Raw genomic sequence first — 56852 nt, 5'->3', positions numbered from 1 at the left:
TACCCCTTCCTGAAACCAGCTCATCGTCTGCCGACGGCCCCGGAAGGGGCACGCGTGCTCAGCAAGAGACCCGCGGCACCGGCATCGAACACATTGCTTCCAAGCCATTATCCCGCATCCCAGGACCCGATGACCAACATCAGTCGGCATCGCTTGGACAACGCGCGCGAGCAAAACCACTCAATTCGGCGATGTGACTGCGATACTGCGCCACCGCACCGACACCCTGGCGCGATCCTGCCGGAAATTGCTTGACGCAGGTCACACGTCGGGTCCGCCCCCGGCGCGGAGTTCTCCGCCATGCTGTCCCCAGACAGGACGTACTGAGCGGTACGTCAGGGCGGCGACACCGGAGGGGATGTCCCATGGCCGACACCGTGCTCTACGAGGTGAGCGACGGGCTCGCGACGATCACGTTGAACCGCCCCGAGGCGATGAACGCGCTGAACGTCGCGACCAAGGTCGCCCTCCGGGACGCGGCGCGGGCCGCGGCCGACGACGCCGCGGTACGGGCCGTGCTGCTGACCGCGGCCGGGGACCGGGCGTTCTGCGTGGGCCAGGACCTCAAGGAGCACATCGGGCTGCTGACCACCGACCGGGAGACCGGGTCGGGGCAGACGATGAGCACCGTGCGGGAGCACTACAACCCGATCGTGCGGGCGCTGGCCGACGCGCCCAAGCCGGTCGTCGCGGCGGTGAACGGGGTCGCGGCCGGGGCCGGGTTCGGCTTCGCCCTCGCGGCGGACTACCGGGTGGTGGCCGAGTCCGCCTCGTTCAACACGTCGTTCGCGGGTGTCGCGCTGACCGCCGACTCCGGCATCTCCTGGACGCTGCCCCGGGTGGTCGGCCCCGGCCGCGCCGCCGACCTGCTGCTCTTTCCGCGCAGCATCACGGCGCAGGAGGCGTACGAGTGGGGCATCGCGAGCCGGGTGGTGCCCGCGGACCAGGTGCGGCCCGAGGCCGAGAAGGTCGCCCGCGCCCTCGCCGAGGGGCCGACGGTGGCGTACGCGGCGATCAAGGAAGCCGTGGCGTACGGGCTCACGCACTCCTTCGACGAGACGCTGGACAAGGAGGACGCGCTGCAGACCAGGGCGGGCCGCTCCGAGGACCACGCGATCGCGGTGCAGGCGTTCGTGAACAAGGAGCGGCCCAAGTACCTGGGCCGCTGAGCCTCCGCGGACGGACGGGCGGGCGGAACGGGGGCGTGCCGAGCATCCGTCGAGCGACTGCCGACCGGCTGTCCGCGGCGGCCTCGGGCCCGATCGCCGGGCTGCTCGGTTGCCCGGCTGCCCGGTTGCCCGATCGCCCGGCTGCCGACGCCCCTCGGGGCGCGGCCGTCGGCTCCCGTCATGGGCACGGGGTGTGCGGGGCTGCCCGTCGGGCCAGGGGCCGGGTCGGGTGCGGGACCTATGCCGTGCCGCGCCGGGTCCGGGCACCGGAACCGGCGGGCCGGTGGCGGCCGGCCAGGGCGGTGCGGCTGACGCACGCCTCCAGGTGGTCGTCGACCAGGCCGCATGCCTGCATCAGCGCGTACGCCGTGGTCGGGCCGACGAAGCGCAGGCCCCGTTTCTTCAGGTCCTTCGACAGGGCGGTCGACTCCGGGGTGACCGCGGGAACGTCGGAGACGGTCTTCGGGGCCGGGCGGGTCGCCGGGTCCGGCGCGTACGACCAGATCAGGGTGTCCAGTTCGCCCGGGGACCAGTCGGCGAGCACGCGCGCGTTGCCGACGGTCGCGTCGATCTTGGCGCGGTTGCGGATGATGCCGGGGTCGGCGAGGAGCCGTTCGCGGTCCTCTTCGGTGAAGGCCGCGACCTTCTGGATCCGGAACTCGGCGAACGCGGCCCGGAAACCCGGCCGGCGACGCAGGATGGTGATCCAGGACAGGCCCGACTGGAACGCCTCCAGGCTGAGCCGCTCGAACAGGGCGTCGTCGCCGTGGACAGGGCGGCCCCACTCCTCGTCGTGGTAGGCCACGTAGTCCTCGGTGGACAGCGCCCAGGGGCAGCGCAGCGCGCCGTCCGGCCCGGCCAGGGCGGTGCCGTCGGTCACGACTGCTCCCCCGGGTGCGCGGGTTTGTCCAGCCTGATGTGCCCGGAGGTCTGGGCACCGGCCAGGGCGGACTCCAGGTCGGCGATGCGGGCGTCCCGCTCCGCGAGTTCGGCGGCGACGCGGCCCAGGGCGTCGTCCACGTCCGCCATGCGGTAGCCGCGGACGGCGACCGGGAAGCGCAGCGACTCCACGTCCGCGTGGCCCACGGGGCGGTCCGCGGGCAGCGGGTCGTGCAGCCGCTGCGGTGCCGCCTCCGGCAGCGGGCTGCCCTCGCCGCCGCCCACCACGGCCAGCGTCACCGCGGCGACCACCACGGCGAGCGCGATGACCAGGAACAAAAACATAACCATCGCCGGCTCCCCAGGCTCGGTGTGCTCGGTGCACCCGATGTGCTCGGTGTCGAAAGTGTCAGGGTCCGATCGTGCCATGCGAGTCTGACAGTTAGGGTCACAGGCGGCTCCGCAGCGGGACGTACCGGGATGTGTGCGGGGTGGTACCGGGATGTACGAGGAGAGGTCACAGGGGATGCTCAGGTTGGGCAGGCGGGAATTCGGGCCGCACGAGCAGGTGATCATGGCGATCGTGAACCGGACCCCGGACTCCTTCTACGACCAGGGGGCCACCTTCCGCGACGAGCCGGCACTGGCGCGCGTGGAGCAGGCGGTGGCGGAGGGCGCGGCGATCATCGACGTCGGCGGGGTCAAGGCCGGGCCCGGGGAGGAGGTCACCCCCGCGGAGGAGGTGCGGCGGACCGTCGGGTTCGTGGCGGAGGTGCGGCGCCGGTTCCCGGACGTGGTCATCAGCGTGGACACCTGGCGGGCCGAGGTCGGCGAGGCCGTGTGCGCGGCGGGCGCGGACCTGCTGAACGACGCGTGGGGCGGGGTGGACCCCGGTCTCGCGGAGGTCGCCGCACGGCACGGCGTGGGCCTGGTGTGCACGCATGCCGGCGGCGCGCAGCCACGGACCCGGCCGCACCGGGTGGCGTACGACGATGTGGTGGCCGACATCCTCCAGGTGACCGTGGGGCTGGCCGAGCGTGCGGTGGCGCTCGGGGTGCCGCGGGAGTCGGTGCTGATCGATCCCGGGCACGACTTCGGGAAGAACACCCGGCACAGTCTGGAGGCGACCCGGCGGCTGGACGAGATGGTGGCCACCGGATGGCCGGTGCTGGTGTCCCTGTCCAACAAGGACTTCGTCGGGGAGACGCTGGACCGGCCGGTGAAGGAGCGGGTCGTGGGCACGTTGGCGACGACGGCGGTCTCGGCGTGGCTGGGGGCGCGGGTGTACCGGGTCCACGAGGTGGCCGAGACCCGGCAGGTGCTCGACATGGTGGCGACGATCGCGGGCTGGCGTCCGCCGGCGGTGGCCCGGAGGGGGCTGGCGTAGCCGGCCACCCCTCCGGCAGCGCGCCGCTCACTCAAGGGCGCGCCCGATGTGCTCGATGTGCAGAATCCGAGCCTCCGGGTCCATGCGGTACACCACCCGCCAGGGGCCGTGCCGGAGCCGACGGCGATCGACGCCCCAGGCTCGGGATCCTTCGGGCCTGGGGTTCTCCGCCAGTTGGTCGGTCGCCTTGAGCAGGGCGTCCACTGCGTGGGGATCGTCCTTGAGGAAGCCCGTGGCCTCGTCGAGTGCCACCGGCTCCCACTGGACCTCCCCCATCACTCCGTGCTCCTCCCGGCTGCTTCGAGGAGTATCCGCCGCGCCTCGGCGTGGGGCACGGCCGCCTGCGCGCGCCCGAGAGCACGGTCACGCTCGAGGCGGGCCAGTGCCAGAGCGTCCTCAAGGTCTTCGAGTTCCGCCGGCGAAATGAGGACAGCGGTCGGGGTACCACGGTCCGTCAGAGTGATGTGCTCGTGCTGAGCGGCCCGGCGGGCGAGTTCACCGAGCCTGCCCCTCGCCTCGGCAATGGGATACGTAGCAGACATGCATCGTGTACACCCAGATGACACTTCACCCTCCGAGCCGGTCCTAGCGCGCCGCCTCCTTCGACACCAGCTCGACCGCCTCCGCCACGTCATCCGTGACGTGGAACAGGAGCAGGTCCTTCTCCGCGGCCTTGCCCTGGGCCACCAGGGTGTTCTCCAGCCAGGAGACCAGGCCGCCCCAGTACTCGCTGCCGAACAGCACGATGGGGAAGCGGGTGACCTTCTGGGTCTGGACGAGGGTGAGGGCCTCGAAGAGTTCGTCGAGGGTGCCGAGGCCGCCGGGCAGGACCACGAAGCCCTGGGCGTACTTGACGAACATCATCTTGCGGACGAAGAAGTAGCGGAAGTTGAGGCCGATGTCGACGTAGGGGTTCAGCCCCTGCTCGAAGGGCAGCTCGATGCCGAGGCCCACCGAGATGCCGCCCGCCTCGCAGGCACCCTTGTTGGCCGCCTCCATGGCACCGGGACCGCCGCCCGTGATCACCGCCCAGCCCGCTTCCACGAGGCCGCGGCCGAGCCGCACGCCCGCGTCGTACTCGGGTGAGTCCACCGCCGTCCGCGCCGAGCCGAACACGCTGATCGCGGGCGGGAGTTCGGCCAGGGTGCCGAAACCCTCGATGAACTCCGACTGGATGCGCAGCACCCGCCAGGGATCCGTGTGCACCCAGTCCGAGGGGCCACCCGCGTCCAGCAGCCGCTGGTCCGTGGTGCTCTCCGTTACCTGGCCGCGACGCCGGAGAACCGGCCCCAGGCGCTGCTCCTCCGGCGGCCTCGTCCTGCCCTCCGGGCTCCCAGTGGCCATATGCGCTCCCTCCGATTGCCGTCTTTTCACCTCAGCGTAGATCGGCGCGGGTTACGCGCGGGGGACCTCGGCATGTCCGCCATGAAGCGCCGTGCCGCCCGCGCGTCTCCTGCCGTCCGCCTCGGTCATTCCGTCAGCCACGCCCGCAGGCGGGCCTCACCCGCCAGGACCTTTCCGGTTTCTACTCGTTCGTCCCGTTTGTGCGCCAAGTGCGGGTTTCCCGGGCCGTAGTTGACCGCCGGGATGCCCAGGGCCGAGAACCGGGACACGTCCGTCCAGCCGTACTTCGGCCGCACCTCGCCGCCGACCGCCTTGACGAAGGCCGCCGCCGCGGGGTGGGACAGTCCCGGCCGCGCGGCCCCGCCGTGGTCGTCCACCACGAACTCCGCCACCCCGCAGTCCGCGAAGACCTCCCGGACGTGGGCGATCGCCTCTTCCTCGGTCCGGTCGGGCGCGTAGCGGAAATTGACGGTGACGGTGCACTCGTCCGGGATGACGTTGCCGGCCACGCCGCCACTGATGCCCACCGCGTTCAGGCCCTCGCGGTACTCCAGGCCGTCGATCACCGGGTGCCGCGGCTCGTACGCCGCCAGCCGGGCCAGGATCGGGGCCGCCGCGTGGACGGCGTTGGCGCCCATCCAGGCGCGCGCCGAATGGGCCCGCTCGCCCGCCGTGCGCAGCAGGACGCGCAGGGTGCCCTGGCAGCCGCCCTCGACCTCGCCGTCCGAGGGTTCGAGCAGCACCGCGAAGTCGCCCCGCAGCCACTCCGGATGCGCCTCGGCCAGATGCTTCAGCCCGTTCAGATCGGCCTGGACCTCTTCGTTGTCGTAGAAGATGAAGGTCAGGTCGCGGTTGGGGGACGGGACCGTGGCCGCGATGCGCAGTTGCACGGCGACGCCCGACTTCATGTCACAGGTGCCGCACCCCCACAGGACGCCGTCGGCGTCGAGCCGGGAGGGGACGTTGTCGGCGATCGGGACCGTGTCGATGTGGCCGGCCAGGATCACCCGCTCGGGACGGCCCAGGTCCGTCCTGGCGATCACGTTGTTGCCGTACCGGTCCACCGTCAGGTGCGGCAGGGCGCGCAGGACGGCCTCGATCGCGTCGGCGAGCGGTTTCTCCGTGCCGCTCGCCGAGGGGAAGTCGACGAGTTGCGCGGTGAGCGCCGCGGCGTCCAGCGTGAGATCGAGCGAGGTGTCGGCCATGGCACCGACCCTAACGCGCCGCCACGCGGTGGACGGCCCACGCCGGTCGCCCCATGGAGTCACCTGGTCACAGGGTGCTCCAGTACCTTGTACGCGTGTCAGAGCCGACCCCTCGCCCTGCCAGGCGACGCCGCCGCCTCGTCCGCTTCGCCGCGGCCGTCGCGGTCCTGTGCGCGCTCGCGGGCTATCTCGTCGTGCAGTACGTCACCGGCGGTACCGCACGGGCCTGCAAGGTGGTCGCGGCCGGCAGCGCTCCCACGGCGTACCGGTTCACGCCCGAGCAGGCGGTGAACGCGGCGACCATCGCCGCCGTGGGCACCGGGCGGGGGATGCCCGAGCGGGCCGTGGCAGTCGCGCTGGCGACCGCGCTCCAGGAGTCCGGGCTGCGCAATCTGGCGCACGGCGACCGGGACTCGGTCGGCCTGTTCCAGCAGCGGCCCTCGCAGGGCTGGGGCACCGAGAAGCAGATCATGGACCCGGCGTACGCGGCGGGTGTCTTCTTCGAGCACCTGGCCAAGGTGCCCGACTACGCCCGGCTTCCGGTCACGGTGGCCGCGCAGCGCGTGCAGCGCAGCGGTTTCCCGGAGGCGTACGCCAAGCACGAGCAGGACGCCGCGCTGCTGGCCGCGGCCCTGACCGGGCAGACGGCGGCGTCGCTCACCTGCCAGGGGCTGCCCGCGGCCGACGCGCGGACCACGGCCATGGGTACGGGCACGGGCATCGACACGGGCACGGCCGTCGACGCGCTGCGGGCCGCGCTGGTCCGGGACTTCGGCCCGTCGGAGAACCTCCAGGAGGCCGGTGCCCAGGTGGGCGGGGCGGGCCGGCCGTCGCCGAAGCCGTCGCCCACGGTGACCGCGCGGGCGCAGGGCCGGATGATCACCCTGCCGGTGCCGGGCGGCACGAAGACCGACGCGGCCGGACGCAGCGAGCTGGAGCGGGGCTGGCAGCTGGCGCAGTGGGCGGTGGCCAACGCCTCGGCGCTGCACATCCGGCAGGTGTCGTACGCGGGGCGGCAGTGGTCGGCCGGGAGCACCGACAGCCAGTGGCGGCCGATCACCGCGGCGGGCGCGCCAGGTACGGAGCGGACCACGGGGTCGGTCCGGATCGCGACCGGACAGTAGTACGGAGCCTCACCCTCCGGGGTCATGGCGTGCGCGCCGGGACGGTCGGGCGGGCAGGTGTGCGCGCGACCATCCCCGCGAACCGGAAAGCCCATGGAAATGCGGTGCTGTAAGGATCCTGCACACACTCCGACGGGATGCCCTTTGCCCGTTTTTATCCACAACCGATAATGCGATGCGTTATCAATTCTTTACCTGACGCCTCCGCAACCTTCACGGGTTTCGAGCGGTAATCACTGCGTCCGAGCCCGGACGACGGCCGACACCGGTCGATCAACTCCCGGGCGCGGTCGGATACTTCACCATCCTTCCGTCGAATGGAGCATCATGTCCCTCCCCCTGACCCGTCGGATCGCCCGTGCCGCGCTGCTCGTCGCAGCGGGAGCGGCAGCCGGGGTCGGTGCGGCCGGCTCCGCCAGCGCGGCGCCGAGCCACCCGGCCACCCCGAACCTCGGCGGGCTGACCGCCCTGGACGGGGCGAGCGTCGGCACCACCGTCGACGGCGCGACCCAGCACATCACCGGGGTCGTCGGCGACACGGGCGGCAAGGCGGTCCAGAAGACGGTTCCGGCCGCGGGCAAGGCCGGCGGCCAGGCCGTGAAGAAGACGGCACCGGTGGCGCAGAAGGCGGCGGGCGACGTGGCCGGCTCCGCCGGGGCCATCCTCGGCGAGACGGCCCAGTCGGCCACCAAGGGCGGACTGCCGACGGGCTCCCTCACCAAGGGCGGGCTGCCGACCGCCCAGCTGCCGGTGCAGGGCCTGCCGCTGGGCGGCTGATGCCACACCGCCCGGCCGAACGGTGAACGGGGTCCAGGACACTCCTGGACCCCGTAGCCGTAGCCACAGCGCCCCTCAGGGCCACGGGAAACCGCGCGACCAACCACAGCGCCCCTCAGGGGCGCGGGGAACTGCGCGACCAGCCACGACGGCGCCGCAGCATCCCCTAGGGGCGCGGGGAACTGCGCGCTCAACCACAACGCCGCCGCACCCGGACAACGACAGACGCCCCCGGCCCGATCCCCGCATCCCCCCAGCCCGCGCAGCGAATCAGGTGGACAACCGCCCCACTGCCGCCGCCACCCGCTCATCCGTGGCGGTCAGCGCCACCCGTACGAACGTCCCGCCCGCCGTGCCGTAGAAATCGCCCGGCGCGACCAGGATGCCCCGGTCCGCGAGGTGCGCGACCGTGTCCCAGCAGGACTCGCCGCGGGTGGCCCAGAGGTAGAGACCCGCCTCGCTGTGCTCGATCCGGAAGCCGTGGCCGAGCAGCGCCTCGCGCAGCGCCGTGCGGCGGGCGGCGTAGCGCTCGCGCTGCTCGTGCACGTGCGCGTCGTCGCCCAGGGCCGCGACCACCGCCGCCTGGGTCGGCGCCGGGGTCATCATGCCGCCGTGCTTGCGGATCTCCAGCAGCGGGGCCAGCACGGCCGGGTCACCGGCCAGGAAGGCGGCCCGGTAGCCGGCCAGGTTCGACCGCTTGGAGAGGGAGTGGACGGCGACGACACCGTCGTACGAACCGCCGTTGACGTCCGGGTGGAGCACCGAGACCGGATCGGCCTCCCAGCCCAGTTCGAGGTAGCACTCGTCGGCGACGACCAGGACGCCGTGCTCACGGGCCCAGGCGACGATCCGGGTCAGCTCCTCCTTGGCCAGTACCCGGCCCGTCGGGTTCGACGGGGAGTTCAGCCACAGCAGCCGCAGGCCCGTGGGGTCCAGCTCCGTCGGGTCGTCGTAGGTCTCGTGCCGGGCGCCGGCCAGGCGGGCGCCGACCTCGTACGTCGGGTAGGCCAGCCGGGGGTGGGCCACCTTGTCGCCGGGGCCGAGGCCCAGCTGGGTGGGGAGCCAGGCGACGAGTTCCTTGGAACCGACCACGGGCAGCACGTGGCGGTGGGTGACGTCCCGGGCGCCGAGACGGCGCCCCAGCCAGCCGGTGATCGCGTCACGCAGGTCGGCGGTGCCCCAGACGGTCGGATAGCCCGGCGAGTCGGCGGCGGCGGTCAGCGCCTTCTGGATCAGCTCGGGGACCGGGTCGACCGGGGTGCCGATGGACAGGTCGACGATGCCGTCGGGGTGCGCGGCGGCCGTCTTCTTGTAGGGCTCAAGGCTGTCCCAGGGGAATGCGGGAAGCCGGTCGCGGAGCGTTCCCTCTCCGAAGGAGCGGGCACGGGCGACGGGCGCGGGGTCGGACGGTGCGGACACGGTTACGGGCTCACTTTCGTCGGTACGGCAAACGCCTCGGTCCCGTACGGCGGCGATCAGGCCGTACGGGACCGAGGCGGCGGTGAGGATCCCCCGGTTCGTGCGGAGCCGGGGGCCGCGGGCCGTCGTGGTGCTGGTCTACTCGGCCTGCGGCGGCAGCGCGGCGATGAAGGGGTGGTCGCGCTCGATCAGCCCCAGCTTGCTGGCGCCGCCGGGGGAGCCCAGCTCGTCGAAGAACTCGACGTTCGCCTTGTAGTAGTCCTTCCACTCCTCCGGAGTGTCGTCTTCATAGAAGATCGCCTCGACCGGGCAGACCGGCTCACAGGCACCACAGTCGACGCATTCGTCCGGGTGGATGTACAAGGACCGCTGGCCCTCGTAGATGCAGTCGACCGGGCACTCCTCGATGCACGCCTTGTCCTTGACGTCGACACAAGGCTGCGCGATGACGTAGGTCACGCTGTCGTTCCTCCTCGATTGGGCGCCGGCGGGCCTCCTCAGGCTCCGCCGCCTGGCGCGCGGGAGCGCGGCGTCGTCGATGCCCAGCCCCTAGTATCTCCGTTCTTGGGCATGATCCGAACAGGAGGGGTGAACTGACCAGTGGAAATCTCTGCCGCCGGACGCCTCAAGGTCAATATCACCCCTGCTGACGTGGGTAAACGGGTCTCCGTACGACGCTTGATCGAACCCGGGAGCTCCACCCGTAAGTTCACCGACACGGTGGGTTTTCTCACATCCTGGAACGACGGTGTGCTGCTGATCACACGGAAGGACGGGCAGGTCGTCCAGGTCCCGGAATCCATGCTGGTCGCGGGCAAGACCGTACCGGCCGTACCGGCGCGGCGCCGGGGCCCGGCCGCCACGTACCAGGAACTCGCGCTCGTGTCCGCGCGGGCCTGGCAGCCGGTGGAGAGCGAACGGCTCGGCGAGTGGCAGCTGCGGGCGGCGGTCCAGGAGGTGCCGAGCCCGGCGCACGGTACGGCGTCTCCCGCCCGCCGGGCGGGCTTCACCCGGCGGGCCAACAGTGTCCTGCCGCTCGGCGACCCGGGTCTTCCGCTCGACGCGGCACTGGGGGCCGTACGACGCTGGTACGGCGAGCGCGGACTGCCCGCGTACGTGCAGACCGCGACCGGCGCCGCGGGCACGCAGGAACCGCTGTGCGCGGAGCTGGAGCGGCGAGGCTGGGTGCGCGAGGTGACCGCCGGACTGTGGACCGGGGCGCTCGGGCCGGTCGCGGACCGGGCCGAGGGCACCGCAGTGGTCCTGTCCCGGACGGTGGACGGGACCTGGCTGAGCAGGTACCAGCGCAAGGGGGTGAGCGACGTGGCCCTGCGAGTACTGGGCAGTGGGCCCTCGGTGTGGTTCGCGACCGTGTCCGGCGCGGACGAGGACGGCCCGGCCGCGATCGGCCGGTGCGTCGTGGACGGGCGGTGGGCCGGGTTCGCCGCCATCGAGGTGGATCCGGGGCAGCGCAGACGGGGGCTGGCCACCACGGTGATGGCGGCGCTGGCCCGACGGGCTCTCGACGAGGGCGCCTCGGCGGGCTGGCTCCAGGTCGAGGCGGACAACGCGGGGGCGCGGGCGCTGTACGAGGGTCTCGGCTTCGCCGCGCACCACTCCTACCACCACTACCGGGGGCCGGACGGCTCGGGCACCGGGTCGCGGAACGGACCGTCGTGAGCGGGCGCCGGCCCGCCATGCCTCCCCCGCACCCGCCGTCCCCGGAGCGCTCGGCCGAGGTACGGCGGCGGTTCGCGGCCGAGGCGCGGTCCGAACGGCCCGATCTGTCGATGCTGTGCCTGCTGCTCGGCGCGGAGGCGGACGGCGCGCTGGACGAGGCCGGTCTGGACGCGGCGCAGCTGGAACTGGACCGGCTCGCGGGGCAGCTGCCGTACCGGCCGGGCGGCCCCTCGGCCTGGGCCGAGGCGCTGCGCCGGCTGCTCGGGGAGCGCCACGGGTTCCACGGCGTCGCCGCGGACTACCGGCGGCTGGAGTCGTCGCTGCTGCATGCGGTGCTCAGGCGGCGGCGCGGGCTGCCGATCCTGCTGTCGGTGGTCTGGCTGGAGGTGGCCCGGCGGGCGGGGGCCCATGTGTACGGGGTGGCGTTGCCCGGGCACTTCGTCGTGGGGTTCGGCTCGGCCGGGGAACAGGTGCTGGCCGATCCCTTCGACGGCGGTCGGGTGCTCACCGGTACGGACACGGAGCTGCTGGTCGCCGGGGCGACGGGGGCGCCGCTCGAACCGTCCATGCTGGGGCCCACGGCGCCGCTCGACGTCGTCGTGCGGATCCTGAACAACGTCCGGGCGTGGGCGGCGGCCCGGCCGGAGCGGTCGGATGTGGCGCTGTGGGCGGTGGAGCTGGGGCTGTTGTTGCCGTCGCATCCGGCGCGGCTGCGGTACGAGCGGGCGCAGTTGCTTGTTCAGCGGGGGGAGTTCTGTGCCGGGGCGGCGGAGCTGGATGCGTATGCGGAGGTGTTGGAGGCGGCGGATGAGGTGGGGGCGGGGCGGGTGCGGTGGCAGGCGGATGCGGCGCGGGCGTTGTTGAACTAGCGGGGGTTGTTTCACTGGCGGGGGTGTCGGGTGCGGGTACGTTGTGGTGTTTGCGCAGTTCCCCGCGCCCCTAAGCAGCGGGTCGTTCTCGTCGGTCGAGTGCGCGTGCGTCGTGGTGTTTGCGCAGTTCCCCGCGCCCCTAAACAGCAGGCGAGTCTCGCCGGTCGGGTGCGGGTACGTCGTGGGATTTGCGCAGTTCCCCGCGCCCCTAAGCAGCAGGCGAGTCTCATCGGTCGGGTGCGGGTGCGTCGTGGGGTTCGCGCAGTTCCCCGCGCCCCTGAGCAGCGGGTCGTTCTCGTCGGTCGAGTGCGCGTACGTCGTGGGGTTCGCGCAGTTCCCCGCGCCCCTGAGCGCGTCGAGGTTGCCCCGTCTGCGGGCCGTGGGGGGCTACAGCCAGCCCTTTTCTCGGGCTATTCGTACCGCTTCTGCTCTGTTGCGGGCTGTCAGTTTCTGGATGGCTGTGGAGAGGTAGTTGCGGACCGTGCCCGGGGAGAGGTGGAGGGTCGCGGCCAGTTCCGCGTTGGTGGAGCCGTCGGCGGCGGTGCGCAGGATCTCGCGTTCGCGGTCGGTGAGCGGGTTGGCGCCGTCGGCGAGGGCCGCGGCGGCCAGCGTCGGGTCGATGACGCGTTCGCCGGCCAGCACCTTGCGCACGGCCTCGGCGAGCTGGGCGGCGGGGGCGTCCTTGACCAGGAACGCGTCCGCGCCCGCCTCCATCGCGCTGCGCAGATAGCCGGGGCGGCCGAACGTGGTGAGGACGACGAGCTTCACCCCGGGCAGCTCGCGGTGCACCTGGGCCGCGGCCTCGATACCGGTGCAGCCGGGCATCTCGATGTCGAGCAGGGCGACGTCCACGGTCTGCTCGCGCACCGCGGCCAGCACCTGGTCCCCGCGGGCCACCTGGGCGACGACCTCGATGTCGTCCTCCATGCCGAGCAGGGCGGCCAGCGCCTCGCGGACCATCGACTGGTCCTCGGCGAGGAGGACCCTGATCGTGCTGCTCATGCCGGGGATCCTAGGGCCGGACCGGTGGTCAGGGGCACCCGGGCCACCAGGCGGAAGCCGTGCCGGGCCCGCCCCGCCTCCAGGGTGCCGCCGGCCTTGGCCAGGCGTTCGGTCAGTCCGGTCAGGCCGTTGCCCGGGCCGGCGCCGGAACCGCCCGAGCCGTCGTCCTCGACGGAGAGTTCGAGGACCGGGCCGTCCAGGGTCTGGCGGCGCAGCACCTCCACCGCGCACCGCTGGGCGCCGCTGTGCCGTACGACGTTGGTGACCGCCTCGCGCAGCGCCCAGGCGAGCGCGGACTCGGCGGGCTCCGGCACCCCGGCGAGGTCCGGTTCGGCGGGCATCTGCGCGGTGACCCCGGCGGCGGTCAGGGCGGCCTGGGCGCCGGCGAGTTCGGCGGTGAGGCGGGGGCGCCGGTAGCCGGTGACCGCCTCGCGCACGTCGACCAGGGCCTGTCTGCCGACCCGTTCGATGTCGGCGACCTGCCGGGCCGCCTGGTCGGGGTGGTCGGGGAGCATCCGGCCCGCGAGTTCGCTCTTCAGCGTGATCAGTGAGAGGGAGTGGCCGAGCAGGTCGTGCAGGTCACGGGCGAGCCGCAGCCGCTCCTCGTTGGCGGCGACGAGCCGCGCGCGGGGGGCCCGGCGTGCGCTGGGCGCCCCTACGCGGCCGGGTCAGGACCGACCGTCGGGGTCCTGGCCGGCGGGGCGCTCACTTCGGGTCGGTGTCGATGACGGAGATCCGGCTGGTCTTGCTGGTCAGCGCGGTGCGCAGGGCGCCGTAGACGTCCTGCGGGGTGACGGGGGTCTTCTCGCCGTTGGCCCGGGTGATGAGCACGCCGTCGAAGGTCTGGCCGTAGAGGTTCTGCAGGGCGGTCAGGTCGGGCTTGTCGACCAGCTTGCCGTTGACGGCCGTGACCCTGAGGAACTTCCACAGGGAGTTCTGCGGGCTCAGCGAGACCGAGTGCGCCGGGTCCGTCTGCACGGTGACGGTCTGCGACATCGCGGGCTCGGCGAACTCCTTCATCTCGCGGTCGACCTCGGCGTTCGAGACCGTCGGCTGCTGGGTGGTGGTGGGCACGGTCACCGGGGCTGCCGTACCGGTCGCCACCAGCGTGCGGTACGCCTGCTCGACCGACTGGGCGGACTGGCCCGCGTCGATGCCCTTGCCGGCCTTGCCGTAGACGGCGACGGCCTTGCCGGACTCGAACTTGATCGTGCCGTCGGTGACCGAGCCGGACTCGCCGCCGAGATCCTTCAGGGCGGCCTGGAGCTTTTCCTCGTCGACCGGCATGACCGGCTGGATCTCGCGCTTCTGGCCGAACAGGGTGCCGATCACGGACACCGGGTTGTAGTCGCTGTGCGCCGCCGCGCTCACCGTGGCCTGGTAGTCGAACTGGAGGCCCGCGTTGTCCGGGTCCAGCGAGACGGTCCTGCCGCCCACCGACAGCTTCAGCGGTTTGCCGACCAGGCCGCCGAAGGTGTCGTCGAGCTTGTTGACGGCGTTGTCCCGGGTGCCGCCGCCGATGTCGACGCCGAGCACGGTGGTGCCCTTGGGCACGTCGGAGTGGTTCATCAGCAGCCCGGCGCCGTAGACACCGGCGCCGGCGACGACCACGACACCGCCGAGCAGCACCAGCTTGCTGCGGCCCTTCTTCTTGGGCTTGGCCTGCGGCACGTTCTGCGCGACCGGCTCGGGCAGCTTGGGGGCGGTGTGCGGCACCGGTCCCTCGGCGGCGCCGCCCGGCGCGAACGGGGCGCCCGGACCCGGCGGGACGACCGGGATGCCACTGGTGACGGTGTGTCCGGAGACGTTGTCGACGTGAGTGCCGTAGCCGGGCACGGGCGGTTCCGGGACCTGTTTCTGCGGGGTGAGGATGGCGGTGTCGTCGCTCAGTCCGCCGCCGGGGCCGAGGCCGCGGTGCGCGCCGACACCGGCGCCGGGACGCACCCCGGGTCCGCCCGGTCCGGCGGGGGCAGCGGGCCGGCCGGTGTCCGGGCCGCCGAAGGGCTCGCCCGGCGCCAGGCCGTGGTCGCCCTGGTCGTTCGGGCCGCCGACGGCGGGCGGCACCAGCGGTCCGTCCCCGGTGACCGGTCCGCTGGTCGGGCCGGCCGGTCCGCGGGGCCCGGTGAAACCTCCGGGGCCGCCGGGCCCGCCCTGCCCGTGGGGGCCGTCGAACCCGTTGCGCTCGGCGCCGCCGGGCCCGTTCTCCGCGAAGTACGGCAGGTCGTCGCGGCGCGGCTCGCCGGGGCCGTCCTGGCCGGGCCGCGCGCCGCCGCCCAGCGGGCCCGCGGCCAGTGCCTCGGTCACGTCGAAGGACCCGGTGCCGCCGCCGTGTCCGGGGGCGACGGGTCCGCCGGTGGCACCGGGCAGCCCCGCGCCCTTGCCCGCGCCGCCGCTCGGCCGGGTGGCGCCGGGCGCGCCCATCGCGCCGACGACTCCGCCGGGCCGGCCGCCGCCCGGCCGGGCCGCACCGGGCGCCCCGGGCGCCGGGCCCGTGGCGGGCGCGCCGCCCGCCGCCGAACCGCCGGGCGCCTGGGCCGCGTTGCCGCTGCCGCCGCCCGGACCGCCCTTGGCCGGGCCGGACTTGCGGGGGGCGAACCAGTCGCTGGTCTTCTCCTGGGCCGCGGCGGCGGGCTCGGCCGGAACCTCGGCGGGGCTCGGGGGCGGCGGGGCGGAGGCCGGCTGCGGGTCGGCGTCGGTGCCGGGGCCGTCGGTCTCCGCGACGGGCGTGCGCACGACGACCGGCGGGATGGGCCGCGATCCCGGGATGTTGATCCGGATCCGGGTCGTCAGCGTGGTCTCGGTCTTGCGTTCCTCCGGCTGCGTGGCCGAACGGCCCGCTTCCGTGCCGCCGTCGGCTGCCATGGGGGTCCCGTACGGGGGCGTGCCCGAGGGGTATGCGGCTCCGCCGTGCCCGTTGGGCCCGGAGGACGGAGTGTCAGTTTCACGGCTCAAGGCAGGTTCTCCCGGTTGGCTCCGCCGCCCATGACGACCTCGGTGTGGGGGTCCCCCCGGCTTGCGCGCGGTCGAGCGCTCGGGGGAGGCACGGCGGCGCGCACCACCATACTGGCCACGTCGGGCCCGTATCCCCGGACCGCTGGGGAAACCCACACCGGACTGGCACGTGCGCCGACCGGCGAAGTGGTACGTCACTTGGCAAGTCGGACTCAGCCGCCGCCGCGTGGCCGCCCCGGGCCGAGGGTGGCACAGATCACAGCGACGGCCATCCCGCCGAGCAGGAAGAGGTACGAGCCGCCGCCGGCGCCGAACAGGAAGTCACCTTCGGGCCGGCTGGCGGTGAGCAGCATGACGGCGACGATCCAGCCCGCCACGGACGCGACCGCCCCGGCACGCGAGGCGAGGGCGCGGGCCGCGCCGAGGAACAGCCCGGCGGCACCGGCCAGCGCGAGCAGCAGGCCGCCCGGGAACCAGCCGCTCTGCACCAGCGCCCCGGCGAGTGCCACCAGGGCGCCGCACACGAACAGCCCGGCGTAGGCCGCGACCCGCCCGGCGGAGGGGCGTTGCAGCGGCTGGGCCATCATCGGTCCGCGCTGTTGGGGCTGCTGGGGTCGGTGGGGTCCGGCTCCGCTCATGACGTCTCCTCGGGGCCGACCCCGGCGAACAGGTCGGTCTCCGGTGCGGTGGGCCGCGGCCCGCGCACCAACTCGTAGTACTCGGTGGTGAACAGCGGTTGCGCCCGTTCGTTGGAGAGTGCGAACCAGGGCTCGGCGACGGCGATCTGGGTGGCGTGGGCGCGCATCGCGGCGGCCTTGGCGGCGGCGTGCCCGGTGCCGTCGACCGCGGTGGTGATCCGGTCGTCGTCCACCACGCCGGGCAGGTCGTCGACATCGGCGCTCTCGGCGAAGGGCAGTGCGGGCAGGGCGTCCCGCAGCCGGACGAAGGCGGACTCGGCGACGGAGCGCGGGACGCGGTTCCAGTAGACCTTGGGGACGTTCCAGCCGGTGCCGGCGGCCAGTTCGACGGCGCGCATGGCGACGCGGTGGGCCTGGATGTGGTCCGGGTGCCCGTATCCGCCGTTGTCGTCGTAGGTGACCAGGACCTGGGGGCGCACCTCGCGGACGACCTCGGCGAGCAGCCCGGCGGCGGTGTCGGGGTCGGCCTGCCAGAAGCAGCCGGGGTCGTCGTTGTCGGGCAGTCCCATCATTCCGGAGTCGCCGTAGCGGCCGGCCCCGCCGAGCAGCCGGACGTCCTCGACGCCCACCTCGCGCAGGGCGGCCCGCAGCTCGGTCAGCCGGTGCGCGCCGAGGGCGGGCCCGGTCAGGTGCCGCAGCTGAGGCGGAATGACCTCGCCCCGCTCGCCCAGGGTGCAGGTGACCAGCGTCACCTGGACGCCCTGGGCCGCGTACCGGGCCATGGTGGCGCCGTTGTTGATCGACTCGTCGTCGGGGTGGGCGTGCACCAGCAGCAGACGCCGGGCCGGGGGTTCTCCCGGCCGGAGACCGGAAGAGGACTGTTCCGTCATACGTCCCACCCTACGAGGGCGGGACCCAGGTACGGCGAAGAGGGACGACGACGGTGCGCGCGGTGAGCGGCCGGAGCCCGTCCGGTGGTGTCCCGGCTGCCGGGAGCGGCCGTACGGGCAAGGGCGGCGCGGCTCGTCCGGCGTCGGGACGGCCACGACCCCGGCACCGGCCACGCCCGCAACCCCAGGCACGCCGAAGCCGGCCCCCGCCTCCGGTTCCCACCGGGGGTCTGGGCCGGCTTCCTCGCCTACGCGTCCGAGGGCTCAACCAGCCGTCGGCACACGGGTCGGGTGCGGCTGGGCTCCGGGCGCGCCGCGCCGGTGGAGCCCAGCCACGCGGCGGATCAGAACTTGATGCCGCCGATCATGCTGGCGACGTTCGTCGTCAGTTCGCTGATCGTGGGCGCGATGGTGGAGGAGGCGAGATAGAAGCCGAGCAGCATGCAGACGGCCGCGTGGCCGCCCTTCAGCCCTGACTTCTTGATCAGCAGGAAGACGATGATCGCCAGCAGCACCACCGCCGAAATCGAGAGTGCCACGGCGGCTCACCTCCAAAGATCCCAGGGACACGGGGGGGTCGGACTATGCGGTATGTGGATCAGTTGTCGAGCGGAACAGCAAATCCATACAGGAGCCAGCAGGTTCATACCCACTCAGCGGTAGTGATCATAACTATCCGTACTCGCGCATCGGTCGGCGCACGGCCGCACAAGGGGGCGCATGGCCAATATGGTCAAGGCATGACGACCGACCCTGAATCCTTCCCCCGCCGACACGCACGGACCCAGCGGTTCACCCTCGGCGCGCCGCGCGCGTTCACCGTGGCACCCGACGGATCCCGCGTCGCGTTCCTGCGCTCGAATTCCGGTACGGAACGGGCGAACTCGCTGTGGGTGCTCGACCCGGCGGACGGCCGGGAGCGCCTCGCGGCCGACCCGTACGCCCTGCTCGGCGGCGCTGCCGAGCGTCTGTCACCCGAGGAGCGGGCGCGCCGCGAGCGCAGCCGCGAGGGCGGGGCCGGCATCGTCGGCTACGCCGCCGACGCGGCCCTGGAGTTGGCCGCTTTTGCGTTGTCGGGGCGGCTTTTCACGGCGGAGCTGCGGGCCGGCACGGCGCGTGAACTCCCGGTTCCCGGGCCGGTGATCGACCCTCGCCCCGCCCCCGACGGACGGCATGTCGCCTATGTCGCGCAAGGTGCCCTGCGGGTGGTGGACGCGGCGGGCGAGCACGACCGGGCGCTGGCGGAGCCGGAGTCGGACGGGGTGACCTACGGTCTCGCCGAGTTCGTCGCGGCCGAGGAGATGGGCCGGGCGCGGGGCTTCTGGTGGGCGCCGGAGTCGGACCGGCTGCTCGTGGCGCGCGCGGACGACACGCCGGTGCAGCGCTGGTGGATCGCCGACCCCGCCCGTCCGGAGCGTGAGCCACACCACGTCGCCTACCCGGCGGCGGGCACCGCGAACGCGGACGTGCAGTTGTTCGTGATCGGTCTGGACGGGTCGCGCACGGAGGTCGTCTGGGATCGCGCGCGCTATCCGTATCTGGCACGTGTGCACTGGTCAGAGGCGGGTGCGCCGCTGCTCCTGGTGCAGGCGCGCAACCAGCGCAGCCAGCTGTACCTGGCCGTCGACCCGGACTCGGGGGCGACCCGGATGGTGCACGCCGATGAAGATCCAACTTGGCTTGATCTTTTCCCCGGGGTGCCGTGCTGGAGCCCGTCGGGACAGCTCGTGCGGATCGCGGACGAGGGCGGTGCACGGGTCCTCGCGGTGGGTGAACGCCCGTTGACCGGGGCGCAGTTGCACATTCGCGCGGTGCTCGACGTGGGCGCCGAGGACGTGCTGGTGGCGGCCTCCGCGGGGGCGGAGGCGGATCCCGCGCGCCAGTCCGCCGAGATCGGCGAGGTGCATGTGTACCGGGTGAACGAGCTGGGCGTGGAGCGCCTGTCGCGGGAGCCCGGGGTGCACACCGCGGTGCGCGCCGGGGGCGTGCTGGTGCTGGTCTCGACGACGCTCGACCGGCCGGGCGCGCGGTACCAGGTGCTGCGTGACGGAAAACCGACGGCGACTGTCCTGTCATATGCCGAAGACCCTGGTTTGTCCCCGCGCGTGACGTTGACAGAGGGGGGCGCACGCCGAATTCCGTGCGCCGTGCTTATGCCACGGGACTACCACTCCGACACTCCCCTGCCCGTGCTCCTCGACCCTTATGGCGGACCGCACGGTTCCCGGGTGGTCGCCGCGCACAACGCCCATCTGACCTCGCAGTGGTTCGCCGACCAGGGTTTCGCGGTGGTCGTCGCCGACGGCCGCGGCACCCCCGGCCGCTCGCCGGCCTGGGAGAAGGCGGTCCACCACGACTTCACCATCACCCTCGACGACCAGATCGAGGCGCTCCAGGACCTCGCCAGGACCCACCCGCTGGACCTGGACCGGGTGGCGATCCGCGGCTGGTCCTACGGCGGCTACCTGGCAGCCCTCGCCGTGCTGCGCCGCCCGGACGTCTTCCACGCGGGCGTCGCGGGCGCCCCGGTCACCGACCTCCGGCTGTACGACACCCACTACACCGAGCGCTACCTCGGCGACCCGGCCGAGGAGCCCGAGGCGTACGCCCACAGCTCCCTCGTCACCGACGACGGCCTGTCGGCCCCGGCCGAGCCGCACCGCCCGCTGATGATCGTGCACGGGCTGGCCGACGACAACGTGGTGGTCGCGCACTCCCTCCGGCTGTCCTCCGCACTGCTGGCCGCGGGCCGCCCGCACGAGGTGCTGCCGCTGTCCGGCGTCACGCACATGACGCCGCAGGAACAGGTCGCCGAGAATCTGCTGCTGCTCCAGGTGGACTTCCTCAAGCGCTCCCTGGGCCTGGCATAACGGGTCAAACACCGGCAGAACGCTTTAACACTGAGGCAACTTCACGGAAGCGGTACCGATATACGGACCCGGGAAGCTGAACAGCGTACGGCCGTGCGGGTGCCGTGAAACGGGCCGGGGTGCGCCATGTCACCCCGGCCCGTTGCCGTGCGCCGACCATCCCCTTGCCGTGTGCCGTCCGGGCCGTCGTCGTGCGTCGTCCGGACCCCGGCCGTGCGTCACCCCGGCCCGTTGCCGTGCCCCTCCTCCACCGGCACCACCTGCTTCTCCTCGGCGAACAGGCAGGCCGAGGCGTGGGCCGCCGGTGCGGACGTGCGGCGGAACGCCTCCGGGACCGCGAGCGCCGGCACCTCCAGGGCGCACCGCTCCTGTGCCTTCCAGCAGCGGGTGCGGAACCGGCAGCCCGAGGGGATGTCCGTCGGGGACGGCACGTCGCCCGTCAGGATGATCCGCTCGCGGTGCTCCCGGGCCGCCGGGTCGGGCACCGGCACCGCGGAGAGCAGCGCCTGGGTGTAGGGGTGCGTCGGATGGTCGTAGATCTCGGTGTCGCTGCCCGTCTCCACGATCCGCCCGAGGTACATCACCCCGACCCGGTCCGAGATGTGCCGCACGATCGACAGGTCGTGCGCGATGAAGACGTAGGAGAGGCCGAACTCCGCCTGGAGCCGCGCCAGCAGATTGATCACCTGTGCCTGGACCGACACGTCCAGCGCGGACACCGGCTCGTCGGCGACGATGACCTCGGGGCGCAGCGCCAGCGCCCGCGCGATGCCGATGCGCTGCCGCTGTCCCCCGGAGAACTGGTGCGGATAGCGGCCCGCGTACTCCGGGTCGAGGCCGACCACGTCCAGCAGTTCCCGCACCCGGCCGCGCCGCTCGCCCTTGGGGGCGGCCGCCGGGTGGATCTCGAACGGTTCCCCGACGATGTCGCCCACCGTCATCCGCGGGTTGAGGGAGGTGTACGGATCCTGGAAGACCATCTGGATGTTGCGCCGTACGGCCTTCAGGGCCCGGCCGGTCAGCCGGGTGATGTCCTCGCCCTTGAACCGGATCGAACCGGCCGTCGGCCGTTCCAGGCTGCACAGCAGCCGGGCGAGCGTCGACTTGCCGCAGCCCGACTCGCCCACCAGGCCCAGGGTTTCGCCCCTGGCCAGCGCGAAGTCGACGCCGTCGACCGCCTTCACCGCGCCGATCTGCCTCTTGAAGAGGATGCCCCGGGTGAGCGGGTAGTGCTTGACGAGGCCGTCGGCCTCCAGGATCGGCTCAGCCATGCAGGCACTCCCGCCAGAAGTGGCAGGCGCTCGTGCGGTCCTCGCCCGCGGTGTACGGCGGGGGCTCGTCCGTCCGGCACACGTCCCGCGCCATCGGACAGCGGGGGTGGAAGGCACAGCCGGACGGGACGTGCAGGAGGTTCGGCGGCTGGCCCTTGATCGCGTACAGCTCCCGGCCCTTCTGGCCGAGGCGCGGGACGGAGTCCAGCAGCCCCCGGGTGTAGGGGTGCGCGGGCGCCTTGTAGATGTCGTGCACCGGGGCCGATTCGACGATCCGGCCCGCGTACATCACGGCGATGGTGTCGGCGACGTCCGCGACCACGCCCAGGTCGTGGGTGATCAGGACGAGCCCCATGGTGGACTCCCGCTGCAACTCGGCGAGCAGGTCCATCACCTGGGCCTGGACGGTCACGTCGAGGGCGGTGGTGGGTTCGTCGGCGATCACCAGGGCCGGTTCCAGCGCCAGCGCCATGGCGATCATGATGCGCTGGCGCATGCCGCCGGAGAACTGGTGCGGATAGTCGCGTACGCGCTGCGCGGCGCCCGGGATGCGCACCCGGTCCATCAGCTCGACCGCCCGCACCCGGGCGTCCTTCTTCGACAGGCCGCGGTGCACCACGAACATCTCGCCGAGCTGGTCGCCCACGCTGAGCACCGGGTTCAGGGCGGACAGCGCGTCCTGGAAGATCATGGCCAGTTCGGCGCCGCGGATCTTCCGCCGCTCCTCCTCCTTCAGTTTCAGCAGGTCCCGGCCCCGGAAGAGGATCTCGCCGCCGGTGATCCGCGCGGGCGGCACGTCCAGGATGCCCAGGACGGCCTGCGCGGTCACCGACTTGCCGGAGCCGGACTCGCCGAGCACGGCGAGGGTCCGGCCCGCGTCCACCCGGCACGAGACGCCGTCCACGGCCCGGACGACGCCGTCCCGCATCCGGAACTCCACGCGCAGGTCACGCACGTCGAGCAGCACGCCGGCTCACCTCAGCTTCGGGTCGAGGGCGTCGCGCACCGCGTCGCCGAGCATGATGAACGCGAGCACGGTCAGCGCCAGCGCCCCGGCGGGCCACAGCAGCACGTGCGGGGCGTTGCGGATGAACGGGGAGGCGGCGGAGATGTCGATCCCCCAGGAGACGCTGGGCGGTCTGAGACCGACGCCGAGGTACGACAGGGTCGCCTCCAGCGCGATGTAGGTGCCGAGCGCGATGGTCGCCACCACGATCACCGGCGCGACGGCGTTCGGCGCGATGTGCCGCAGCAGGATGCGGGCGGGCGAGGCGCCGAGCACGCGGGCGGCCTGCACATAGTCGTGCTGCCGGGCGGTGATGACCGCGCCGCGCGCGATGCGGGCGATCTGCGGCCAGCCCAGCAGCACCATGAACCCGACGACCGGCCAGACCGTGGTGCCGGGCACCACGGAGAGCAGCACCAGGCCGCCGAGCACGACCGGGATCGCGAAGAACACGTCGGTGACCCGGGACAGGACGGAGTCCCACACGCCGCCGAAGAACCCGGCGAGTCCGCCGAGGACCGAGCCGAGGACGGCCACCCCGAGGGTGGCGCAGACGCCGACCGTGACGGAGGCGCGGGCGCCGTACACGGTCCGCGTGTAGACGTCGCAGCCCTGGCCGTCGAAGCCGAAGGGGTGGCCGGGCCGTGAGCCCTCCTGGGCCATGACGAGGTCGCACTTGAGGGGGTTGCCGGAGGTGATCAGCGACGGCCACAGGGCGATCACCACGAGGAAGACGATGACCAGGCCGGAGGCGAGGAAGACCGGGTTGCGGCGCAGGTCGCGCCAGGCGTCGGACCACAGGCTGCGCGGTCTGCCCCGGGGGCCGGTGCCCGCGGGCCCGCCGGGCGTCCGCTCCAGCGTGGCCGCCTCGCCCGCCGCGAGGTCCATCGCGGCGCCCATGCCCGCCGGGGAGACGGCGCCCTCGGAGTCGTACTGCTCAGGCATAGCGGATCCTCGGATCGAGTACGGCGTACAGCAGGTCGACGAGCAGGTTGGCGATCAGGAAGATCAGCACGAGGACGGTGACGAAGCCGACGACGGTCTGCGTGTTCTGCCGCAGGATGCCCTGGTAGAGCTGGTAGCCGACGCCGTGGATGTTGAAGATCCGCTCGGTGACGATCGCGCCGCCCATCAGGGCGCCGATGTCGGCGCCGATGAAGGTGACGACGGGGATGAGGGAGTTGCGCAGCAGGTGCCGGGTGATGATCCGGCGCCGGGGCAGGCCCTTGGCGATCGCCGTGCGGACGTAGTCGGCGCGCCGGTTCTCCGCGAGGGAGGTGCGGGTCAGCCGGGTGACGTAGGCGAGCGAGACGGAGGCCAGGACGAGGCCCGGCACGATCAGTTCGCCGACGGCGGCCTCCGGCGAGACGGACGGTCTGATCCAGCCCCACTCGACGCCGAGCAGCAGTTGCAGCAGCAGACCGGTGACGAAGGTCGGTACGGAGATGACGACCAGGGTGGCCAGCAGCACGCCGGTGTCGACGGGCCGCCCGCGGCGCAGCCCCGTCACCACGCCCAGCGCGATGCCGATGACGATCTCGAAGAGGACGGCCACGATCGTCAGCCGGACGGTGACGGGGAACGCCGTGGCCATCAACTCGGTGACCGGCCGGCCGTTGAACGCCGTGCCGAAGTCGCCGGTGAAGACGTTCCCCATGTACGTCAGGTACTGCCGCCACACCGGTCGGTCGAGTCCGAACTCCCTTCTGAGCTGGGCGGCGGTCGCCGGATCGCACTGCCGCTCGCCGCACAGACCCGCGATCGGGTCGCCCATCACGTTCACCATCAGGAAGATCAGCAGTGTGGCCCCGACGAACACCGGGACCATCTGGAGCAGCCGCCGGACGACGTAGCGTCCCATGGCGGCTCAGCCGACCCTGATCTGGTCGTAGACCGGGACGCTGAACGGATTGAGCGTCACGTCGGACAGCCGGCGTGAGTAGCCCGCGCTGCCGTTCTGGTACCAGAGCGGGATGGCCGCCATGTGGTCCCGGACGACCCTCTCGGCCTGCTGGAAGCCGGCGATGGCCGCGCCCCGGTCGGTCTCGGCGTTGGCCCGGTCGACGAGCCGGTCGAAGTCCGCGTCGGACCACTTGCCGTCGTTGGAGGAGGCGTCGGTGTAGTAGAGCGGCTGGAGGAAGTTCTGGATGAGCGGGTAGTCCATCTGCCAGCCGGCCCGGAACGGGCCGGTCATCCGGCGCCGGGCGATCTGGTTGCGGAAGTCGGCGAAGGTGCCCACCGGGTTGCCGACGCAGGCCCGGTCGTCGCCGAGCGCGTTGTTGATGGAGTTGCACACGGCGTCCACCCAGTCCCGGTGCGAACCGGTGTCCGCGTTGTAGGTGATCCTGACCTGTCCGCCGGGGATCCCGCCGCCCTCCTCGACCAGTCTCCTGGCCTCGGCGGGGTCGTGGTCGCAGGCCCTGCCGCACAGCCCGGCCTGGAAGCCGCCGGCGGTGCCGAGGACCGGTGAGGTCCAGTCGGTGGCCGGGGTACGGGTGCCGCGGAAGATCGTGTCGGTGATCTGCCTGCGGTCGATCGCCATGGACAGTCCGGTGCGGACCTTCTCGGCGCCTGGCTTGTTCCAGTCCTTGTCGTAGTAGGGGAAGGCGAGGGTCTGGATGATGCCGGCCGGGCTGTTGATGTAGCGGTCGCCGAGGTCGCTGCGGACGTTCCTGAGCTGGGCGGCCGGGATGTCGTCGACCAGGTCGAGGTTGCCGGCCAGCAGATCCGTGTAGGCGGTGTTGCTGTCGGTGTAGACCTTGAGGTCCACGCCGGCGTTGCGGGCCTTGTCCGCGCCGGGGTAGCGGTCCCACTTCCGCAGGGACATCTGGAAGCCGCGGGTGTAAGAGTCGATGGTGTACGGGCCGTTGCCGACGGGCTTTTTCAGCCAGGCCGCGTGGTCGGTGAAGAACGCTCGTGGCAGTGGGGCGTAGGCCGCGTAGCCGAGGGTGTCCGGGAAGCTGGAGAACGTCTGGTTCAGCCGGACCGTGAAGGTGCGGTCGTCGACGGCCGTGAGCCCGGAGAGGGTGTCGGCGTGCTGGGCGCCACTGGCCGGGTGGACCTTGTCGTAGCCCTCGATGTAACGGAAGAAGTAGGCGTTCCGCTGGTTGTTGCGCAGGCTCGCGCCGTAGTTCCAGGCGTCGACGAAGGACTTCGCGGTCACCTTCTCGCCGTTGGAGAAGGTCCAGCCGTCCCTGAGCGTGATCCTGAAGTTCCGCGAGTCCGAGGTGTCGATCCGCCGCGCCAGCATGTCGGTGGCCCGGCCGGTCGTCGAGTCGTACTTCTTCAGGCCGCGGAAGATCATGTCGAGGACCTTGCCGCCCTGGACCTCGTTGGTGTTCGCGGGCTCCAGCGGGTTCTGCGGGTCGCCCCAGGAGGCGCCGAGCACGCCGGGCGGGGACGCGCCGTCGGCACCGCCGCCGCAGGCCGCCGCGGCGAGCGCCACCGCCATCGCGCCGGTGGCCCATTTCGCCCGCGTGGCTGAGCGCATGGCGTGCCTCCTCCGTGAGCGCCACTCACTTACCGGTCAATACCAGACCAAATCACATGTATTGCTGGCATTCCGCACAGGAGAGGGACTTTCGGGGGGCGGGGTCATCCGGATGCGCGAGACACCGGGAGCGCGTCGCGGAGACCGCGAACGGAGGGCGCAATGGATCTTCACACTCCGATGCCGAACCGTTGGATTGCGTCCCGCCGGTGTACGGATTTCGACACAGAGGCGTCCGCATATCGAACTCGTTGCCCGTTTCGCCCCGTTGGTCCGATGTGAAGCACGGATTGATTACGGGGTGCTACCCGCGTAGCTAAGGAAAAGCCAAGCCCACGCAAAGAAGGTAAAGAGAAGACCAAGGCGCACGGGATTTTATTGACCTTGCGCGAATTGCGTTGAAAAAGTCCGGCGTAGCCCGTAGGGGAGCGTGCCCTGCGGAGTCATCAGAACCTCCCCTGGGCCAGGAGCACCATGACCCCCCCAACTCCATCTTCGGCTGTCCCGCTAGAGGTGACCGACGAGACCGCCGAACGGTCGGCCTCGCCCTCCACCTCTCAGGGCAACGAGAGCCGATCTCCGGGACAGCTGGCCTGGAGACGCTTCAAGCGCGACCGCGCGGGCGTTATATCGGCATGTGTCGTGATCTTCTTCTTTGTGATCGCGGTAGCGGCACCGCTCATCGCGAAGCTGTACGGGAAGAACCCGTACACGACCTACGCCAGCCAGGATCCGAACCTGCTCAACGCCTTCTCCTACCCCGCAGGGCCCAACGGTGGCATGAGCTCGTCGTTCTGGTTCGGCATCGAGCCCCAGCTCGGCCGGGACGTCTTCACCTTCCTGCTCTACGGCATCCGCACCTCGCTGGGCATCGCCATCGCCACCGCCCTGCTCACCATGGTGGTCGGCGTCGTCGTCGGCATCACCGCGGGCTATCTGGGCGGCAAGACGGACTACTTCGTCGGACGGATCATCGACATCCTCCTGTCGTTCCCGTCGACCCTGTTCTTCATCGCGTTCATGCCGGTCGTCTACGGCCTCTTCGTCGCCCCCGACGAGAACATCCCGACCTGGCTGCGCGTGGTCGCGCTGATCGTGGTCCTCTCCGCCTTCGGCTGGGCCACCATCGCCCGTCTGCTGCGCGGACAGGTCCTCGCCATGCGCGAGCGGGAGTTCGTGGAAGCGGCCAAGATCACGGGCGCGTCGCCGATGCGCATCGTGTTCAAGGAACTGCTGCCCAACCTGTGGACGCCGATCATCATCCAGGCGACGCTGCTGGTCCCGACCCTCGTGACCACGGAAGCAGGTCTCGCGTTCCTCGGCGTCGGCATCATCGACCCCACCCCGGACTGGGGCGTGATGATCCAGCGTGGTGCCCAGTTCTACAACGAGGACTTCACGTACATGCTCTTCCCGGGCCTGTCCATGGTGATCTTCGTCGTCGCCTTCAACCTGTTCGGTGACTCGATTCGCGACGCGCTCGACCCGAAGTCCAGGCGGTAGCGCCACCCCCCACGCCCCCGGCCCGGCCCAACGACGTCCGGCTGCCGTCCATCCAGATCTGATCCGTATAGGCAGGCTCAGCATGTCCTTTTCCCGCAGAAACTTCCTGATCGCCACCGGTGTGGTCACGGCGTCCACCACCGTGCTGAGCGCCTGTGGCAGCAGCGATTCCGGAAGCGGCTCGTCGAACGACGTCCCGTCGGTCGCCAAGGCCAAGACCCAGAACATCCCGGTCGGCACCAAGGCCGACTCCGTCGGCCCGGCGCCGGAGGTCACGGGCGCGGTCAAGGGCGGGACGGTCTACGGGCTCGACCAGTTCGACATGGACCACCTGGACCCGGCCCAGATCTACGTCTCGACCGAGGGCGCCATCACCGTCCCGATCATGCGCGGTCTCACCGGCTACAAGATCGACGAGAAGGGCGGCTGCACGCTCGTCGGCGACGCCGCGACCGACCCCGGCACGATGAAGAACGGCGGCAAGACCTGGTCGTTCACCATCAAGGACGGCATCAAGTGGGAGGACGGTTCCGACCTCTCCATGGACGACGTCCGCCACACCTTCGAGCGGTTGTTCGCCAGCTTCATCACCGAGGGTCCCCGCTACGTGCAGCAGTGGCTGGTCGGCGGCGACAAGTACAAGGGCCCCTACAGCGGCAAGACCCTCAGCTCGATCGAGGTCTCCGGCAAGACCATCACCTTCCACCTCAACGAGGCCCGCGCCGACTTCAACTACACGCTGGCCATGCGCGGCTACTCCCTGGTGCCGAAGAAGCAGGACACCCAGGAGAAGTACGACAAGCAGCCGTTCTCCTGCGGCCCGTACCGGATCCAGAGCCGCAGCGTCGGCAAGTCGATGACCTACGTGCGCAACGAGCACTGGGACCCGAAGACCGACCCGATCCGCAACGCCTACCCGGACAAGTTCCTCTTCCAGTTCGGGTTCCAGAACATCGCCTCCACCGACCGGTACATCGCCGACAAGGGCAATGACCAGTACGCGATCTCGATCTTCAACGAGGTCGCGCCCGAGCGCACCGCGCAGGTCCTCACCAACGCGACCCTGAAGAAGCGCGTCCTCACCCAGGTCGACCCGGTCACCTACTACTGGCCGATCAACACGACCCGGATCACCGACGTCAAGGTCCGCCAGGCCATCAACTACGCCTGGCCGCACCAGCAGTTGCAGACCATCCGCGGCGGCCGGGCCACGTCCGAGATCGCCAGCACGATCTTCAGCCCGGTCACTCCCGGCTACTCGAACTTCGACCTCTACGAGGCCGACACGAAGCCCGCCGGCGACCCGGCCAAGGCCAAGGCCCTGCTGAAGGAGGCCGGCAAGGTCGGCCAGAAGCTGGTCATCGCCTACCAGCAGTCCGACAACTCGGTGAAGCAGGCCGTCGCGATCAAGAACGCGCTGGAGGCGGCCGGCTTCCAGGTCGTCAACCAGCAGATCGACAAGTCGACCTTCTACACCCAGATCGGCAAGATCGACAACGGCTTCGACCTGATGGCGGCCGGCTGGAGCCCGGACTGGCCGAACGGCTACTCGGTCTTCTTCCCCTGCTGGAGCGGCAAGAACGTCGGCGACGGCCGCAGCAACTACGCCCAGCTCAACGACCCGAGCGTGAACAAGGCGATCGACGCGGCGGCCAAGATCAGCGACGCCACGGCCGCCAACAAGGCCTGGGGCGCCGTCGACCGGCAGATCATGGAGCTGGCGGCGACGGTTCCCGACTACCACGCCATCCGCAACTGGATGCACGGATCGAAGATCGGCAACGTCATCTACGACGCCGGCAGCACCTGCGTCGCGCTCTGCAAGCTCTACGTGGCGAAGTAAGCGAGCACCCTCCACGGGGGCGGCCGGCTGTCCGGCCGCCCCCTGCGGCCCACCCCCCTAGCCCCGGCGACGGCGCCCCGTCCGGAAAGTCACGCCCCATGTTCCGCTTCCTCGTCCGCCGCGTATTCGGCGCGCTGGTCATCCTGTTGATCATCAGCGCCGTCACGTTCTGGCTTTTCTACGCCGTTCCACGTGACCCCGCCCAGATGTCCTGCGGCAAGAACTGCACGCCCGACATGCTCGCGCAGATCCGGCACAACCTGGGCATCGACCACCCGATCCCGGTGCAGTACTGGGACTGGCTCAAGGGCATCTTCGTCGGGCGTGAATACACGGGCTTCGGGCACTGCGACGCGCCCTGCCTCGGCTACTCGTTCGCCAACCGCGAGCCCGTGCTCGGCACGATCATGGACCGGCTGCCGCTGACCCTCTCGCTCGCCTTCGGCTCCGCCGTCGTCTTCCTCATCCTCGGCATCGGCGCGGGCATGCTGGCCGCCGTGAAGCAGGGCAAGTGGCAGGACAAGGCGGCCAGCTCGGCGTCGCTGGTCGCCTCCTCGCTGCAGATCTACTTCGTCGGCTACCTCGCGATGTACCTCTTGGTCGCGAAGCTCGGCTGGCTGGACAACCCGTCGTACACCCCGCTCACCCAGAACCCGGCCTCCTGGGCCTGGGGTCTGCTGCTCCCCTGGCTGGTGCTGGCGCTGATCTGGACCGCCAACTACACCCGTATGACCCGGTCCCAGCTGGTCGAGACGCTCACCGAGGACTACGTCCGCACGGCCCGCGCCAAGGGCCTGTCCCGGCGCAGCGTCTTCTTCCGGTTCGCCTGGCGCGGCGCGATGGGTCCGATCGTCACCATCTTCGGCATCGACATGGCCACCCTCATCGGCGGCGCGATCATCACCGAGAACACCTTCAGCCTCCAGGGCGTCGGCCGGCTCGCGGTGGACTCCGTGGACAAGAGCGACCTGCCCATGCTGCTCGGCGTCACCGTGCTGGCGGCCGGGGCGATCGTGTTCTTCAACATCATCGTCGACGCCGTCTACGCCTTCATCGACCCGCGGATCCGGCTCGCCTGACCTCCGCCCCGGTCCCGTCCCTCTCACCGCCTACCCGGCGACCCCCGCATCACCCCCCAGGAGCGTCCCCCGTGACGAGCACCGATCAGCAGCCGTTCCTCTCCGTCAAGGACCTGAAGGTCCACTTCTCCACCGAGGACGGCATCGTCAAGGCCGTCGACGGGCTCAGCTTCGACCTCGCCAAGGGCCGGACTCTCGGCATCGTCGGCGAATCGGGTTCCGGCAAGTCGGTCACGAACCTGACCATCCTCGGCCTGCACAACCGCGAACACACCACGATCAGCGGCGAGATCCTGCTCGACGGCAAGGAACTGCTGACCGCCCGTGAGCGCGAGCTGGAGCGGCTGCGCGGCAACAAGATGTCCATGATCTTCCAGGACGCCCTTGCCTCGCTGTCGCCGTTCCACACCGTCGGCACCCAGATCGGCGAGGTGTACAGCAAGCACACCGGCGCCTCCAAGAAGGAGGCCCGGGCGCGCGCCGTCGAGATGCTGCGCCGGGTCGGGATCCCGCAGCCGGACGTGCGGGTCGACGACTACCCGCACCAGTTCTCCGGCGGTATGCGCCAGCGCGCGATGATCGCGATGGCGCTGGTCTGCGACCCCGAGCTGCTGATCGCCGACGAGCCGACGACGGCCCTGGACGTGACCGTGCAGGCACAGATCATGGACCTGCTGAAGGACCTCCAGCAGGAGTTCGGCACCGCGATCATCTTCATCACCCACGACCTCGGTGTCATCGCCGACATCGCGGACGACGTCCTGGTGATGTACGGCGGCCGGTGTGTGGAGCGGGGCTCGAAGCGCGAAGTGCTGGGCGCCCCGCAACACCCGTACACCCTCGGTCTGCTGAACTCCATGCCGAGCCTCGACGGCGCGGTCGACGTTCCGCTCACGCCGATCCCCGGTTCGCCGCCCTCGCTGCTGAACCCGCCCACCGGCTGCCGGTTCCACCCGCGCTGCGCCTTCGCGGACAAGGTCGCCGGCGGACGGTGCTCCAGCGAGCGGCCGCAGCTCGAACTGGTCGACGGCCGGGGCTCGGCCTGCCACCTCACGTTGGAGCAGCGCGCCGACCTCTTCGCCGACCTCGCCGCATCCCGGCACCACTGACGGACACGAGACGGGACTTCACGATCATGAGCAACACCAGCCCCCTCCTGAACGTCACCGGGCTGACCAAGCACTTCCCGGTCAAGGGTGGTTTCCCGATCCGCCGTACGGTCGGCCACGTCCAGGCCGTCGACGGCCTCGACTTCCAGGTCGCCGAGGGCGAGAGCCTGGGCCTGGTCGGCGAGTCCGGCTGCGGCAAGTCGACCACCGGCCGCCTCATCACCCGGCTCCTGGAACCGACCGCCGGCACCATCTCCTACCGCGGCCAGGACATCACCCACGCCAGCCGCAGGCAGCTGGCCCCGGTCCGCTCCGAGATCCAGATGATCTTCCAGGACCCGTACGCGTCCCTGAACCCGCGCCAGACCGTCGGAAAGATCATCTCCGGTCCGATGGAGATCAACGGGATCAACCCGCCCGGCGGCCAGGAGAAGCGCGTCCGGGAACTCCTGGAGATCGTCGGCCTCAACCCCGAGCACTTCAACCGGTTCCCGCACGAGTTCTCCGGCGGCCAGCGCCAGCGCATCGGCGTCGCCCGCGCCCTCGCCCTGGAACCGAAGCTGATCGTCGCCGACGAACCGGTCTCCGCCCTGGACGTCTCCATCCAGGCCCAGGTCGTCAACCTGCTCCAGCAGGTGCAGCAGGAACTCGGCATCGCCTTCCTGTTCATCGCCCACGACCTGGCGATCGTGCGGCACTTCTCGCAGCGCGTGGCGGTCATGTACCTCGGCAAGATCGTGGAGATCGCCGACCGCGCCGACCTGTACGACAACCCGCGCCACCCCTACACCCGGGCCCTGCTCTCCGCCGTCCCCGAGGCCACGGTGGACGACGAGGGGCCGGCCCGCGAGCGCATCCGGCTCGTCGGCGACGTACCGTCCCCGATCAACCCGCCCTCCGGCTGCCGCTTCCGCACCCGCTGCTGGAAGGCGACGGAGAAGTGCGCCACCGAAGCCCCGCCGCTGGTCCAGGTCGAGGGCAACCGGCCCGGTCACCTGACCGCGTGCCACTACCCCGAGGCGCAGGAGACGGTTCCGGGTCCGCGCCACGCCAAGAACCCCCGGGAAGCGGCCTGACACACCCCTTTTCGTCAGCCGCCTCCCGCGGAACGGACATTCACCGGCCCATTGACCCGAGCCCATGAGCGTCCGCTTCCAGGGGACGAAGGCCCGCGCCTCCCCCGGCGCGGGCCTTTGCCGTTGGGGGCGGCGGATGGTTCGGGTCATGGCTCGGTACAGGACGCCACGGGTGACGGCTTCGTGCAGGTCATGGGTCGGTACGGGGAGTGGTTCGGTGCAGGTCGTGGTTCAGCAATGAACAAAATGTGTACGGACCCCCTGGGTGCGGCTCAGTCAGGTGTGGCACACTGCGCCGGTGGTCGATCATTCGTTCGCCGATCTCTCGCTCGCCGCGCTGCACGACGGACTCCACCCGTGGGGGCCCGGGGACGACTTCTACCTGGACCTGGTGATGGCCGCGGGCTCCGTGCTCGACGTCGGCTGCGGGACCGGGCGATTGCTGCGCCGGGCCCGCGCGCGGGGTCATGGGGGCCGACTGCTGGGGCTCGACCCCGCTGCGGCGATGCTGGTGCAGGCGCGACGGGCCGCCCCCGACGGGGAATGGGTGCTCGGCGATCTGCGGACCCGGCTGTGGGACGGCGAGTTCGAGCTGGTCGTGATGACCGGGTACACCTTCCAGACGCTCGTCGGGGACGAGGAGTTGCGGGCCGGTCTGCGGGCCGTCCGGGCGGCGCTCGCCGAGGGCGGGCGGTTCGTCTTCGAGACACGTGATCCCGCTGCGCGTGCGTGGGAGACCTGGGGCCCCGACCGGGTGCGGGAGGTCACCGGGCCCGATGGTACGGCCGTACGGGTGTGGCGCGAGGTGCGCGAGGTGCGGGGCGGTCCCGGTGGGGACCGGGTGGCCTACACGGAGACCTTCGAAGGTGGGAGCGGAGGCCGGGACCGGGCTCCGGCCCGGACCCGGGTCAGCCGGGGCACGTTGCGGTTCCTGGACAACGAACGGCTGGGCGGGTTCCTCGCGGAGGCGGGGCTGGGAGTGGTGGAGCAGTACGGGGACTGGGGGCGGGGGCCGGTGGGGCCCGGTGGCCCGGAGATCATCACGGTTGCCGCTCCGCTGGGTGCGCGGTAACGGGTTGGCTTTTTGCCTGCGGCGGCGTTGGGACCGGTGCGCTCCGCTGCGCGCGCCGTAACAGGTCGGTTTTCCCGTGCGGGAGCGTCGGGGCCGGTCGCGCAGTTCCCCGCGCCCCTTCAAAGGGGCGTTTCAGTCGGGCCGGATCGAACGGTTGCGCTCCGCTGCACTCGCCCCAACCGGGCGGACTTCCCGTGCAGGAACGTCGGGGCCGGTCGCGCAGTTCCCCGCGCCCCTTCAAAGCGAACGGTTGCGCTCCGCTGCACTCGCCGCAACAGGTCGGTTTTCCGGTGCAGGAGCATCGGGGCCGGTCGCGCAGTTCCCCGCGCCCCTTCAAGGCGAACGGCTGCGCTCCGCTGCACTCGCCCCAACCAGGCGGACTTCCCGTGCAGGAGCATCGGGGCCAGTCGCGCAGTTCCCCGCGCCCCTTCAAGGCGAACGGTTGCGCTCCGCTGCACTCGCCCCAACCAGGCGGACTTCCCGTGCAGGAACGTCGGGGCCGGTCGCGCAGTTCCCCGCGCCCCTTCAAAGCGAACGGCTGCGCTCCGCTGCACTCGCCCCAACCAGGCGGACTTCCCGTGCACGAACGTCGGGGCCGGTCGCGCAGTTCCCCGCGCCCCTTCAAGGGCTCGGGGAACTGCACCGGTTCCCGTCCGTGCGTCGGTGCGCTACGCGGGGTTCGGGTCGTCCTGGTCCTCCAGGGCCGCCAGTGCCGGGTCCAGGACGATGTCCTCCTCCCTGGCCTCGGTCGTCGGGTCCTCCGGGAAGTGGCAGGCCGTCAGGTGGCCGGCCCGGTTGCCGGAGAGCTGGAGCAGCGGTGGCTCCTCGGTGGCGCACTTCTCCGTCGCCTTCCAGCAGCGGGTGCGGAAGCGGCAGCCGGAGGGCGGGTTGATCGGGGACGGTACGTCGCCGGCCAGCCGGATCCGCTCGCGCCCGGCGGTCTCCGTCTCCGTGAGGTTCACCTCGGGGACGGCCGAGAGGAGGGCGTGGGTGTAGGGGTGGCGGGGGCGGGAGTAGATGTCGTCGCGGTCGCCGACCTCGATGATCTTGCCGAGGTACATCACGGCCACACGCTGCGAGAAGTGCCGTACCACCGCCAGGTCGTGGGCGATGAACAGGAAGGCGATGCCGAGTTCCTGCTGCACCTGCCGCAGCAGGTTGACGACCTGGGCCTGGATGGAGACGTCCAGGGCGGAGACCGGTTCGTCCGCGACGATCAGCTTCGGTTCCAGGGCGAGCGCGCGGGCGACACCGATGCGCTGGCGCTGGCCGCCGGAGAACTCGTGCGGGAACCGGTTGAAGTGCTCCGGGTTGAGACCGACGATCTCCAGGAGTTCCCGGACCCGCTTCTCCCGGCCGCCGGGCGGGTTGATCCCGTTGATCTCCATCGGACCGGAGATGATCGTGCCGACCGTCTGCCTCGGATTGAGCGAGGAGTACGGGTCCTGGAAGATCATCTGGATCTCGGAGCGGACCGGGGCCAGCTGCCTGCGGCCGGCGTGGGAGATGTCCTGGCCGCGGTAGGAGATCGTGCCGGCGGTCGGTTCCAGGAGCCGGGTGATGAGGCGGCCGGTGGTCGACTTGCCGCAGCCGGACTCGCCGACCAGGCCCAGGCTCTCGCCCTCGGCGACCTGGAAGTCGAGGCCGTCGACGGCCTGGACGTGCCCGACCGTACGGCGGATCGGGAAACCACCCTTGACCGGGAAGTACTTCTTCAGTCCCGCCACGGTCAGCAGCGGCTCCCCCGCCGGGGCCGCGGCGCCCTCGCGAGGGGCGGGAAGGACGAGGTCCTCTGTCATGACGATGTCCTCCTAGCCCAGACGGGGCTTGATCTCTTCGATGAAGATGGTCCGCTTCTGCTCCGCCGTCAGATGGCACGCGGCGGCGCGGTCCGGTCCGAGCGGCGGGTTCTCGTCGACGCAGCGGGTGCCGCCGACCCGGTCCTGGAAGGTGCACCGGGGGTGGAAGCGGCAGCCGGACGGCGGGTTCAGCAGCGACGGCGGCGAGCCGGGGATCGGCGTGAGCGGCGTGTCGATGTCCGAGTCGAGGCGCGGCATCGAGTTCAGCAGGCCCCAGGTGTACGGGTGCTGCGGCGCGCGGAGCACGTCGTCGACGGTGCCGCGCTCCACTGCCCGGCCCGCGTACATCACCATGATGTCGTCGGCCATGTCGGCGATGACACCGAGGTCGTGGGTGATGAAGACGATCGCGGAGCCGAACTCCTGCTGGAGGTCCTTGAGCAGGTCGAGGATCTGCGCCTGGACCGTCACGTCGAGCGCGGTGGTCGGCTCGTCGGCGATGAGCAGGTCGGGGTCGCAGACCAGCGCCATCGCGATCATCGCGCGCTGGCGCATACCGCCGGAGAACTGGTGCGGGTAGTCCTTCGCCCGCTCCTTGGGGTTGGGGATGCCGACCTTGGCCAGCATCTCGACCGCACGCTCCCACGCGGCCTTCTTCGACGCGCCGGTGTGCTTCATGAACGGCTCGGCGATCTGCCGGCCCACGGTGTAGAACGGCGACAGCGCGGTCAGCGGATCCTGGAAGATCATCGCCATCCGGTTGCCGCGGAGCTTCTCCAGCTCCTTCTGCGAAGCGGTGATCAGCTCCTTGCCGTCCAGCAGGATCTCGCCGTCGATGGTGGTGCTCAGCGGGTTGTGCAGGCCGAGGACGGTCAGGTTGGTGACCGACTTGCCCGAGCCGGACTCACCGACGATGCCCAGGGTCCGACCGCGCTGGACGTCGAAGGAGAGGCCGTCGACCGCCTTCACGGGACCGTCCTCGGTGGAGAACGTCACCTGTAGATCGCGGACCGAGAGGAAGGTCTCCTCCGATGCCGGGACCGGTGCGCCCTCGGTCTTGGTCAGTGTGCTCACGGTGGTGGGTTCTTCCTAGGAGAGCCGGACGCGCGGGTCGATGAAGGCGTAGGCGATGTCGGTGAAGATGTTGATCATCAGGATGAAGAAGGCACCGAACAGCATGACGCCCATCGTCAACGGCAGGTCCTTGGTCGTCGCGCCCTCCACGGCGAGCTGGCCGATGCCCTGGAGCGAGAAGGTCAGTTCGGTGACCACGGCGCCGCCGAGCATGGAGCTGACATCGATGCCGAGGACGGTCACGATCGGGATCATCGAGCCGCGCCAGGCGTAGCGGAAGAAGACGTACTTGTTCGACATGCCCTTGGCCCGGGCGGTGCGGACGTGGTCCTCGGCGAGCTGCTCGATCATCGACGAGCGGGCCATACGGGTGTACTGCGCGGTGAAGATGGTCGCCATCACGCACACCGGGATGGACATGCCGACGAACCAGCCGACCGGATCCTGCGTGATCGGTACGTACTTGGGGTCTTCCATCCAGCCGGTGCTGTAGACGAGGACGGTCAGGACGATCGGGCCGAGGAAGTAGATCTGGAAGGAGCTGAGCACCATGGAGGCGCCCGTGGCGATCTTGTCCACCAGAGTGGCCCGCCGGTAGGCGGCGAGCATGCCCGCGCCGACACCGACGACGAGGAAGACGATCGCTCCGCCGACGGTCAGCGTCAGGGTCAGCGGGAAGCGGTCCGTGATCGTGCTCCAGACCATGTCGCCCGAGTAGAACGACACGCCCAGGCAGGGCGCCGAACAGTGGCCGGTGGGGTAGTCGCGGCCCGTCACGATGCCGGACATGAAGTCCCAGAACTGCTGGGCCAACGGCAGGTTGAGGCCCAGTGCGTCCCGGATGTCCGCCAGTCGCTGGGGCGAGCAGTCCTTGCCGCAGGCCAGCGAGGCGTAGTCGGAGGGCGCGGCGACGAACAGGAAGAACGTGGCCGCTCCGATGAGGAACAGCGTGACGACGGCACCGACCGCGCGCCGGAGGATGAACTGAAGCATGGCGGGCTGACTGCTCTCTGCGGTGACAGTGGGAAGAGGTGTTTCACCCCGGTGCGGGGGCCCGCTCCGCCTGGTGCGGGCCCCCGCGACCGACCGGGGAGCGTTACGACTTCAGGTACACGCGGTTGATGTCGAGGAGGCTCGACACCGAGCCGTACCGCGCACCGCCGACGTTGGAGCCGGACAGCTGGAACTGCTTCGTGTACCACAGCGGCGCCGCCGGGATGACGTTCTCCAGCAGGTAGTGCTCGGCTTCCTTCCAGGTCGCCGCCGCCTCGGTGGGCTCCTGGGTCAGCGCCTTCTTGATGAGGGCGTCGACCTTCGGGTCCTTGACGTGCGAGTAGTTCGGGCTGCCGTCGGTGACCTGGGTGCCGTCGAAGATCGGCGTGACGACCGTGCCGGGGGACGGCCAGTCCTGGCCCCAGCCGGAGATGTAGATGTCGTACGGGTTGTCGAGCTTGCCGATCTGCTCGTAGTAGCTGGCGGAGTCGACCTCCTTGGAGACGATCTTCAGCCCGACCTTGGTCAGGGCGTCCTCTATCGCCACCTTGCGCTTCTGGCCGGCCTCGCTGTTGGCGTAGGCGAAGACGAGGGTCTTCGCCGAGGCCGGGACGTCCTTCAGGATCTCCTCGGCCTTGGCGATGTTGCCCTGCGGGGTCTTCAGCCGGCCGTAGGGGTCGTAGGCCGGCTCGTAGCCCGGCAGCGTCGGGGCGAAGTAGTTCGGGGCCACGTCACCGCCGTAGGCACCGCCCTCGCCCGCGATGAGGGACTTGGAGTTGACGGCGTAGGTGACGGCCTCGCGGACCTTCTTGTCCTTGACCCGGTCCAGGTTGAAGCTGAGCTGCATGACGAAGGGCTGGTAGCCCTTGACCGTGCGCTTGCTGACCTCCGGGTCGCCGATGACGTCCTGGATCTGGGTGGCCTCGACGCCGTTGGTGAGCTGGATGGCGTTCTTGTTGTCGCCCTGGTCGGCGATCAGACGCTTGGTCTGGGTCGACTCGGTCACGCCGAACTGGATATTGAAGCCGTTCACGTACTGGTGGCGCACGGAGTCCGTCTTCGGGTCCCAGTTGGTGTTCTTCACCAGCGTCATGGACTTGCCGATCTTGTTCTCGGCAATCTTGTACGGGCCCGTGGAGACAGGGGCCTTGTCGTACTTCTCCTTGGTGTCGGTCTTCTCCGGCACGATCCCGTAACCGGCCATGGCCAGCGTCTGCGGCAGGTCGGGGCGCGCGGTGTCGAAGTGGAAGACGACCGTCTTGTCGTCCGGGGTGTCCAGGACCGAGGCGGGCAGGTGCTTGGAGCCGAAGCCGCCGTCGGGCAGCGCCTTGCGGTAGTCCGCGCCGCTCAGCCAGGTCTGGAGGTAGGTCGGGCCGTCGAAGATGAACTTCGCGTAGGTGCGCTCGACGGTGTGCCGGACGTCGGCCGAGGTGATCGGGTTGCCCTTCTCGTCCTTGACGCCGTCCTTGAGGGTGAAGGTCCAGGTCTTGCCGCCGTCCGAGGACTTGCCGGAGTCGGTGGCGAGGTCGCCGACGACCGAGACGTTGCCCTTGTCGTCCTCCTGGAACTGGGTCAGCCGACGGAACAGCAGGTTGGCGACCTGGCCGGCGTCGCTGACGTAGATCTGGCCCGGGTCCAGGTGGGAGAGGCCCGCCTCCTGGTAGACGGTGATCGTGCCGCCGCTCTTGGCGCCGGGCACCTCCTCGGCGGGACCGGTCGAGGCGGCCGAGTCGGCGTAGGTGACCGCCTTCGACTGGACCGACGCCTCCTTCTGGTCCTTCTTCGAGTCCGTGCCGGACTTGCCGCCCTCGTTCTTGGAGCAGGCCGTGAGAACGAGGGAGCCCGCCGCCAGGGCGACCACGACGGCGCGTGCCGTGCGTGAGCTGTGAGACATCATGTGGCTAATCCACCTACCTGTCGATTGTGATCCATGAGTACTGCCAGGCGCTGGCCGGCGGGCCGAGCGGGGGCGGCAGTCACCCCCCACCAATGGACGTGCTATCGCCCGGACTTGGGGTCGAAGGCGTCCCGTACGGAGTCTCCGAGGAGGTTGAAGCAGAGAATGAAGATCACCAACGCCAGGCCGGGGAAGAACATGAACGCCGGGTCCTGCTCGGCGTACCGGGCGCCGACGGCGAACAGGCGTCCCCAGTCCGGGGTGGGCTCGACGAAGCCGACACCCGCGAAGGACAGGAAGGCGATGGTGAGGATGGTGCTGGGCAACTGGTACGTGAACTGCACCAGGATGGGCGTCACGACGTTGGGCAGGATCTCCTTGCGCACGATCCGCCAGGGAGAGGCGCCGGAGACCCGCGCGGCCTCGACGAACTCCCGCTCGCGCAGCGAGAGGACGGTGGACCTCACGAGGCGGGCCATGCCCATCCAGCCGAGCAGCCACAGCACGATCAGCATGGCCAGCGCGCGGAAGTAGGTGGGCGTCTCCTCGCGCGGGTCCACGAAGAACGACGTCACCACGGGCATGAAGGCGATGAAGAACAGCTGCGACGGGAAGGAGAGGAAGAAGTCGGTGACCCGGCCGATCCAGTAGTCGGTGCGACCGCCGAAGTAGCCGCCGATCAGGCCGATGATCACGCCCGTGGTCATCACCAGGACGGTGATGCCGAGGGACATGAACAGCGAGGTGCGCATGCCGTAGACCAGCATCGCGAACAGGTCGCGGCCGTACTGCGGTTCGACGCCGAACCAGTGGCTGCCGGAGACCCCGCCGAGGTAGCCGAGCGGCAGTCCGAAGTCGTCGAGCACGGGTGTGTCGGCGTACGTCGGGTCCTGGCCGTACAGCGTGTACGGGTCGGTGCCGGAGAGCTTCACCAGCAGGGGCGCGAGCAGGGCGATGACGAAGTAGGCGATCACCACCACGGCGGTGATGACACCCGTGCGGTCCCGCCGGAAGCGGAGCCACATCAGCTGGCCGGGAGAGCGGCCCACCAGCTCGCCGTTGCCGGACTTGGTCTTCGGCCCAGGTTCGCCGTCGACGACCGAAGTCCCGCTGCCCTCAATGTCGATAGGACTTGTCACTGTTCGTCCGTTTCACAGATATGGGTGTGCAGTGACGCCGGGGTACTGCGACGAGCGCGAAACCGCAGTCGGACGCGCGTAGTCGAACCGCCGCACTGAACGATCGGAGGATGCCTCAGATGTGGTCGCCGGACAGGCGCTCGGAGCTGCGACGGACAGACCGTGCGAACGTGACCCACCTGGTGCTCGTGACACCGCGCATGGGTGTTCCTCCTATGACTTCACGTGTTCACCAACAGGAGGGGGTTTCCGACTGGCCTCCGACACCCCTGACGGAGGGTCAGGCACCCCCTGGTGCTCGCGAGTCGAGCGCTGTCCCCACAGCGCGAGACCCATTGACCCGAGCGCTACGCGGCTAACTATCTGCCATGGGTAAGAGGACGGACCACTGTTCTTAAATCTCAATTCAGTCACGGCTCGTACCTAGACCTTCCAAAATCTGGACAAACTGTCTGCCCGAAGAAGGCCACGAAACGGACGTGTTACATGGCTATCGGGCAGGGATCTCCGCATGCCGGACATCCGAGCCCGAAAAAGGAGTTGAAAAAAGCCCGGGCGTCCCCATAGTGGGGAACGCCCGGGCCGGGCCCTGGGAGGGTTTCGGCCAACCGTGTTCGGGTCAGCCGTGTTCAGGTCAGCCGTGCTTGGCGCGGCTCGCGGCGCGGGCACGCTCGCGGGCGTCCAGGTTCACCTTGCGGATGCGAACCGCCTCCGGGGTCACCTCGACGCACTCGTCGTCGCGGCAGAACTCCAGCGACTGCTCCAGCGACAGCTTGCGCGGCGGCACGATCGACTCGGTCACGTCGGCCGTCGACGAGCGCATGTTGGTGAGCTTCTTCTCCTTGGTGATGTTCACGTCCATGTCGTCGGAGCGCGAGTTCTCGCCGACGATCATGCCCTCGTACACCTCGGTGCCCGGGTCCACGAACAGCACGCCGCGCTCCTGGAGGTTCGTCATGGCGAACGCGGTGACGGAACCGGACCGGTCGGCGACCAGCGAGCCGTTGTTGCGGGTCTGCAGCGGGCCGAACCACGGCTCGTGGCCCTCGTGGATGGAGTGGCCGATGCCGGTGCCGCGGGTCTGGGTGAGGAACTCCGTACGGAAGCCGATCAGGCCGCGCGAGGGCACCACGAACTCCATGCGGACCCAGCCCGAGCCGTGGTTGGACATGTTGTCCATGCGGCCCTTGCGGACGCCCATGAGCTGGGTGACCGCGCCCATGTGCTCCTCGGGCACGTCGACCGTCATGCGCTCGACCGGCTCGTGGACCTTGCCGTCGACGTCCTTGGTGACGACCCGGGGCTTGCCCACCGTCAGCTCGTAGCCCTCCCGGCGCATCGTCTCGACCAGGATGGCCAGCGCCAGCTCGCCGCGGCCCTGGACCTCCCAGGCGTCCGGGCGCTCGGTGTCCAGGACGCGCAGCGAGACGTTGCCGATCAGCTCGCGGTCGAGGCGGTCCTTGACCTGGCGGGCGGTGACCTTGCGGTCCTTGACGGCCGCCTTGTTCTCGGCGCCCTTGCCGGTGCCGCCGCGGCCGACCAGCGGCGAGGTGTTGGTGCCGATGACCATGGAGATCGCGGGCTCGTCGACCGTGATCAGCGGGAGGGCGATCGGGTTCTCGGGGTCGGCCAGGGTCTCGCCGATCATGATGTCCGGGATGCCGGCGACGGCGCAGATGTCACCGGGCCCGGCCTTCTCGGCGGGCTTGCGGGTGAGCGCCTCGGTCATCATCAGCTCGCTGATGCGAACGTTGCTGACGGAGCCGTCACGCTTGATCCAGGCGACCGTCTGTCCCTTGCGCAGCTCGCCCTGCTCGACCCTGAGCAGCGCGATCCGGCCGAGGAAGTTGTCGGCGTCCAGGTTGGTGACATGGGCCTGGAGCGGGGCCTCCTCGTCGTAGACGGGGGCCGGGATGTGCTCCAGGATCGTGGAGAAGAACGGCTCCAGGCTGGTGGAGTCGGTCGGCACGGTGCCGTTGTCCGGCTTGGTCAGCGAGGCGATGCCGTCCCGACCGCACGCGTACACGATCGGGAACTCGATCTGCTCCTCGTCGGCGTCCAGGTCGAGGAACAGGTCGTAGGTCTCGTTGACGACCTCGTCGATCCGGGCGTCGGGACGGTCCGTCTTGTTGATGCAGAGGATGACCGGCAGCCGGGCCTGGAGCGCCTTGCGCAGCACGAAGCGGGTCTGCGGCAGCGGGCCCTCGGAGGCGTCCACGAGGAGCACCACACCGTCGACCATCGACAGCCCGCGCTCGACCTCGCCGCCGAAGTCGGCGTGGCCGGGGGTGTCGATGATGTTGATGGTGATCGGGTCCCCGCCGTCCTTGGGGTGATACTTCACCGCCGTGTTCTTGGCGAGGATCGTGATGCCCTTCTCACGCTCCAGGTCGTTCGAGTCCATGACGCGGTCGTCGACCTGGTCGAGCTGGTGGGCGGCGAAGGCACCGGCCTGCTTGAGCATGGCGTCGACGATGGTCGTCTTGCCGTGGTCGACGTGGGCGACGATGGCGACGTTGCGGATGTCGTGACGCGTCGTGGTCACAGCCATAGTGCGGCGTACTCCCGGGGTGTGAGGAAGGCCCTGCGCGTCGGTAGGTGTGACGCGGGCCCTGCCGGGCTTGACACGCCACGGCCTCACCCCATGTTACGTGGCGCCGCGACAGGCGTCCGCCGCAGGCCCGGCGTCTCAGCTCGCAGACGGTCTCGGCGGCGCCTGCGCCCCCTTCTTCAGGAAGCCCAGGTCCTCGTAGACGGGCGTCTGGAAACCGAAGGATCCCGCGTTGACCAGGTTCTTCCGTACGGCGGTGAGCTGCGGGCGCTGGTAGAGGGGGAGGGAGCCGGCCGCGGCCCAGATGCGGGAGTCGGCCTTGCGGATCAGGGAGCGGGACTCGCCCTCGTCGAGGGTGGCGACCGCCTGGTCGAACAGTTGGTCGACCTGGTCGGTGCCGACGCGGGTGTAGTTCTGCTCGACGTTCACCGAGCCGTCGGCGGCCGGGAGCGGCTTGGCGTAGATCGGGCGGGCGTCGGTGGCGGGGAAGGCGGAGGACGGCCAGGAGTACAGGGCGAGGTCGAACTGACCGGAGGCGATGTGGTCCTTGAAGTAGCCCTCGTCCGGGACCTTGCTGATCTCCGTGCCGATGCCGACCTTGTCCAGCATCCGCGCGATCCGGTCGGCGACGGTCCGCAGGGACTCCGAGCCGGCGCCCGAGGGGACCACGAAGCGGAGCGAGAGCGCCTTGCCGTCCTTGGCGAAGGGGCCGGACACGGCGGCCGGGGCGGCGGTGCCCCGCGGGGCGTACGCGCCGGGCGCACCACCCTGCGGCGGGTGTTGGTCGGTGTACCGGCCGCCCTCCTGCGCGGCGGGTCTGGCGCCCTCGCCGCCCGTCTCCCCCGCGCCTTGCCGCTCCGCGAGGTCCCCGGGGTCCTTGGAGTCCTCCCCGTCACCCTTGGGCGGCGACTTGGCGTCCTCCCCGTCGTCCTGCCGGTCGGCCGCGCCACCCTCCTCGTCGTCCTGCGGCGCCGCCTCGCTGTCCGCGCCGTCGTCCGAGCGCGGCGCCTTGTCGTCGTCCTCGCCGACGACGTAGGCGCCGTCCTGGCCGCCCTCGGACTCCGCCTGCGCGCCGGCCGCCTTGTCCGGCTTCTGCTCCTTGACGGGACCGCCGCGCACCCACCCGGCGTCCCCGAGCAGCGCCTGTGCCTCCGTGGCGTCCTGGGTGCCCAGGGAGCCGCTGCCGTCGGTGTAGGCGGGCTGGCCGGAGAGGGCGAGATGGCTGCCGACCGGCTCCGCGGGCAGGCCGAGCGGGCCGAGCACCGCCTTGGCCAGCTCCTTGCGGTCGATGGCGCGGGCGACGGCCCGGCGGACCCGCTCGTCGGCCAGGGGACCGCCGGAGCCGTTGAGGGCGAGCTGGGTGTAGGAGGGCTCCAGGGACTTGCGGACCTCGATGTCGCGCAGGGCGGTCTGCTCGCGCAGATACGTCGTGATCTTCTCGCGGAGCTTCGTCGTCCCCTCGGGCAGCTCCTTCGCCGGCAGGCCGTGGGCCAGGGCCCAGGAGCGCAGCTGCTTCGCGGAGGTGCGGCCCGCCCCGAGGACGGGGGCGCCGCCACTGCCCTGGGCGGCGAGGTTGATCCGCTCGACGTCCGCGGGGTCGATGTCGGCGAGGTCCACGGTGCCGTTCGCCATCGCGGTGGCCCGCTGGTCCCGGGGCACCGCCCGGAGCACCAGCTCGGACAGTTTCGCGGGCTGCCCCCACCAGCGCGGGTTGCGGTTGAGGACGATGTCCTTGGCCTTGGTGTCGACCTTGTCGAGGCGGAACGGCCCGGCGGTGACGGGCAGCTCCCGGCGCGCGCCGTCGTTGAAGGCGTCCGGGGTGCCCATGATGTCCTTCGGGTACAGCGGGGAGAACAGCGCCTTCCAGTCGGCGTACGGACGGTTGAAGGTGACCCGGACCTCCAGGTCGTTCGCGCCGCGCTCGATCTTCTCGATGCGGTCGTAGCCGGCGTTGCGGGCGGTCCAGTAGGCGGTGTCCTTGCCGGACAGGGCGCGCCACTGGGCGGCGAAGTCGGCGGCGCCGATCTCCCGGCCGTCGCTCCACACGGCCTGCTGGTTCAGTTTGTAGAGGACGACCTGGCGCGGCTCGGTCTCGATGACCTTGGCGGACTCCAGATAGTCGGCGTTGGACACCGGGCTGCCGTTCGCGTCGATGCGGAACATCGACGGCAGGACGGCCTGCGCGATCCGGTTGGTGCCCGTGTCGGCGTCGGCCTGGAAGCTGTTCAGGGTCTCCGGCAGCGCGTCCACGGCCCAGTGCAGGGTGCCTCCGTCGGCGACCTGGTCACGGGTGGTGGCGGCGATGTCCTGTCCGGCCAGCGGACGGCTCGCCTCGTCGTCGGAGCTGCAGCCGGCGAGGACGGACACCGCGAGCGCGCCCGCGGTGAGGAAGGCGGCCGAGCGTGAGATCGCGCGCGGTCCGACGCCGTCGTGGGACATCTTGCTACCTCCGGGGAGCCCGGTGACAAAGGTGGGTTCTGATCACGTTTGGCGGTATTTTGGTGCTGATCAGATCTACGGACCCACTGAAGAGGAAAGGGTTCGCCGGCCGGGGGCGACACGGCGGCGGGGGCTCGCAAGCCCACCCGTGCGGCGCAACACGCGCCCGGCGCAGACAGAGCGCGTGCGGGCGTGCGGCAGTGGCGCACGATCCGCCAATCGCTGCACATGGCTTCACATCTACAGGTGTGACGCGCAACACTCGCAGGCGCATGAACGTTGCCGCCTTGGACCCATGAGGTCCGGGAAAGTGAGGTCACGTCATGTCCGTGCACGACGACCTGACGTCAGTCCAGCGCTGCATCGACGACCTGTTCCGGTCCGTCGCACGCCTGGAGCAGCAGATCGGGAGCGGCGGCCTGGAGATGCGGCGTGTCCGCGCCGACGCCGAGCACCTGCGCGAGAGCGTGGCACTGCTGCGCGAGGCGGCCCCCCGGCTCGCCGAGCCGCGCCGCCCCGATCTCGTCACCATTCCCGACACGCCGTACGACAAGAGCCTGTGGACGGACTCGGACGACGAAGGTCTGGGTGCCCGCGACCGGCGCGCACCCTAGGCAGTCACCGCAGGCCCGCCCCCCCGACCCGACCGGAGTCACCCCTTGGCCACTGGTACGGAACCCCCCAGCACCGGCGGCGTACGCACCCGCACACGCGCCGCGATCGCCGCCCCGCACCTGCGGACCGACCGCTGGTGGCTGGCGCCCGCCGTCACCGCGGCCGGTCTGTTCGCCTTCGTCGTCTACTCGACCTGGCGGGCCTTCGCGGGCGCCGACTACTACGCGGCGCCGTACGTCTCGCCCTTCTACTCGCCCTGCCTCGCCCAGAACTGCGCGACGATGCGCGGCGGTCCGAACGGCGACCTTTTCGGCAGCTGGTGGGGGATCTCCCCGGCGATCATCATCCTGATCTTCCCGCTCGGCTTCCGCCTGACCTGCTACTACTACCGCAAGGCGTACTACCGCAGCTTCTGGGCGTCCCCGCCGGCCTGCGCGGTCGCCGAGCCGCACCAGAAGTACACCGGCGAGACCCGCTTCCCGCTGATCCTGCAGAACGTCCACCGGTACTTCTTCTACGCCGCGCTGCTGGTCGCCGGGGTCCTCACCTACGACACCGTGCTGTCCTTCCGGGACCAGCACTACCGGTGGGGCCACATGGGCCTCGGCACCCTGGTGTTCCTCGCCAACATCGTGCTGATCTGGGCGTACACCCTGTCCTGTCACTCCTGCCGGCACATCGTCGGCGGCAAGCTCAAGCACTTCTCCCGGCACCCGGTGCGCTACCGGGCATGGCAGTTCGTCGGCCGGCTCAACGCCCGTCACATGCAGCTGGCCTGGGCGTCGCTGGTGAGCGTGGCGCTCGCCGACTTCTACGTGTTCCTGCTCGCCTCCGGCGCCTTCGACGACCCGCGCTTCTTCTAGCGCTTCTTCCAGATTGGGGTAGGAACTGCTGATGTCCGTGGTCGACCGACAGGAGTGGGACGTCGTCGTGGTCGGCGCCGGCGGCGCCGGACTGCGCGCCGCGATCGAGGCGCGGGAACGGGGCGCCCGTACGGCGGTGATCTGCAAGTCGCTGTTCGGCAAGGCGCACACCGTGATGGCCGAGGGCGGCATCGCGGCGGCCATGGCCAACGTGAACGAGCACGACACCTGGCAGGTGCACTTCCGCGACACCATGCGCGGCGGCAAGTTCCTCAACCAGTGGCGGATGGCCGAGCTGCACGCGCGGGAGGCCCCGGACCGGGTGTGGGAGCTGGAGACCTGGGGTGCGCTGTTCGACCGTACGAAGGACGGGAAGATCTCGCAGCGCAACTTCGGCGGCCACGAGTATCCGCGCCTCGCACACGTCGGCGACCGCACCGGTCTGGAGCTGATCCGCACCCTCCAGCAGAAGATCGTCGCCCTCCAGCAGGAGGACCACCGCGAGAGTGGTGACTACGAGTCCCGGCTGAAGGTCTTCCAGGAGTGCACGGTCACCCGGATCCTCAAGGACGGCCGCCGCGTCTCGGGTGTCTTCGCCTACGAACGCGAGACCGGCCGCTTCTTCGTCCTCAGGGCGCCCTCCGTGGTGATCGCCACCGGCGGCATCGGCAAGTCCTTCAAGGTCACGTCGAACTCGTGGGAGTACACCGGCGACGGGCACGCCCTGGCGCTGCTCGCCGGGGCGCCCCTCCTCAACATGGAGTTCGTGCAGTTCCATCCGACGGGCATGGTCTGGCCGCCGTCCGTGAAGGGCATCCTCGTCACCGAGTCGGTGCGCGGCGACGGCGGGGTGCTGCGCAACTCCGACGGCAAGCGGTTCATGTTCGACTACATCCCCGACGTCTTCAAGGAGAAGTACGCGGAGTCCGAGGAGGAGGGCGACCGCTGGTACGAGGACCCGGACCACAACCGGCGTCCCCCCGAACTGCTCCCCCGCGACGAGGTGGCCCGCGCCATCAACGCCGAGGTGAAGGCGGGCCGCGGCTCCCCGCACGGCGGGGTGTTCCTGGACGTGTCGACCCGGATGCCCGCCGAGGTGATCCGGCGCCGGCTGCCGTCCATGTACCACCAGTTCAAGGAGCTGGCGGACGTCGACATCACCGCGGAGGCCATGGAGGTCGGGCCGACCTGTCACTACGTGATGGGCGGTGTCGCGGTCGACTCCGACACGGCGGCGGCACGCGGCGTGCCCGGACTGTACGCGGCCGGTGAGGTCGCGGGCGGCATGCACGGCTCCAACCGGCTCGGCGGCAACTCGCTCTCCGACCTGCTGGTGTTCGGACGCCGGGCCGGACTGCACGCGGCCGAACACGCGACGGCGGCGGGCGACGACCGTCCCCGGATCACCGACGCGCAGGTCGAGGAGGCGGCGGCGGAGGCCCTCGGCCCGTTCTCCGCGGCCGACGGCACGAGCACGGCGGCCGGCGACGGCACGGCGGAATCCGGCCCGCCCGAGAACCCGTACACCCTCCACCAGGAACTCCAGCAGACCATGAACGACCTGGTCGGCATCATCCGCCGCGAGGGCGAGATGGAGCAGGCCCTCCAGAAGCTGGCCGGGTTGCGGGTACGCGCCCGCCGGGCCGGTGTCGAGGGGCACCGCCAGTTCAACCCGGGCTGGCACCTCGCCCTCGACCTGCGGAACATGCTGCTGGTCAGCGAGTGCGTGGCCCGCGCGGCGCTGGAACGCACGGAGTCACGCGGCGGCCACACCCGCGAGGACCACCCGACGATGGAACGCGCGTGGCGCAACGTCAATCTGCTGTGTGCGCTCACCGACTCCGCCGACGCGGACCGGGACCCGGCCCGCGACCGGATCGCCCTCACCCGCGAGACCACCGAGCCCATCCGCCCCGACCTGCTCGCCCTGTTCGACAAGGAGGAGCTGGTCAAGTACCTCGCCGAAGAGGAGCTGTACGAATGAGCAGCTACGAGGCCCGTTTCCAGGTGTGGCGGGGCGATGCCGAGGGCGGCGGCCTGAAGGACTTCCGGGTCGAGGTCAACGACGGCGAGGTGGTCCTGGACATCGTGCACCGCCTCCAGGCCACCCAGGCGCCCGACCTGGCGGTGCGCTGGAACTGCAAGGCGGGCAAGTGCGGTTCGTGCTCCGCCGAGATCAACGGACGGCCCCGGCTGCTGTGCATGACCCGCATGTCGGTCTTCGACCGCGCCGAGACGATCACCATCACCCCGCTGCGCGCCTTCCCGGTGATCCGCGACCTGGTGACGGACGTCGGCTTCAACTACCAGAAGGCCAGGGAGGTCCCGTCGTTCGTACCGCCCGCGGACCTCGGTCCGGGCGAGTACCGCATGATGCAGGAGGACGTGGACCGCTCGCAGGAGTTCCGCAAGTGCATCGAGTGCTTCCTGTGCCAGGACACCTGTCATGTCGTACGGGACCACGAGGAGAACAAGAAGGCGTTCGCGGGCCCGCGCTTCCTGATGCGCGTCGCCGAACTCGACATGCACCCGCTGGACTCGGCCGCCGAAACCGGCCTGGACCGCCGCACCACGGCCCAGGACGAACACGGCCTCGGCTACTGCAACATCACCAAGTGCTGCACCGAGGTGTGCCCCGAGGGCATCAAGATCACGGACAACGCGCTGATCCCGATGAAGGAACGGGCGGTCGACCGGAAGTACGACCCGCTGGTGTGGCTGGGGGCGAAGATCAGGCGGCGGTCTTAGCCGGGCGGGGTCCTGGACGGGGTCCTCGCGACGGGAGTGACCCTTGCCGGGCGGATCCGAAAGGGCAGGTTCGGCGAGGGTGTTCGCGATCGGCCCCCTGTCCGCGGAGGACGACGAGGACGACGAGGACGACTCTCTCTTCAGGGCTCGTGGGAAACTCGGCGCATGTTTCCCGGATCCCTCTTCCGTACGGTCGCACTGGCCGCGCTCGTCGCTCTCGGCTCGCTCTCACTGTCCGCCTGCGGCAGCGGCAGCAGCACGTCCGGGGGCAACGGCCGGACGGACTACGTCATGGACGCGGACGGCATCGCGACGGTCGCCGAAGGAGAGCGGAACCCGGCCGGCCCTCTCAAGGGCGAGGACCTTCAAGGCGGGCACCTCGACGTCGCCGCCTTCCGCGGCAAGGTCGTCGTGATCAATGTCTGGGGCTCCTGGTGCCCCCCGTGCAGGGCCGAAGCCCCCTATCTCAACAAGGTCGCCAGGGAAATGAAGCCCCAGGGTGTCGAATTCGTCGGCATCAACACCCGCGACGGCGACAAACATCCGGCCAAGGCATTCGAAGACGACTTCGACATGTCGTACCCGAGCCTCTACGACCCGACCGGGAAACTGATCCTCTCCGGATTCCCCAAGGGCACGGTGAGCCTTCAGGGTCTTCCGGTGACCATCGCCCTGGACCGGAACGGAAAGATAGCGGCCAGAATATTCGGCGGCACCGATGGCGGCCAACTGCACAGGATGCTGGATCCTCTGGTCGAGGAGAAATGACCGCTACCCGTCCGACACGATGGCCACCGAGTGAACTCAATCACTCACGACCCACCACCTCGGCTGGGTCCCTTACGAACCTGCTGGCCTTTACCGGACCCCGGAGAAGGGTAAGGAGAAGAAAGAGAAGTCGCGCGCCTTCGCCCGTCCATGGAGGACGGATCCACCCTTGCATGCCGTGATATTTGCTGGTTGACTTGCAGCGCATCTGGCATATGTACCGGGTACGACCCTTGCGGGTCCACAGACGAGGGCGCGACTGGCTCACTTTGCGCGTCCGGGGGTAGCGCGACCTCGGCGCCGTCAGAAATTTGACCCAGCCACGCTAGAACAGCATCGTCAGGCCCAGAAGTCCGTGAAAATGGTAGCGATCCTTGCGGGTCCATGGGCGAGTGCGCGACTGAATCACTTGGCGAGTCCGGGGGTAGCGCGACCTCGGCGTCGTGATGAACGATGTCCAGCCGTGATTGCAGAGCAGCATCGTCCGACCCATCAAACCGTGAAAGTGCACCAAAATTAAACCCCAGCTCGTACACCCTTTCCACCAATTCACCACCTCCACCCAGACGGTCCACGTGGAGGCGAATATGGCGGTTGACGGACTCCCAGTCATAGTCTTTATTTTCCTTGCCGGCATCCACCGCCTCAGCCCACACCTCATGCAGGTGAGCATCGTTTCCTCGCAAGCTCACCGGCGAGGGGGGCAACAGGAACTTCCAGTCAGCGGTCTCTTCCAGCGCCGCCCGCTGCTGCGGAGAAAGCCGCGCGACATCGGTGGACAGGTAATCTCTCAACGGCATGGTTCCTCCAGAGCCAGAAGACGCATTCCCCGTACACGACAACGTCGCAGCTGTCCGTACGGTTCAAGAGGACGCATCGTCGCGCCATGACCGCTTCTGGACCGTGGACTCAATCACTCACGACCCACCGGCTCAGCGTCCCCTGCGACTCTGCCGGTTTGGGTCGGTCCGCCGAGAGGAGTGAGCAGGAGGCTGCCGCGAAGGAGGTGCGTCCGCTCGTGCGACTGTGCTGGGCAATCCCGACCTTGCGTACTGTGAAATCAGCGGGTCTATCTCCGCATATTGCGGCACCACCTGCCCGTAAGCGAACGAATCCGATTGCATTTCCACGGCAGCCACTTGGTGAACGAAGGTCAGCCGTGACTGTAGAGCATCCTCGACAGACGCATAATCCCGCGAAAAGCGACCAAAATCATACCCCTGTTTGTACACTTTCTGCAACAATTGAGCATTGTCTAGCCTGTCTCCACTCCGTCGGGCTGCGTACTCGGAAGCGCGGTGGTTGACATCATTCCAGTCAAAGTTTTCACCGTTCTTACCGGTCCTCATAGCCTTATCCCACGCCCGATGCAGGCGCTCATCGCTTCCTCGCGAGCTCACCGGCGAGACGGCCGCCAGGAACCTCCAGTCAGCGGTCTCTTCCAGTACCGCCCGCTGCTGCGAAGAAAGCTCCGCGACATTGGTGGACAGGAAATCTGTCAACGGCATGGTTCCTCCACAGGCAGAAGACGCATTCTGTGCACGACAACGTCTCAGCTGCCCGTTCGGTTCAAGAGGACGCATCGTCGCGCCATGACCGCTTCTGGAACCTGGCAGGTGGACCGGCTTGCCGCGACCGGTGGGACGAGTGCGCACACCCGTCCACGCTCTGGAACGGCGGCCCGGAAAGGGGCGCCGTTCCAGGGGATACGTCGCCTTCCGCCGCTGCGCCTGGCTGCCTGCATCACGTTCACTGCCGAGGCGGCAGTGAACGTGATGGTGAGCCGTTGGCTGCCGACGGCATGGCCGGCCCGGACGAGTTGCCGCGGACAGGAGACGTTGCCCGGAGGACCGCCGCACGTGGGTTCTATCCTGCGGCGGCCCGCTGCCCCGCATACAGCCGCCGCGACGACTGCCGTACCATCTGCTGATTTGCAGTATCTTCTGCCACGCCGAACAGATCCCGCGCCCGATTCAACGCCCTTTGCTCATCAGCCCGCTGCGTCGGATCCTGGGTCTGTTCCGACCGCTGCCACTCCCTGTTCCATGCCTCCTCCCACTGCGTCTGCGCGCGCTCCGCCGCGTCCCCTGCCTGAGTTATTTCGCGATCCATCTGTTCCATGGCGCTCACGAAGTCGTCTGCCGACATCCTCTGACTGCTGTGAGCGAGCCCCTGTCCCCAGTGGTCCATAGTCCGACGCAACTGGGTCCAAGCCTGCTCAACCGCAGTGAACCTCTCCGCCAGCGAGGGCTCTGCCGGATCCTCCGCGACCTGTCCCGTCGGTAATGACACTTACGCTCCTCCTGGGAATCAAAGGGATCCGCATCCCACACCTGATGCAGGTGAGCTCGTTACCTCGCCAGCTCATCAGCGAAGGGGGACAAGAACCTCAGTCACAACGTCTCAGTTGTCCGTACGGTTCAAGAGGATGCGCCGTCGTGTCACGACCGCTTCTGCAACCTGGCGGACGGACCGGCTTGCCACGCCGGTGGGCCGACCGTGACACACCGAAGACTCCAGGGGACGCACCGACGGGCCTGTCGAAAAACTCCCTGAGTCACCGCCGCCGGACCGGCACGAGCTGGTCCGGCTGATCGAGCCACACCCGCTCGCCGTCGGCGTCCACGGTGAGCCCGAACCGTTCGAACCCCGGTTTCCCCTGCTCCTCCCACCAGCGGTAGGCGGTTTCGATCTCGTCCCACAGTCTTCGGGGGCCGGACTGGTAGACCTCGAATTCTCCGCGGCCCTTCTCGTGGTCCGCCGTGGCCCACGAGGTGACGGCCGTGTCCCGCAGCCACAACGTGTAGGAGCTGTCGTCGTACGACTCCATCCACGGGAACGCCCCGGGGACCTGCACCCCGATGCCGAACATTGCCGGCCAGTCACCCACCGCGTCCGGGGAAAGCGTCGTCACGCTCCGGGTACCGTTCGCCGGCCATGTCCGACCACCGAGGTATTCCCGGACGTGGGTCCGCGGGACGCGCTGAGCCCGTAGCCGCATGAAGGCCGACGAGCCGACGAACCAGCCGGACGCGCTGCCGTCACCGGCCACGGTCAGCCGGACCACTCCTTCCCCGCCGTACGTCGGTCCCCACGGGGCGACGATGATCCCGCCCGGTTTCGTCTGCTCGATCCACTGCCGGGGAACACGGCCGATGGACGCTGTGGCGATGACGCGGTCGTACGGGGCACCCTCGGCGTATCCCTCGGCTCCGTCGCCGATGACGGACACCGGATCGAATCCGGCGTCGTTCAGGCGCCTGCGCGCTTCCCGCGCAGTGTCCCCGTCCACTTCGACGGTGAACACGTTCCGGGCGCCGAGCCGGTGAGAGAGCAGTGCCGCGTTCCATCCTGTCCCGGTGCCGATCTCCAGTACCCGGTGACCCTCTTCGACGGCAAGCGCGTCGAGCATCGAGAAGACCATGCTCGGCATGGAGTTGGAGCTTGACGGGATCCCGCCTCTGCCGGGCCCGGTGTACGCGCCGTCGTCCCACTGGGTCGTGATCGGCGCGTCCCGGTGGACGGCCGCCCACCACATCTCGGGCTCCTCGTCTCGGATCACCCGGTCGTCCTGCCGGTTCATACCGGCGCGACCGGGCCAGATCACCTCGGGGACGAACAGATGCCGGGGTACGGCGTTGCAGGCGGGCAGCCACTCAGTGGTGAGCGCGCCCTTTTCCAGGAGCGCGGAGACGAGCCCCTGGGAACCCGTCTCCTTTTCGCTGTGCGCAGTCACGTTCAGCGGCCGTCCGCCGGACCCTGGCCGTCGTTGGTGTTGCCGCCCTCGTCCGAGCCGCCCCCGCCGTGCTTGTTGCCGCTGTCGCTGTCGTCCTGCGGGTTCCCGCCGTCAGCGGTCGTGAGCCACCATGCGCGCATCTCGATTACCTCCGTGGATCAATCGACTTCCCACTCCCACACCGCTTTTGCGGAGGGAGTCGTGCAGCACCCGCCGAATGCTGGGCGGGAGACCGGCACGCCGCGTCAGCGAGCCGGGGTCTTGGGGTCCCCTCCGGCAAGGAGGGACAGGGCTCCGGCACCCGGCACTACCGCAGAGACGGACGGTGCCTGGCGGGACACGCCCCACTCGTTCAGCCGTTCCGAAACCCACGCGTGAGCGACGGTGAACGACCGGGCGAGGGACGCGATGGACTCGCCGTCCCGGTAACGCACGATCACCTCCGTACTGCTCTCGACGAACCCGGCCTGCGCGGCACGTACCTCGGCCCTCGTCCGGCGCGGCATGCGTCCGCGGAAGACGCGTTGAGCCGGGCGGCGGTGCAGGTGCGCTTCGTAGCGCTGGCGGCGCGGGACGCCCCAGTCGTCGAGCCGGAGCGTCAGCCAGTTGGGGGTGACGCCGTACGCATCGGCGATCCTGCGCACCGGCTCGCCGGTCCGGTACCGCTCGATGATGGTGTCCTTGTCCGCTCGGGCCGCTTCGCGCGCGGCTGCCTTCTCGGCTGGGGTCGGACGGCGCACGGGCCTACCTCCACGGGTCTTCGGCGGATTCGTACAGCGAGTGCGGCAGACCGCCGGTGCGGTGGGTCAGGGTCAGCTGTTCGGGCGGCGAGGGGTCGGGTCTGCCGGTGGTGGGGAGTCGGGCGGGCCGGAGGGACAGGGTGTACGTGCAGTCCGCGTCCGGGATCGCGACGGACAGGGGGCGCCCGCCTCTGATGAGGTCGCGTGCGGCACGCCACTCTCCGGGATCGGTGGCCCATACCCGTAGCTCGGCCGGGCAGTCAGGCAGGGGTACGGCCGCCTTCCGCATGCTCGGCCGTACCCACGCGGACCGCGCGGGGTCGGGGTCGAGCCGGTCCGCGAGCCGCAGGGCTTCACTCTGGAGCCAGCGGAGCGCCAGCACCGGGGAGATGGTCCAGAAGGTGCCCAGGACGTGGCCCACCGTCTGGTCTGTGCCGAACACCGGTCCCTTCGCGCGTACCTCGGCCCGGTAGCCCGCCGGTCCCGGTCCGCCGCTCACGCCGGGCCCTCCCGCCACATCACCCACGGACGTTCGATCACCTCGGCGTAACTGGTGTGCTCGGGGTGCTCACGCAGGTGGTCAAAGGCCCATTTCTGCGGCTCGCCCGGGTTCTCGCTCGACGGCGACTCCGCCGCGCACGCGGAGTCGTCGCCGTCGAGCATGAGACATCGGAGTACGTACGTGGTCGGTGGGGCGTCGTCGTCACGGTCGGGCCGTAACGTCCAATTGAAGAACGTGAAGTTACGTCGGGTCAGGGGGTTCACAGCAGCTCACCCCGGCTTCGTGCGTTCGCACGGGCGGTCTCTGCGCGTAGGCGCTGCTCGGGGCTCGCGGGTTGCACGTAGGCGGGGTCGGCGTCCCATTCCTGACCGCCGGTGACAGGCCGAAGAGACCACACTCCGCACCACTCGCCGCGGAACTCGCCCACTATGCCCCGCCCCACGTCGTGAAACAGAGTCCCCACGGCGGGCGCCGCCGGGATGTTCGTGGGTCCAGTCGCTCCCGCCCATTCCTGGTCGGGAGGTGTCTGGCTGCTCATGGCTGGCCCCTCGCTTTCACAGGGTGATCTCTTCACCTCTAAGCAACCGCACGACCACGCTCCGGGGTAGCTTGGAGTCCGGACCAGGACTTGAAAGCCTTGAAAGTTCGCACGGGGAGTCGGGGCGATGAGCAAGCGGGAACCGAACGCGGGATTGGCTCGGCTGATCAGCGAAGCCGGTTGGACTCACGCGCAGTTGGCACGGCAGACGAACGCCGTCGGCACCGAGACAGGCACCCCGTTCCGCTACGACGAGTCGGCCGTGACCCACTGGCTGAACGGGACGGTTCCGCGGGACGCCGCTCGGCGATGCATCCTTGAAGCCCTGCGGCGAAAACTGAACCGGCACGTCACCTACATCGAAGCGGGCTTTCCACTCCCCAAGGGCGACCACCCGGCCACCGCAGACGACACGGTGGAAGGGGTGATCGAACTGGGCAGGCAGGACATGGACCCGTCACGGCGCGGCGTCCTCGGCGCCGGATTGTTCTCCGTGGCGCTCACCATCCCCGGTTGGCAGGACGTGGTGGGGCGCCTGGAGGCGTTCGGGACCGGACGGGTGACCCGCATAGGGATGCCGGAAGTCCGGACGGTCATCGACATGACCACCAAAGTGTCCGAACTGGACGATCAGTTCGGTGGGCGTCACGCACGCCCCATGGCCGCCGCGTTCATGGTCAACACGGTAGCCGGCTATCTACGCGCGGACGCACCGGAAGACGTCCGCAAGGCGATGCTTTCTGCAGCCTCGGACCTGCTCTATCTGACGGGCTATATGGCGGTGGACGAAGGACTG

The 56852-nt window shown here is 70.2% G+C and carries 51 protein-coding genes and 1 pseudogene (1 of these 52 running past the window's edge); 19 read left to right on the top strand and 33 right to left on the bottom strand.

Features of this window, described 5'->3' with window-relative positions; genetic code table 11:
• Positions 1-365: 365 nt before the first annotated feature.
• The gene (locus ACFY2B_RS03555) at positions 366-1169 is read left to right on the top strand and encodes an enoyl-CoA hydratase/isomerase family protein (RefSeq protein WP_390761440.1); all 804 of its coding nucleotides are present in this window, start codon (positions 366-368) and stop codon (positions 1167-1169) included.
• Positions 1170-1407: 238 nt separating this feature from the next.
• Here the strand turns inward: ACFY2B_RS03555 and ACFY2B_RS03550 are convergent, their stop codons facing one another.
• Both ACFY2B_RS03550 and ACFY2B_RS03545 read right to left on the bottom strand, forming a co-directional pair.
• Positions 1408-2049, bottom strand: a complete 642-nt coding sequence (locus tag ACFY2B_RS03550) for a DNA-3-methyladenine glycosylase I (RefSeq protein ID WP_390761439.1) — start codon at positions 2047-2049, stop codon at positions 1408-1410.
• Positions 2046-2399 carry a DivIVA domain-containing protein gene (locus ACFY2B_RS03545; RefSeq protein ID WP_390761438.1) on the bottom strand — a complete coding sequence of 118 codons (354 nt, stop codon included), beginning with the start codon at positions 2397-2399 and terminating at the stop codon, positions 2046-2048. Before ACFY2B_RS03545 ends, ACFY2B_RS03550 begins: the two co-directional genes overlap by 4 nt.
• Before the next feature lie 175 nt (positions 2400-2574).
• Here ACFY2B_RS03545 and folP point away from each other — a divergent pair, with 175 nt between their 5' ends.
• Complete coding sequence (folP, locus tag ACFY2B_RS03540; RefSeq protein ID WP_390761437.1) at positions 2575-3435, top strand: dihydropteroate synthase; 861 nt, start codon at positions 2575-2577, stop codon at positions 3433-3435.
• A 27-nt stretch (positions 3436-3462) separates the two neighbouring features.
• Here folP and ACFY2B_RS03535 read toward each other — a convergent pair whose 3' ends face one another.
• The 4 genes from ACFY2B_RS03535 to dapE form a co-directional block, all read right to left on the bottom strand.
• Complete coding sequence (locus ACFY2B_RS03535) at positions 3463-3711, bottom strand: type II toxin-antitoxin system RelE/ParE family toxin (RefSeq protein WP_390761436.1); 249 nt, start codon at positions 3709-3711, stop codon at positions 3463-3465.
• Positions 3711-3977, bottom strand: a complete 267-nt coding sequence (locus ACFY2B_RS03530; RefSeq protein ID WP_390761435.1) for a type II toxin-antitoxin system prevent-host-death family antitoxin — start codon at positions 3975-3977, stop codon at positions 3711-3713. The genes ACFY2B_RS03535 and ACFY2B_RS03530 overlap by 1 nt, the downstream gene beginning before the upstream one ends.
• 43 nt (positions 3978-4020) lie before the next feature.
• Positions 4021-4779, bottom strand: a complete 759-nt coding sequence (locus tag ACFY2B_RS03525) for a TIGR00730 family Rossman fold protein (RefSeq protein ID WP_376529774.1) — start codon at positions 4777-4779, stop codon at positions 4021-4023.
• 125 nt (positions 4780-4904) lie between these two features.
• Positions 4905-5984, bottom strand: a complete 1080-nt coding sequence (gene dapE / locus ACFY2B_RS03520) for a succinyl-diaminopimelate desuccinylase (protein ID WP_390761434.1) — start codon at positions 5982-5984, stop codon at positions 4905-4907.
• A gap of 95 nt (positions 5985-6079) precedes the next feature.
• On the opposite strand from dapE, the gene ACFY2B_RS03515 reads away from it, so the two are divergent.
• Both ACFY2B_RS03515 and ACFY2B_RS03510 read left to right on the top strand, forming a co-directional pair.
• Positions 6080-7108 carry a heavy metal transporter gene (locus tag ACFY2B_RS03515; protein WP_390761433.1) on the top strand — a complete coding sequence of 343 codons (1029 nt, stop codon included), beginning with the start codon at positions 6080-6082 and terminating at the stop codon, positions 7106-7108.
• A 327-nt stretch (positions 7109-7435) separates the two neighbouring features.
• A complete protein-coding gene (locus ACFY2B_RS03510; protein ID WP_390761432.1) occupies positions 7436-7885 on the top strand; it encodes an ATP-binding protein in 450 nt (149 codons plus the stop codon).
• 270 nt (positions 7886-8155) lie between these two features.
• Here ACFY2B_RS03510 and ACFY2B_RS03505 read toward each other — a convergent pair whose 3' ends face one another.
• Both ACFY2B_RS03505 and fdxA read right to left on the bottom strand, forming a co-directional pair.
• Entirely contained in the window at positions 8156-9304 is a 1149-nt protein-coding gene (locus ACFY2B_RS03505) for a bifunctional succinyldiaminopimelate transaminase/glutamate-prephenate aminotransferase (protein WP_390761431.1), read from the bottom strand.
• A gap of 138 nt (positions 9305-9442) precedes the next feature.
• Positions 9443-9763 (bottom strand): ferredoxin, encoded by a 321-nt coding sequence (fdxA, locus tag ACFY2B_RS03500; protein ID WP_030929316.1) that lies wholly within the window; start codon positions 9761-9763, stop codon positions 9443-9445.
• 141 nt (positions 9764-9904) lie between these two features.
• Between fdxA and ACFY2B_RS03495 the strand changes: the two genes are divergently transcribed.
• Together ACFY2B_RS03495 and ACFY2B_RS03490 are read left to right on the top strand one after the other, a co-directional pair.
• Complete coding sequence (locus ACFY2B_RS03495) at positions 9905-10984, top strand: GNAT family N-acetyltransferase (protein WP_390761430.1); 1080 nt, start codon at positions 9905-9907, stop codon at positions 10982-10984.
• A 17-nt stretch (positions 10985-11001) separates the two neighbouring features.
• Positions 11002-11853 carry a tetratricopeptide repeat protein gene (locus tag ACFY2B_RS03490; RefSeq protein ID WP_390761429.1) on the top strand — a complete coding sequence of 284 codons (852 nt, stop codon included), beginning with the start codon at positions 11002-11004 and terminating at the stop codon, positions 11851-11853.
• Between the two features lie 387 nt (positions 11854-12240).
• Here the strand turns inward: ACFY2B_RS03490 and ACFY2B_RS03485 are convergent, their stop codons facing one another.
• From ACFY2B_RS03485 to ACFY2B_RS03460, 6 genes and pseudogenes are all read right to left on the bottom strand, one after another.
• Positions 12241-12855 carry a response regulator transcription factor gene (locus ACFY2B_RS03485; RefSeq protein WP_390761428.1) on the bottom strand — a complete coding sequence of 205 codons (615 nt, stop codon included), beginning with the start codon at positions 12853-12855 and terminating at the stop codon, positions 12241-12243.
• Positions 12852-13493: pseudogene (locus ACFY2B_RS03480) on the bottom strand (sensor histidine kinase); the annotation flags it as partial. The pseudogene ACFY2B_RS03480 and the gene ACFY2B_RS03485, both read right to left, overlap by 4 nt.
• 67 nt (positions 13494-13560) lie before the next feature.
• On the bottom strand, positions 13561-15807 hold the full coding sequence (locus tag ACFY2B_RS03475) for a hypothetical protein (protein ID WP_390761427.1): 2247 nt from the start codon (positions 15805-15807) through the stop codon (positions 13561-13563).
• Positions 15808-16019: 212 nt separating this feature from the next.
• Positions 16020-16445, bottom strand: a complete 426-nt coding sequence (locus ACFY2B_RS03470) for a DUF6113 family protein (protein ID WP_390761426.1) — start codon at positions 16443-16445, stop codon at positions 16020-16022.
• Positions 16442-17335 carry an N-acetyl-1-D-myo-inositol-2-amino-2-deoxy-alpha-D-glucopyranoside deacetylase gene (mshB, locus tag ACFY2B_RS03465; protein ID WP_390761425.1) on the bottom strand — a complete coding sequence of 298 codons (894 nt, stop codon included), beginning with the start codon at positions 17333-17335 and terminating at the stop codon, positions 16442-16444. The genes ACFY2B_RS03470 and mshB overlap by 4 nt, the downstream gene beginning before the upstream one ends.
• Before the next feature lie 344 nt (positions 17336-17679).
• Positions 17680-17874: a hypothetical protein gene (locus ACFY2B_RS03460; protein ID WP_376529747.1), complete on the bottom strand. Its 195-nt coding sequence runs from the start codon at positions 17872-17874 to the stop codon at positions 17680-17682.
• A 201-nt stretch (positions 17875-18075) separates the two neighbouring features.
• Between ACFY2B_RS03460 and ACFY2B_RS03455 the strand changes: the two genes are divergently transcribed.
• Positions 18076-20205 (top strand): alpha/beta fold hydrolase, encoded by a 2130-nt coding sequence (locus ACFY2B_RS03455; protein ID WP_390761424.1) that lies wholly within the window; start codon positions 18076-18078, stop codon positions 20203-20205.
• A 218-nt stretch (positions 20206-20423) separates the two neighbouring features.
• On the opposite strand, the gene ACFY2B_RS03450 is transcribed toward ACFY2B_RS03455, so the two are convergent.
• The 5 genes from ACFY2B_RS03450 to ACFY2B_RS03430 are packed head-to-tail and all read right to left on the bottom strand — an operon-like array spanning position 20424 to position 25972.
• Positions 20424-21476 (bottom strand): ABC transporter ATP-binding protein, encoded by a 1053-nt coding sequence (locus tag ACFY2B_RS03450; protein WP_390761423.1) that lies wholly within the window; start codon positions 21474-21476, stop codon positions 20424-20426.
• Positions 21469-22443, bottom strand: coding sequence for an ABC transporter ATP-binding protein (locus tag ACFY2B_RS03445; protein WP_390761422.1), 975 nt, complete (start codon positions 22441-22443; stop codon positions 21469-21471). The genes ACFY2B_RS03450 and ACFY2B_RS03445 overlap by 8 nt, the downstream gene beginning before the upstream one ends.
• A 6-nt stretch (positions 22444-22449) precedes the next feature.
• The gene (locus ACFY2B_RS03440) at positions 22450-23427 is read right to left on the bottom strand and encodes an ABC transporter permease (protein ID WP_390761421.1); all 978 of its coding nucleotides are present in this window, start codon (positions 23425-23427) and stop codon (positions 22450-22452) included.
• Positions 23420-24343, bottom strand: coding sequence for an ABC transporter permease (locus ACFY2B_RS03435; RefSeq protein WP_390761420.1), 924 nt, complete (start codon positions 24341-24343; stop codon positions 23420-23422). Before ACFY2B_RS03435 ends, ACFY2B_RS03440 begins: the two co-directional genes overlap by 8 nt.
• Before the next feature lie 6 nt (positions 24344-24349).
• A complete protein-coding gene (locus ACFY2B_RS03430) occupies positions 24350-25972 on the bottom strand; it encodes an ABC transporter substrate-binding protein (RefSeq protein ID WP_390761419.1) in 1623 nt (540 codons plus the stop codon).
• A gap of 474 nt (positions 25973-26446) precedes the next feature.
• On the opposite strand from ACFY2B_RS03430, the gene ACFY2B_RS03425 reads away from it, so the two are divergent.
• From ACFY2B_RS03425 to ACFY2B_RS03400, 6 genes are all read left to right on the top strand, one after another.
• A complete protein-coding gene (locus ACFY2B_RS03425; protein ID WP_390761418.1) occupies positions 26447-27475 on the top strand; it encodes an ABC transporter permease in 1029 nt (342 codons plus the stop codon).
• 82 nt (positions 27476-27557) lie between these two features.
• Positions 27558-29318: an ABC transporter substrate-binding protein gene (locus tag ACFY2B_RS03420; protein WP_390761417.1), complete on the top strand. Its 1761-nt coding sequence runs from the start codon at positions 27558-27560 to the stop codon at positions 29316-29318.
• Between the two features lie 98 nt (positions 29319-29416).
• Positions 29417-30397: an ABC transporter permease gene (locus ACFY2B_RS03415; RefSeq protein ID WP_390761416.1), complete on the top strand. Its 981-nt coding sequence runs from the start codon at positions 29417-29419 to the stop codon at positions 30395-30397.
• 71 nt (positions 30398-30468) lie between these two features.
• Positions 30469-31506, top strand: coding sequence for an ABC transporter ATP-binding protein (locus tag ACFY2B_RS03410; protein ID WP_376529725.1), 1038 nt, complete (start codon positions 30469-30471; stop codon positions 31504-31506).
• A gap of 26 nt (positions 31507-31532) precedes the next feature.
• A complete protein-coding gene (locus ACFY2B_RS03405) occupies positions 31533-32582 on the top strand; it encodes an ABC transporter ATP-binding protein (RefSeq protein ID WP_390761415.1) in 1050 nt (349 codons plus the stop codon).
• 298 nt (positions 32583-32880) lie between these two features.
• Positions 32881-33654, top strand: coding sequence for a class I SAM-dependent methyltransferase (locus ACFY2B_RS03400; protein ID WP_390761414.1), 774 nt, complete (start codon positions 32881-32883; stop codon positions 33652-33654).
• 668 nt (positions 33655-34322) lie between these two features.
• On the opposite strand, the gene ACFY2B_RS03395 is transcribed toward ACFY2B_RS03400, so the two are convergent.
• The 7 genes from ACFY2B_RS03395 to ACFY2B_RS03365 form a co-directional block, all read right to left on the bottom strand.
• Complete coding sequence (locus tag ACFY2B_RS03395) at positions 34323-35453, bottom strand: ABC transporter ATP-binding protein (protein WP_390761413.1); 1131 nt, start codon at positions 35451-35453, stop codon at positions 34323-34325.
• Between the two features lie 12 nt (positions 35454-35465).
• Positions 35466-36527, bottom strand: coding sequence for an ABC transporter ATP-binding protein (locus tag ACFY2B_RS03390; protein ID WP_390761412.1), 1062 nt, complete (start codon positions 36525-36527; stop codon positions 35466-35468).
• Positions 36528-36542: 15 nt separating this feature from the next.
• Positions 36543-37520: an ABC transporter permease gene (locus tag ACFY2B_RS03385; protein WP_390761411.1), complete on the bottom strand. Its 978-nt coding sequence runs from the start codon at positions 37518-37520 to the stop codon at positions 36543-36545.
• 103 nt (positions 37521-37623) lie between these two features.
• Positions 37624-39417, bottom strand: coding sequence for an ABC transporter substrate-binding protein (locus ACFY2B_RS03380; RefSeq protein ID WP_390761410.1), 1794 nt, complete (start codon positions 39415-39417; stop codon positions 37624-37626).
• Between the two features lie 101 nt (positions 39418-39518).
• A complete protein-coding gene (locus ACFY2B_RS03375) occupies positions 39519-40556 on the bottom strand; it encodes an ABC transporter permease (protein ID WP_390761409.1) in 1038 nt (345 codons plus the stop codon).
• 634 nt (positions 40557-41190) lie between these two features.
• Positions 41191-43107 (bottom strand): translational GTPase TypA, encoded by a 1917-nt coding sequence (gene typA / locus ACFY2B_RS03370; RefSeq protein WP_390761408.1) that lies wholly within the window; start codon positions 43105-43107, stop codon positions 41191-41193.
• Positions 43108-43245: 138 nt separating this feature from the next.
• Complete coding sequence (locus ACFY2B_RS03365; protein WP_390761407.1) at positions 43246-45546, bottom strand: ABC transporter substrate-binding protein; 2301 nt, start codon at positions 45544-45546, stop codon at positions 43246-43248.
• A 323-nt stretch (positions 45547-45869) separates the two neighbouring features.
• Here ACFY2B_RS03365 and ACFY2B_RS03360 point away from each other — a divergent pair, with 323 nt between their 5' ends.
• The 5 genes from ACFY2B_RS03360 to ACFY2B_RS03340 all read left to right on the top strand — a co-directional run bounded on the left by ACFY2B_RS03360 (position 45870) and on the right by ACFY2B_RS03340 (position 50540).
• Positions 45870-46160, top strand: coding sequence for a hypothetical protein (locus ACFY2B_RS03360; RefSeq protein WP_390761406.1), 291 nt, complete (start codon positions 45870-45872; stop codon positions 46158-46160).
• A gap of 45 nt (positions 46161-46205) precedes the next feature.
• Complete coding sequence (locus tag ACFY2B_RS03355; protein ID WP_390761405.1) at positions 46206-47024, top strand: hypothetical protein; 819 nt, start codon at positions 46206-46208, stop codon at positions 47022-47024.
• Positions 47025-47055: 31 nt separating this feature from the next.
• Positions 47056-49008: a fumarate reductase/succinate dehydrogenase flavoprotein subunit gene (locus ACFY2B_RS03350; protein WP_390761404.1), complete on the top strand. Its 1953-nt coding sequence runs from the start codon at positions 47056-47058 to the stop codon at positions 49006-49008.
• Positions 49005-49772 carry a succinate dehydrogenase/fumarate reductase iron-sulfur subunit gene (locus ACFY2B_RS03345; RefSeq protein ID WP_390761403.1) on the top strand — a complete coding sequence of 256 codons (768 nt, stop codon included), beginning with the start codon at positions 49005-49007 and terminating at the stop codon, positions 49770-49772. Before ACFY2B_RS03350 ends, ACFY2B_RS03345 begins: the two co-directional genes overlap by 4 nt.
• 165 nt (positions 49773-49937) lie before the next feature.
• The gene (locus ACFY2B_RS03340; RefSeq protein WP_390761402.1) at positions 49938-50540 is read left to right on the top strand and encodes a TlpA family protein disulfide reductase; all 603 of its coding nucleotides are present in this window, start codon (positions 49938-49940) and stop codon (positions 50538-50540) included.
• 44 nt (positions 50541-50584) lie between these two features.
• On the opposite strand, the gene ACFY2B_RS03335 is transcribed toward ACFY2B_RS03340, so the two are convergent.
• The 7 genes from ACFY2B_RS03335 to ACFY2B_RS03305 form a co-directional block, all read right to left on the bottom strand.
• Positions 50585-51340: a hypothetical protein gene (locus ACFY2B_RS03335; protein ID WP_390761401.1), complete on the bottom strand. Its 756-nt coding sequence runs from the start codon at positions 51338-51340 to the stop codon at positions 50585-50587.
• Positions 51341-52406: 1066 nt separating this feature from the next.
• Positions 52407-52688 carry a hypothetical protein gene (locus tag ACFY2B_RS03330; protein WP_390761400.1) on the bottom strand — a complete coding sequence of 94 codons (282 nt, stop codon included), beginning with the start codon at positions 52686-52688 and terminating at the stop codon, positions 52407-52409.
• A gap of 409 nt (positions 52689-53097) precedes the next feature.
• Positions 53098-54276: a methyltransferase domain-containing protein gene (locus tag ACFY2B_RS03325; protein ID WP_390761399.1), complete on the bottom strand. Its 1179-nt coding sequence runs from the start codon at positions 54274-54276 to the stop codon at positions 53098-53100.
• Positions 54277-54278: 2 nt separating this feature from the next.
• Positions 54279-54416, bottom strand: coding sequence for a hypothetical protein (locus ACFY2B_RS03320; RefSeq protein WP_376529684.1), 138 nt, complete (start codon positions 54414-54416; stop codon positions 54279-54281).
• Between the two features lie 105 nt (positions 54417-54521).
• Positions 54522-55016, bottom strand: coding sequence for a hypothetical protein (locus ACFY2B_RS03315; RefSeq protein WP_390761398.1), 495 nt, complete (start codon positions 55014-55016; stop codon positions 54522-54524).
• 4 nt (positions 55017-55020) lie between these two features.
• Positions 55021-55515, bottom strand: a complete 495-nt coding sequence (locus tag ACFY2B_RS03310; RefSeq protein ID WP_376529679.1) for a hypothetical protein — start codon at positions 55513-55515, stop codon at positions 55021-55023.
• Positions 55512-55679 (bottom strand): hypothetical protein, encoded by a 168-nt coding sequence (locus tag ACFY2B_RS03305; RefSeq protein WP_376529677.1) that lies wholly within the window; start codon positions 55677-55679, stop codon positions 55512-55514. Before ACFY2B_RS03305 ends, ACFY2B_RS03310 begins: the two co-directional genes overlap by 4 nt.
• Before the next feature lie 504 nt (positions 55680-56183).
• On the opposite strand from ACFY2B_RS03305, the gene ACFY2B_RS03300 reads away from it, so the two are divergent.
• On the top strand, positions 56184-56852 hold the 5' end (the start) of the coding sequence (locus ACFY2B_RS03300) for a tetratricopeptide repeat protein (RefSeq protein WP_390761397.1). The gene runs 672 nt beyond the window's last position; 669 of the gene's 1341 nt are visible here — the first part of the coding sequence; it begins with the start codon at positions 56184-56186; its stop codon lies off the right edge, out of view.

Source organism: Streptomyces sp. NPDC001270 (assembly GCF_042896695.1).
In the GTDB taxonomy this organism is placed as follows: domain Bacteria; phylum Actinomycetota; class Actinomycetes; order Streptomycetales; family Streptomycetaceae; genus Streptomyces.
This window is presented reverse-complemented; position numbering and strand designations above follow the sequence as displayed.

Excerpts from the sequence above, each read along its gene's own strand:
- dapE (WP_390761434.1), bottom strand. The coding sequence starts at position 5,984 with ATGGCCGACACCTCGCTCGATCTCACGCTGGACGCCGCGGCGCTCACC.
- ACFY2B_RS03360 (WP_390761406.1), top strand. The coding sequence starts at position 45,870 with ATGTCCGTGCACGACGACCTGACGTCAGTCCAGCGCTGCATCGACGAC.
- ACFY2B_RS03340 (WP_390761402.1), top strand. The coding sequence starts at position 49,938 with ATGTTTCCCGGATCCCTCTTCCGTACGGTCGCACTGGCCGCGCTCGTC.
- ACFY2B_RS03335 (WP_390761401.1), bottom strand. The coding sequence starts at position 51,340 with ATGCCGTTGAGAGATTACCTGTCCACCGATGTCGCGCGGCTTTCTCCG.
- ACFY2B_RS03405 (WP_390761415.1), top strand. The coding sequence starts at position 31,533 with ATGAGCAACACCAGCCCCCTCCTGAACGTCACCGGGCTGACCAAGCAC.
- ACFY2B_RS03530 (WP_390761435.1), bottom strand. The coding sequence starts at position 3,977 with ATGTCTGCTACGTATCCCATTGCCGAGGCGAGGGGCAGGCTCGGTGAA.
- ACFY2B_RS03395 (WP_390761413.1), bottom strand. The coding sequence starts at position 35,453 with ATGACAGAGGACCTCGTCCTTCCCGCCCCTCGCGAGGGCGCCGCGGCC.
- ACFY2B_RS03415 (WP_390761416.1), top strand. The coding sequence starts at position 29,417 with ATGTTCCGCTTCCTCGTCCGCCGCGTATTCGGCGCGCTGGTCATCCTG.
- ACFY2B_RS03490 (WP_390761429.1), top strand. The coding sequence starts at position 11,002 with ATGCCTCCCCCGCACCCGCCGTCCCCGGAGCGCTCGGCCGAGGTACGG.
- ACFY2B_RS03330 (WP_390761400.1), bottom strand. The coding sequence starts at position 52,688 with ATGTCGGCAGACGACTTCGTGAGCGCCATGGAACAGATGGATCGCGAA.
- ACFY2B_RS03485 (WP_390761428.1), bottom strand. The coding sequence starts at position 12,855 with ATGAGCAGCACGATCAGGGTCCTCCTCGCCGAGGACCAGTCGATGGTC.
- ACFY2B_RS03320 (WP_376529684.1), bottom strand. The coding sequence starts at position 54,416 with ATGCGCGCATGGTGGCTCACGACCGCTGACGGCGGGAACCCGCAGGAC.
- ACFY2B_RS03440 (WP_390761421.1), bottom strand. The coding sequence starts at position 23,427 with ATGCCTGAGCAGTACGACTCCGAGGGCGCCGTCTCCCCGGCGGGCATG.
- typA (WP_390761408.1), bottom strand. The coding sequence starts at position 43,107 with ATGGCTGTGACCACGACGCGTCACGACATCCGCAACGTCGCCATCGTC.
- ACFY2B_RS03380 (WP_390761410.1), bottom strand. The coding sequence starts at position 39,417 with ATGATGTCTCACAGCTCACGCACGGCACGCGCCGTCGTGGTCGCCCTG.
- ACFY2B_RS03470 (WP_390761426.1), bottom strand. The coding sequence starts at position 16,445 with ATGAGCGGAGCCGGACCCCACCGACCCCAGCAGCCCCAACAGCGCGGA.
- mshB (WP_390761425.1), bottom strand. The coding sequence starts at position 17,335 with ATGACGGAACAGTCCTCTTCCGGTCTCCGGCCGGGAGAACCCCCGGCC.
- ACFY2B_RS03545 (WP_390761438.1), bottom strand. The coding sequence starts at position 2,399 with ATGGTTATGTTTTTGTTCCTGGTCATCGCGCTCGCCGTGGTGGTCGCC.
- ACFY2B_RS03305 (WP_376529677.1), bottom strand. The coding sequence starts at position 55,679 with ATGCTCGACGGCGACGACTCCGCGTGCGCGGCGGAGTCGCCGTCGAGC.
- folP (WP_390761437.1), top strand. The coding sequence starts at position 2,575 with ATGCTCAGGTTGGGCAGGCGGGAATTCGGGCCGCACGAGCAGGTGATC.
- ACFY2B_RS03525 (WP_376529774.1), bottom strand. The coding sequence starts at position 4,779 with ATGGCCACTGGGAGCCCGGAGGGCAGGACGAGGCCGCCGGAGGAGCAG.
- ACFY2B_RS03435 (WP_390761420.1), bottom strand. The coding sequence starts at position 24,343 with ATGGGACGCTACGTCGTCCGGCGGCTGCTCCAGATGGTCCCGGTGTTC.
- ACFY2B_RS03510 (WP_390761432.1), top strand. The coding sequence starts at position 7,436 with ATGTCCCTCCCCCTGACCCGTCGGATCGCCCGTGCCGCGCTGCTCGTC.
- ACFY2B_RS03455 (WP_390761424.1), top strand. The coding sequence starts at position 18,076 with ATGACGACCGACCCTGAATCCTTCCCCCGCCGACACGCACGGACCCAG.
- ACFY2B_RS03345 (WP_390761403.1), top strand. The coding sequence starts at position 49,005 with ATGAGCAGCTACGAGGCCCGTTTCCAGGTGTGGCGGGGCGATGCCGAG.
- ACFY2B_RS03425 (WP_390761418.1), top strand. The coding sequence starts at position 26,447 with ATGACCCCCCCAACTCCATCTTCGGCTGTCCCGCTAGAGGTGACCGAC.
- ACFY2B_RS03350 (WP_390761404.1), top strand. The coding sequence starts at position 47,056 with ATGTCCGTGGTCGACCGACAGGAGTGGGACGTCGTCGTGGTCGGCGCC.
- ACFY2B_RS03430 (WP_390761419.1), bottom strand. The coding sequence starts at position 25,972 with ATGCGCTCAGCCACGCGGGCGAAATGGGCCACCGGCGCGATGGCGGTG.
- ACFY2B_RS03450 (WP_390761423.1), bottom strand. The coding sequence starts at position 21,476 with ATGGCTGAGCCGATCCTGGAGGCCGACGGCCTCGTCAAGCACTACCCG.
- ACFY2B_RS03535 (WP_390761436.1), bottom strand. The coding sequence starts at position 3,711 with ATGGGGGAGGTCCAGTGGGAGCCGGTGGCACTCGACGAGGCCACGGGC.
- ACFY2B_RS03420 (WP_390761417.1), top strand. The coding sequence starts at position 27,558 with ATGTCCTTTTCCCGCAGAAACTTCCTGATCGCCACCGGTGTGGTCACG.
- ACFY2B_RS03385 (WP_390761411.1), bottom strand. The coding sequence starts at position 37,520 with ATGCTTCAGTTCATCCTCCGGCGCGCGGTCGGTGCCGTCGTCACGCTG.
- ACFY2B_RS03555 (WP_390761440.1), top strand. The coding sequence starts at position 366 with ATGGCCGACACCGTGCTCTACGAGGTGAGCGACGGGCTCGCGACGATC.
- ACFY2B_RS03365 (WP_390761407.1), bottom strand. The coding sequence starts at position 45,546 with ATGTCCCACGACGGCGTCGGACCGCGCGCGATCTCACGCTCGGCCGCC.